This is a genomic window from Butyricimonas sp. (assembly GCF_019423355.1).
Taxonomy (GTDB): domain Bacteria; phylum Bacteroidota; class Bacteroidia; order Bacteroidales; family Marinifilaceae; genus Butyricimonas; species Butyricimonas faecihominis.
On record NZ_JAHZBP010000016.1, the window covers coordinates 1 to 50,616 of the forward strand.

Consider the following 50,616-nt stretch of genomic DNA (forward strand, 5'->3'; position numbering starts at 1 on the left):
CAGTACAACGGTTTTCAAGACCGCCGCAATCGACCACTCTGCCACCTCTCCAAATGCGGATGCAAAGATAAAGGAAAATTTAAATTCACAAAAGAAAGAATTTGTTTTTTCTTAAAAATATCCATCCCAATTAATACAGTTTAAAATCCCGATCCCGTAAACTCTTGACGGCAAGTTTCTCGTGTAAAACCAAAGGAGCTAACTCTTCTCCCGACAGACTTGATTTTGCCGGGATAAAAACCACGTGAGGATAGTTCAAAATAAGACCATGTAGTAATTTCACCCGCTCCATGTGAAAATCAGAAGTAACAATGAACAACAAATCCGGCCTTTCCCGCTCGATTATCGGCTTTGACATCCGGAAGTCCTCCACCGTATTCGTGGTCAGCGCAAATTCCAAGAAATCACTTTCCCTTACCCCTCGCTCGATCAAAAAACGTTTTGAATAATAAGCATGAGGATGATTGGTCGTGTTGAAGGATTCACCAAATCCCCCGGTACAAAGAATCTTCACACCATCATTATGAAGATAAAGCCCTAATGTACACTCTAGCCGATCCACCGCCATCGGGCTTAAATTTCCCTGTTCATCATTCGGTGCCCCCAATGTTAAAACGATCTGTTTCATATAATACCCCGGTTAGTTCAAATTTACGATTCCAAAGTTAAAGAATATTCATTATTTTTGTAAACAATACAACGTATTATTAACACAGGCAAAATGACAGAATCATGGACGGAAAATTAAGTATCAACACGAGTACCTGCATTAAATGCGGCAAGTGCGCACGAGTATGCCCTTCACAGATCATCACACAGGAAACAAAAGGCTCCGCAGTAAAAGTACAAAACGTAGAAAACTGCATCGCGTGCGGGCATTGCGTGGCAGTGTGTCCTACCAACTCGGTACTTCATTCCGAATTCCCGCCTGAAAAGGTACACGCGTTCAAATACAGTGACTACCCCACCCCTGAACAAATGATGCTCGTGTGCAAAGCCCGCCGTTCGAACAGGGCATTTTCAACCAGACCGATTCCCAGAGAGATGCTGGAACAAATCATCGAGGCCGCCCATCGTGCTCCAACGGCAAGTAATATGCAACAAGTACACTTCACACTGGTAACCGATCCCAAACAACTGGACGCAATCAGCCGTTTCACGCTAGACGTATTTAACTCGGCCGCCAAGAAATTGAAAAACCCGATACTAAAACCCATCTTGAAACGAATTATGCCGGACGCCTACCGTTACCTGCCCGTGTTTGACCGCCTGAACCGGGAGTATGCCAACGGACACGACATGATTCTGCGGGGAGCCACAGCCGCCCTGTTTATCCACACGCCCAAAACCAGTCGTTTCGGGAGCGCAGACGCAAATCTGGCTTATCAGAACGGGTCACTCATGGCGGAATGTCTCGGGGTAAACCAATTCTACATGGGATTCGTTTGCACTGCCATCCATCAGGAAAACAAGGGAACTCTCGCTAATATGCTGGGAATAAACGGCACGATTCATGCCGCTATGGCCCTCGGTATGCCGGAATTCCGTTTCTCCAATTACATTGACAAAAAAGACACGGTAGAAACAGACCTGTAATTTACCACGCCTCCAAACCGGAACTTACTGCTCCTCCAGTAGTTTCTGTAACTTTGCCGGAGTAAGAACTTCTCGGGTATAAAATTTCCCATCCACGAACACGCTATACGTGGTGAGCGGCGCCCGATGATCCCGTGCCATTTCACGAGTCATTATCGGGTGTACCCGCACGGGAACACTTGAAGATTGAATAACCGGATCTAGTAGTTTGATATAGGGCACCGTAAAAGGACATTGTGCCGTGTAAAATATATCTATTCCCTTAACATCATCGCCCAAACCGGCAGAGGCACACGATTTAAAACGAGGAAACGGTGCATCCGGTCTGAACCGTTTTACCAATAATTCGATGTTCGGAACATACGAATCACACACCTCGTACCCGTGCCTGATGAAAAAAGCCTTGTCCGAAAGATACGGTAACTTCTTCTTCCCTGCCATCACGACCACACCGTTTGTACCCGCAACATCTTCTTCACACGTTTTCAACAACTCCCGACCGTATCCGTGTCCTTTAAACGATCCGGCCACCCACAGGCAATTGATAAAAGTATAGCCGTCCGCCTCGATAGGTACCCAAGCATATTCAGCCGGTAAATACTCGATGAAAACTTTTCCCCGGACATTCAGTTTGACAAACTTCAATCCCTCCTCCATACGACACGCCAACCACTCTTTCTTGGCCTCCACTCCCTCAGCACTTTTCTTGTCAGACATGGCACAACAAATATGTTCCTGTTCTATATTCTCTTGGGTTAAAATTACTTTATCCATATTCTCATTTTGCAGATAAAGATACAACAATTATATACACAATCATCTCTATTTTGGAATTTCCCGGACAACCCGACAAGGATTTCCCACGGCAACCACGTTAGCCGGAATATCCTTCGTCACAACACTCCCCGCGCCGATCACCGTATTAGCACCAATAGTTACTCCCGGTACAATCGTCACGTTTCCCCCAATCCAGACATTATTCCCGATATTTACCGGATAAGCGTATTCCAACCCCGAATTACGAATCTCCGCATCCAATGGGTGACCTGCCGTGTATATGTTCACGTTCGGGGCAAGCATCACGTTATCACCAATCGTCACGGGAGCCACGTCGAGAATCGTACACCCCACGTTCGCATAGAAATTCTCCCCGATGCGGATATTATACCCGTAATCACAATTAAACGGCTGTTCAATCAGAAAATCATCCCCTGTACTTCCTAATAATTCCCGCAAGATACGTTCCCTGATCTTTTTCTCGGAAGGCCGGGTATGATTATAATCGTACAACAACTCTTTAGCCCGACTCCTCTCCGCGTATAGTACGGGGTCCATGGCGTTATACAACTCCCCGCCAAGCATCTTCTCTTTCTCTGTCTTCATCATTTTTTTACTTTATACAAAGAGGCTGTTCGGAAAGTCTTATCCAGTATCTACAAGCTACCCCCACCAACTCCCCCTGTGCAAGGGGGAGTTAGTGGGGGTAGTTGTTGAAAAAGTGACTTTTTGAACAGCCTCCTTGACTCAATATATTTTCCTCTATCAAGCGTCATTCTTGGCATACTCGGACAATTCACACCCGAAAGTATCCATCAGGTAATTATCCAGCTCATCTGCCTTGAATGCCATATTCGTGATATTTTTCTGTACCTCGTCTGCAAAATCAGAGAAGATGTCGGAGATATGAATCCGGTAAGACAGATAAATCTGATTACCGTCCAATCCCAATTGATAAGGTTTCACCTCTGCATTCAACAAGTACGTCAACACGGGTTCGAGATTCTTCTTCGGTAACACGTTGATCGGTGAAGTACAGAACAGGTAAGAACGCTGGTACACGAACATACGGATCTCAGAACTTCCCTTGTGGAACACCCAACTCTCGTAACCGACACGGGCCAACACGGGATTAATTCCCATAGCCTGAATAGCTTCCTCGCAGAAAACTGCCAAGTCGGTCAATGAACGTTCCTGGAAAACATTCGACGGCAACTTATCCCCGCATGACGGACAATATTCCTCTTCATCGGAAATAAACTCGTCACAACTGTTACATTGCACGTTATATACACTTGTATCCAGATCACCGATCTGTTCCAATAACTCACGTAAAGCCGTCACCGGAATACCGAATCCCATGTTATCCGCATCCGTGATTTTGCTTGCCGTGATTGCTACCAGTTCATCCCGGTCATTGAACATCGGTCCCCCGCTGTTTCCCGGATTCACGGCGGCATCCGTCTGGATATAATAACTATCGTTAATCAACTGCCTTGGGGACGACACGGTTCCCTCGGTTACCGTGAACGGCATCCCGAACGGGTAACCTGCCACGTTGATCTTCTGCCCGATAGACACGCTATCTAACGCAGACAAAGCGATTTCCGGTAGGGCGGAGAAATCCCCCTCAGCCTTTAAAAAGGCTATATCCTTTGCCGGGTTCACCAACACGACTCTAGCGTAAAAACGATTTTTGTCGTTATCTTGCAGGGCAACCTCGCGGAAACCGTCCACCACGTGGTAATTCGTCACGAACAGGTCATAATTTTTCAAGTAAAAACAACTGCCTGACCCACCGGCATGATTGACCTTATATACAGCGTTAAAAATATTCTGTTCCATAATCATTAAATTTCATTATTGTTGCTGACCGTTTCCCATATAAGTGGCGGCTAACTGTTGTACCTTCAACATATAATCTTCCATACTCACCTGTCCGGCAGCTAGCTGTTGCTGCAACTCCTGCACCTTCTGCACGTACTCCATCATTCCACCGCCCTGTTGCATGGCTTGTGCCGCTTGTTGCATTCCTTGTTGCATCATTTGCTGCATACCCTGCATCATCTGGGACATATCAAATTCACCTTCCTCGTCGTCGTCATCATCCGGTTCCAACTCTCCCTCCATGATATTATCCATGGCAGCATGTAAGATCGGGGCAGCCTCATCCCAAGGTTTGGCGGAAGCTTTTTCCAAGGCACGAACCACAACCGCATTCACGTCATCCTGCACGTTATTATAATAGTACATCTCGTAGAACTTGTAAACAATCATCAAGCAACATGTCATGTAATCACCTGTTTCAAACGCTTGGGTCGCACGATTGTATGAATTCTCGAAATTCTCCTGAATATTCTTCAAATTAGAACGACGTTTATCCGAAATAAAGGTCTCCACGTAGTACAAATCCTCAGCCCATTGCTCTTTCGTCATTCCCTGCAAGCGGGCAATGACAGACTTCCCGTAATTCACCACTTCCGGCAGCGGAATATCTTCCCGATCCATCTCGGAAACGGCCTTATTCAAGTCGTTCAACAACTGTCCCTGCGGGTGAGCGTAATACAATATCTTCAATATTGTCGTATCCAGCACGTTCCACGCGAACCCGTATTTCCGGTCCGCCTCGAAATCCTTCACGGCATCCATACACTCCTTACAACTCAATTGTACCACCTCGTAAACCGTGTTCAGCGTCTCATCGTCAAAAGGAGTTACTTTCGGTTCATATATCCGTTGAGCCCCGAACTTGGTCTCGAACTCGTCATCATACTTGTCTCCCGTGTTACAAATCTCCTGAAGAATATAATAAATCTTGTAAGGATTTGCCAATGCCAGCGGGCAAGTGTACTCGAATGCCAATCGATCCTTTTTTAACTCAACTTGAGCCAGATCCATAGCGTTAAAATTCAGGCCTGCAACCTGCCGTAATAAGGGAATACGATTCTTCTCCGGCAAAGAGAGAAACGGAGCGTGAATCAACAACCAATCATTCTCGATCTTTATATTCACCACGATCGAACCATGAGGAATATTAAATTCCGTTCCTTTCGCGTTCCCGTATTTCTCACGGAATTCGTCGTTCACATAGTCCAATAAAGCATAGAACGACTGCAAATATTCTCCGTTATCGAACGCCTCTACGCTCGTGTCGAAATAATCGACCTTAATTTTACTTTCCGTAGAAGCGATCGTGGAAAGGTTAAATGTCAATGTTTGTTTCATGACTTATAATGTATTAAATAAATAATTATGATTCACGCACTCACTCGTGCCACATCCACACGGGAGCGCTATAAAATTATACAATTATCCGAGAAATCCACCCCTCGGTTCGTGAAAATAGGTTATAAACCAAAAAATAATCATCAAATTTCTCATAATCAACATCTCAAAACATATAATTTATCATAAGCAATCAAGGCTGCACCGCCAGTATACACCACGTCCCGGCTAATCTCCTTTCCCCAACAAATAATTTTTAATAAAAAGTTTGAAACTGCACCTGCTCTTTTATCGTATATATAAGAAATTTATAAACTCAAAAACACTCAAAACATGGAAATTACACATGATAAAACTAGACATATGTTCGAATTCACCGAAAACGGGAGTTCGGCCGTCGTAGAATACAAACCCTTTGACGGGGGGATCAACATCTTACACACATTCGTTCCCAAACCTTTGCAAAATAAAGGCTACGGGGCCAAACTTGTGAAAGAAACGTTGGATTATGCACGGGAAAATCACTTGAAGGTTATCATCACCTGTCCTTTTGCCCGCATATACGTGGCCCGTCATAAAGAATACGAAGATCTACTTTAATGCCATCTTCCCTACTGGCAAACACCTGCACATCAGAACGAAAAACAAAAATATTGCAAAAAAGGATTGTTTGCGACAGAACAATTTTCCAAAAAATATAGAAATTTATAATTCTATCCTTTGGAACATCGGTAAAATTTAACAACTTTGTGGTGAATTACAAGAAGTGTGTAGCATGAAATATAACATCATTATCGCGATACTAATATGTGTAATCCTGTTTATTTTATACAAGTATATACAGGCGAAACAAATTATTAGCGACAAAAAAGGAGAAATCAAAACTTCTGAGGCACTATTCAATTTTATTTTACAACACATAAAGTCCTATATCCTTGTCATTGACAGGAACTTTATCGTGGAGAAAACGAACTATTACGCGATCACAGACACCGAGGACTCTGGACAACCTAAAAGAGTCGGGGAACTACTTAATTGTGTCAATTCCCTGAATAAAGGTTGCGGCAACGGAGAACTTTGCAAGGCTTGTCCCATCAGACAGGCAGTAACGGAAGCCTTTAAAACGAAAAAGGACTTTTCTAACTTGGAAACCACTGTAAGCCTGCGTCTATCAGACAAGAAAACCTTCAAATGCAATGTTGCCGTTTCCGGTTCATACATGAACATTCACAACCGTCCGGAAATGTTAATTACCATTCATGACATCACGGAACTCAAACAGGCTCAAATTCGCTTACAAGATGCTTTGGCCAAAACAGAACGGATTGAAAAGTCAAAATTCACGTTTCTCGAAAAACTGAGTAACGAAATTAACGACCAGTTAAACTGCATCTTAGGCTGGACCAACCTAGTAAGCACGGATAAAACACTGACACCTAACCAGCAAAACGAGTACATGAATCTTATATACGAACACTCCGACCAACTCTCGCATCTGGCAAATGACGTGTTGCGGCTGGCCCGGATCGATGCGCACAAGATCGATTTACAGATGGCAACCTTCTGTCTGCACGAGTTTTTTCAGGATATTATCCTTCTTCGAATGAACAACACCCACCCGAACGTGGAATTGTATTTGGAAGGAGACTCCCCGAATCTCTTGGTGTACACGGATCAACAAAAATTATATCAGGTAATTCTCAATCTCCTGTCCAACGCCCAGAAATTCACAAACAAAGGACACATCAAACTCGCTTATTCCGTGGATGAAGAACAAAATATGATTAACTTCATCGTGGAAGACACGGGCTTAGGAATGCCGCCCAGAATACACACGTACCTCTTCGAGAGATTCTATAAGGCAAACACCTTTACCGACGGCCCCGGACTGGGTCTATCTATTTGTAAGGCATACATTGAGGCGATGGGCGGAACCATTCAATTTACCTCTTCTGAAGGACGTGGAACTCGTTTCCATTTCTCTATAAGAAAAGAACCGATTCCGGCAGGTGATGTTGCACTGGATATGCACAAGTAATACATTATCCACCACCACGACCAAGTGTTTGAGTTTTTAATATAATTTACAAGACCGACTCAAACCTTATCCGGGAAGTTTCCGTTTATCACGAAAAAACGACACGAATGGAAACAACTCAAAAGCCAAAAGAGATCATCGGGCATCTCATGGTCTTGTCAACAATTGTCATATATAGCTTTAACACGAATTTCATGAAGATCCTCATGCCGGAATGGATCGGTCCTCATGGTCTCGTGTTAATTCGTTGCACGGTCATGGCTTTCGGTTTCTGGATCATCTCCCTCTTTATCCCGGCAAATAAACAACAGGCAAAACCCAAAAGAAAAGACATCCTCATGATGATGCTGGGCGGTCTGCTCGGCATCGGGGGTAACTTACTACTATACATCAACGGCTTGAACATCACGGGTCCCGTGGATGCTTTTGTTATCCGTACCGTGCAACCTATTATCGTAATTGCACTCGCCGTACTGATTCTTCACGCGGACTTCAATCGCTACAAAGCCATTGGTATCGTTCTGGGACTCGCGGGAACTCTTTACGTTTCAATTACCCCGCACGCCGGAGCAGTGAAAGACTCATTCACAGGAGACGTTCTGATCTTCGTCGCCTCGGTTTTCAACGCACTCTATCTCATATTAATCAAACCCTACACCCAAAAATTCAATTCGGTTATCGTGATGCGCTGGATGAGCTTGGCAGCCTTTATCCTCGTACTTCCCTTCGGCTTGCATCAAACCCTCGAAGCCCCGCTATTCACGTCAGAGGCCCCCGTACATATCTGGTTGGAACTCGGTTTCGTGCTTATTTTCGCCACGATGATAGCTTACTTCCTAAACTTGAAAGCCCTGCTATACATTTCGCCCTTCGTGGAAAGCGTGTATATTTACCTCCTCCCCATCACCGGAGCCATCGTGTCAATATCGCTCGGCCTCCAGAAATTCTCATGGCACGACCCGATCGCCCTCGTATTAATCATTGCAGGATTCGCATTGATAAACAAAAAGAAAAAAGTGAAAGCTGTTATAAACAAATCTTGAAATCAAACTATAAAAACACTTTCATACTCTCTGATAAATCGGCAATAATACCCTTATGTTTCTTCAGAAATTCACATATCTTCATCTTGGACTCGGGATTCTGTAATATTTCCGGGGATTCCAGCATCAAAGTCACCACGTTCAGCAACTCGTTTGTCTCCTTGACACTTGTTGCCAACATCTGCATGAAAAACACTCTTTTCTCCTTATCCTCGAACAAAATTTCGAGCTCTCTCCGTAATTCCTTACCATCAATATTCGCCAATTTAACCTCACTCATCATTGTCTTATCTTTTTAAATTTCCAGATCTTACCACAATCAAAACACTTGTTTGCCGACCGGAATATCGGAAATAACGCCGACAACAAGAAATAAAGAATCACCATCGCCATTCCCGGCGTGTTTCTTTTACCGATATTCTCGGAACCACAGAACGGACAACAAGTCATATCCGTGGAACTATCTGCTCCCACGATCAAAATCTCCTCATCCGTTACCGAATTTTCGGGATTAATGTACCCGCCCTCTTTTAACAAAGCCACCCCCGATTCCAAATCCTCTGTGCGTACCATCAGTCTCACACCACCAATCGCCGTGGTATAGAAATTATTCACCTGTGCGGTAAACTCATCCGGTATCAAAGTCTCGATTCCAGCCGATTCCAAGTAAGACTTGATCATGTAAGCATCCTGCAAAAACGTAACTGTATGCACTACATTCCATTTACTCATACTCCATTCTCATTATATTTTGTATTCTCACTTTCCCCACAAATACCCGGACACAAGTTAGCATATTTTCGCTACATTTCCAAATATGCTACAATAATATTCCATTTTGTTCCAATAACAAGGCAAATCAATACAACATTGTCATACTTTTCCTTCCCTCTTTCTCTTCTTCCACAACTGCCAACTATTGATACTATTCTGCCAAAGGACATAAGCGGCAGGTCCTATCGAAGAAAGAGGCGAAAGATACACTTGCGCCATCCATATAGCCAGAATCGTGTTTTTCTGTCCCAATCCTTGGCCCCCTGCAATGGTCTCACCATGTCGACGACCGATCCAACGCCCGATCGCAAATTGTCCGATACACAATAACAACGCGGCAAAAGCGATTAAAAACTCTTCCCCGTAGTTTTTACTATCCTGCTGCATGATGAAAGACACCGTTTTCCCGACCACGATTGTCAGGCTGAACGACCACAAATAGAAAGAAATACTTTGATGACTTTTCAACACCTTATGTGCTGAAGGAATAAAATATTCCAAGATCCATGCCCCGGCCAGCGGCAAAAGTAACAACGGCCCAACCTGCCGGCAAACGTACCATAAAGACGCACTGAAAGACATTTCCCCTTGGGTCCCCACGAGAGAGAAGATCACGGGTGACACGATTGCCACGCACAAATTACTCACTAACGTGTAAGCGGCCAGACATGGCACACTCCCGCCCAGCATCCCCGTGACAACCGTTGCGGCCACGGCCGTTGGAGCCAACACGCAAATCATCATAGCCTCTCCCAACAAGGCATCAAAAGGGCATAACACGGCGTACACGCACACGCTACCCACGACCTGAACTACAAGCATCCACGCGTGTAACCGGGTAAAACGCATTTCCTTGATCGACAAACGACAACACGTGATTAATAGCATCACGGAAATCAAGTAAGGAGTCAAGAAAGAAAACAAGCTGAAAAAAGAGTAAAATATACCCCCACTTAACATCGCCAAAGGCAACATCCATGTTTTTAATCGCTCTAACACGTCTTCATTATTTTTCCATCGCAAAGGAACATTGAATTCGCTAATAATCCAAATAAAAAAACAGAAGATCCCCCTTTTGTCAAAACTTGTAAAATACCAGTTATAATATTTCGTTTTTACCCCTAAATCATGGCTATTATGCAAAATTTGCCTATTTTTGCCCGTGGAACAGGAAAACGTCAAAAAAGCGTAACTATCACTACTAAATAGAGTCGATCATGTCGGAAAACAAGAATACCGCAATTCCGGTAAATGAATTAGAAGATTTACAAGAGAAAGAGTTTATACTCCACGAACTACAAAAATCAGCAAAAATCGGCTGGTGGAAGGTAAACTTCAACACTCACGAAATCATTTGTTCAGACTACATCATGGATATACTCGATCTATCTAAAAACACCATGACCGTAGAAGAGTTCCTAAACATCATCAACGTGGAACACAGGCAACGTATCTCTTCCTCGTTCATCCACATCCGGACACAGAATTTCTACGACGAAATATTCCCGATCCAAACAAAGTATGGAGAATTATGGATTCATTCCAAGCTGGGCAACAAAATAGTGCGGGAAGACAACACGATTATCGCCATCGGATTTTCCCAAATACTTGATGAAGAAACGAATACATCCCTTTATAAAAACAAGGAAGACTCCCGTTTAAAGGAATTACTGGTCCGGCAATTTGCCCTGTCTCAATCCCTATCAAACTTCTTAAAAAGTGCAGACACCCCAAAAGTCATCACGGACACGCTGAAAGATTTATTACAGCAATTTAACGGGGACCGCACTTATATATTCCAGTACGACAAGGCAAAAGGTACACAAAGTTGTATCTACGAAGCTACCCGGGAAGGAGTTTCCCCGGAGATCGACACATTGCAGGATATGGACATCAACTACAACCAGTGGTGGAGTAAACAAATGTTCAACAACGTGCCTATCATCATCAACAACCTAGATGAGATGCCACCGGAAGCCATAAGCGACAAGCAAACTTTGGCCCGTCAGAATATTGCCTCCCTCATGGTATTCCCACTTCTATCCGCACAAGGTATTTGGGGGTATATGGGGATAGACATTGTAAACACACCCCGCCTTTGGAGCATGATCGACAAGGAATGGTTTTCAGCCATCTCCAACATCATCAACATCTGTATCGAATTACGGGCATCCGAGAAAAAAGCCCAACAGGAAAGAGAGTATTTCAAGAGCCTTTACGATCATATGCCAATCGGTTACCTACGGATGCAAATCTTATATGATCATTCCGGCAAAGTAACCGATTACAAATATCTGGATGCGAATCCCGCCTTTTACAATATAACAGCATCGCCAATCGGTTCGTATATCGGTCATACTGCTAAAGACTTCAACGCGAACAAACCCGAAGAACTGGAAGTGTTGCAGCAAGTCGTTTCAAGCGGCAAAGTACTTGAAACCAATCGACTAATAGCAAATACAGGACGCCAGTATCATATCTTGATCTACTTACAAGGTCAACAAGAAGTCGTCGCTTTGTTCACGGACATCTCAGAACGGATGAAAACGATCGAGGCCCTTCGCCGTAGTGAAGAAACCTTACACAACATATACAAAAACATACCCGTCGGTATCGAAATCTATGATAAAGATGGAACCTTAATCGCTCTAAATGACGTTGAAAGCGAAATCTTTGGCTTCGAACACAAAGAAGACGTACTGGGAGTTAATCTATTTAAAAATCCGAATCTTCCCCAGCAACACCTCGAAATGTTACGGCAGGGCAAGGAAATCACATTCCCGCTGACATACAAATTCACGAACGTGAATAAAACCTACTACAACACGAAATACGAGGGAACGAGAAACTTGACGGTAAAAGGAAATTGTCTCTATGATACCGACAATAACATAGAAAACTACCTGCTCATCGTCATCGACAACACGGAAGCCATCAAGGCTTACCGCAAAATTGAAGACTTTGAAACCCTGTTCAATGACATCGCGGAATTCTCCAAAGTAGGTATTTGCCGCTGGAACCCGCTAAGTAACAACTTTTTGGGTTCGGACGTTTGGTTTCATAATCTAAACCAGACACCCCGCCAGATCAACAATATCATGGAAGCCTACGAGCATGCTCACCCGGATGATCTCCAATGTCTCGCCACGTTTTTCCAAAACGTCATGGACGGGGAGGAACAGTCATTCTCCGGGCAGGTACGTATCCAATTCGAGGATAGCTGGCGCTGGATGCGTATACGTTTCAAAGTGAAAGAATACAATCCGCAGAAAGGCATTATTGAACTCATCGGGCTAAATCTTGACATCACGGAACTAAAAGAAACAGAAAGTAAACTCATTACTGCCAAGCTGAAAGCCGAAGAGGCTGATCGCTTGAAATCGGCCTTCTTGGCTAACATGAGCCATGAAATCCGTACCCCTCTCAATGCGATAGTAGGTTTCTCCAACTTGTTGGCTGACACGAGCAACATCGAGGAAAGGGAACAATACATCTCCGTGATACAGAAAAACAACGAACTTTTATTGCAACTCATCTCTGATATACTTGACCTCTCCAAAATCGAGGCGGGAACCTACGAGGTCACGTTTGCCGAAGTGGACGTGAATGACCTATGCGAAGAAATCATCTGTTCTCATGCTATGAAAGTCCCTCAGGGCGTGACGTTATCATTCGAGGAACACGAACCTCATTGTTCCATTTGCAGTGACAGAAACCGCATCACGCAGATTCTTTCAAACTTCATCAACAATGCGATTAAATTCACGGAATTCGGTTACATTCACGTGGGTTATACTCTCTCGGAAAAGTACATCCGATTCCACGTGCAAGACTCGGGTATCGGGATCTCGACAAAGAATCAAGAACAAATCTTCGATCGTTTTATAAAATTAAATACCTTTGCGAGAGGTACAGGCTTGGGTTTGTCCATCTGCAAGAGTATCGTTGAAAAACTGGGCGGGGAAATCGGGGTTAAATCCACACTGGGATGCGGCTCCACGTTCTGGTTCTCGCTCCCCTACGATCCCTTGTATAAAGCAAAGTCAGGCGCTACCGACCATTGATAATTTGTTTAACACGATCGAACATGCCATTAAATCCCGAAATATCCCGTTTCATCCGAGAGCATCTGGACGACAATCCGGATCAGTTACTATGGAAGAAAAACGAGTACCCGGATGATCGTGTCGTGTTGGCCGTGGAACAAATTCAAGCCCGGGAGAATATCAAGGAGAAACTTCCCTCGTGGTATGCCTGCCGGGACATCTTCTACCCGTCCAAGCTATCCACCGAACAATGCTCATCCGAGACAACTGCTCCCTACAAGGCTCGACTCGCCACCAGTAACTCTCTCTGCGACCTCACGGGTGGCTTGGGCGTCGACACGTACTTCTTTTCCCGGCAAGTAGATAAAGTGACATACGTGGAGCGCGATGAATCGTACTGCGAGGCTGCTCGTTCCAATTTCCTAGCGCTGGGAGCGACCAACATCGAGGTTATTCACGCTGACGCGACAACCGTGGCCAGCCAAGTTATTGCCGACACGTACTATGTTGATCCCGCCCGCCGGACAACCGATAACAAGCGGGTGTTCGCCCTGACCGATTATGCCCCGAACGTACTGGAAATCAAGGAAACACTTTTACAACAAGGTCAACGCCTGATCATCAAAATCTCCCCCATGGCCGACCTTTCCGCAGTCCTGCAACTCCTACCCGAAACCACCGACGTGCATGTGGTTTCCGTCCGCAACGAGTGTAAGGAACTTTTATTCGTGCTGGATAAAACCCCGATAAATCAAGCGGTGAACATTCACACCGTGAATTTTGCTACCGACACGGAGCAATACTTTTCCTTTCTCTTGGAAGAGGAAAAGGACGCACAACCTCGCTACATGAGTCATATCGGCTCCTACCTTTATGAACCGAATAGTTCCGTCCTCAAAAGCGGAGCCTTTAAACTCGTTGCCAACCGTTACGGGCTGGAGAAACTCCACCCTCACAGCCACCTCTACACTTCGGATCATCTTGTTGCAGACTTCCCCGGTCGTGCATTTCAAGTCAAAGAAATACTGGACTTTTCAAGCAAACTGCTTAAACAAATTTCCCGCTCCATCCCCAAAGCAAACATCACTACCCGCAACTTTAAACTATCTGTCAACGAACTCCGTACCCGAAGCAAGATAAAAGACGGCGGCACCGCCTACCTTTTTGCCACCACCCTCAATGACGGGCGAGCCGTGATCGTGAGGACAGAAAAATGAAGTTAGTATGAATCTTTTCGCCTGTTTCTCCCGTATAGTGCAGAAAACTAAACAGGACCAACATGAAAATACAAACCGGCCATGGCATGATCACGCTCACGGCACTCCTTGCCATCTATTCCATATCGATGGTAACTTCATTACCCGGCTTGGCCATCTCGCCGATTCTCGGTGATCTCAAGAACATTTTCAAGGATGCCAGCAACTTGGAACTGCAAATGCTCGAATCGCTCCCGTCGTTTATCATTGTCCCCTTCATCTTGCTGGCAGGACGATTATCTTTAAGGATTAACAAAAAAAGAATCCTTATCATCGGGTTATCAATATTCTTCGGGTGCAGCGTGATTTACCCTTTCAGCAATTCCCTGTGGCTACTACTGGTTGTCAGCGCCCTCTTGGGCGTTGGGGCCGGGATGATCATCCCGTTTTCCACGGGACTTATCGCTGACAACTTCACGAAACGTTACAGGACCCGCCAACTAGGTATCGCCTCGTCGATCACCAACATCACGCTGGTTCTCGCCACCTTTCTTGCTGGCGTTCTCGCCGACATCAACTGGCATTACGCATTTCTCGTGTACTGCCTGTCGGGGATCTCGCTGTTGTTCGCTTTTAAACTGAACTCTGCCCCTCCGGCAACACCACAAAAAGCCAAACCTGCAAATGATACTCCCGTATCGACAAACCACAACTGGCCTGTAGCGCTCATGTTTCTCTATTACTTTATCACGTTTATCGTGCTGACAGTCCCCTTTAACCTGTCGATCTATATGGAAACGTTGAAATTCAAGGACCCGGACATTTCCGGCACATATATTTCCGTCTTTTTCCTCGCCATGACAATTCCCGGACTTTTTATCAACAACATCATCGGATGGTTGCGCAGTTACACGAACGTGTGCTCCTCTGCGGCCATCGCCCTCGGTTTCGTGCTTTTCCTCGTGAAAGGCGGGCCGGTACTGCTAACCATCGGTGTTATCCTTATCGGGTTGGGGTACGGGTGTATGCAACCCATCATATACGACAAAACATCCACGAGTACGGCCGAATCACACGCAACATTCGCACTGGCACTGGTGATGGCCATGAATTATATGGCAATTATCACCTACCCTTTTATTCTCGAAATTTTACAGGGAATATTCTCCACGGATGCCTCCTATTTCCCGTTTTTACTCAGCACGATACTGGCCGGGATATTTGCTGTGTTCACCTATTTTAAACGAAATACGAGTACTTTGGGAATACAAATACAACGTTAAATATGGCGCGAGAAAGAACCTTCTCGCCTTTTCTCCCGTATTTACCCCATGCAAACAAGACAGATATAACTAACCAAAATTTCTAGATTATAAATTCTAAACTAAATTAATTCAAGATGACAACAAATTCAAACACAAAAGGGACTGCGATGAAACTCGGCGTGATGACCCTCGCAATTATGAATGTCGCGGCGGTTGTGAGTCTTCGTGGCCTACCGGCAGAAGCCGTTTATGGGTTGAGTTCTGCATTCTACTATTTATTCGCGGCCATTGTATTTCTGGTTCCCACGGCTCTCGTGGCAGCCGAATTAGCCGCCATGTTCGCCCAGAAAGAGGGTGGAGTTTTCCGTTGGGTAGGTGAGGCGTACGGAAAACGTTTCGGTTTCCTAGCAATATTCCTGCAATGGATCGAGAGTACGATCTGGTACCCGACGGTTCTGACATTCGGGGCCGTATCCATCGCGTACATCGGCTTGAACACCTCCGAAGATGCCCTGCTGGCATCCAACAAAATCTTCACGCTGGTTACCGTGCTGGCTATTTACTGGGTAGCAACTTTTATCTCGCTGAAAGGACTGGGATGGGTAGGTAAAGTTTCCAAGATCGGGGCCATGGTCGGGACGATTATTCCCGCCGGGCTTCTGATCGTTTTCGGTATTATTTACATTTCCACGGGCGGGCATAATAACATGGACATGAGCCAAGGTTTCTTCCCCGACTTGACCAAGTTTGACAACCTCGTGCTAGCCTCGGGAATCTTCCTTTTCTACGCCGGAATGGAGATGATGGGTATTCACGTGATGGACGTGAAGGAACCTGCATCGAAGAACTACCCGAAAGCGATCTTTATCGGTGCCGGGATTACCGTGGTTATCTTCGTGCTGGGTACGTTCGCGCTGGGTTTGATTATTCCTGCAAAAGACATTAACCTGACACAAAGTTTGCTTGTCGGGTTCGACGGGTATCTCAAATACCTGCATATCAGCTGGGCATCCCCGGTAATAGCTATCGCCTTGATGTTCGGTGTGCTTGCCGGAGTGCTTACTTGGGTTGCGGGTCCGTCAAAAGGTATTTTCACCGTGGGTAAAGCCGGTTACTTGCCTCCATTCTTCCAGAAAACAAACAAGATCGGTGTTCAGAAGAACATCCTGTTCGTACAAGGAGGAGTTGTTACAATCTTGGCATTGTTGTTCGTGGTCATGCCTTCCGTGCAGTCGTTCTACCAGATATTGTCGCAGTTGACCGTCTTGTTGTACCTGATTATGTACCTGTTGATGTTCTCCGGAGCTATCGTGTTACGCTACAAGATGAAAAAAGCAAATCGACCGTTCGCTATCGGCCGGAAAAGTAACGTCGGGATATGGATCATCGCCGGACTGGGATTCTGCGGGGCCTTGCTGGCTTTCGTGTTGAGTTTCATCCCGCCTTCACAGATCAACGTGGGTAGTAATACCGTCTGGTTTGCCGTGCTGATTATCGGGTGCGTCGTGGTTGTTGCCACTCCATTCATCATCTACTCTTTGCGTAAACCGTCATGGAAAGACCCGAAAGCCGAAATCGCCCCGTTCCACTGGGAAGAACAACCGGTTGCCCCGGCTACTTCAACGACTTCAACTAGCCCGGCCACTCCGGATGCTAAAAAATAAAAAACGTAAAAACTACCCCCTCTAACTCCCCCTTACACAGGGGGAGAAACGAACGCAAGAAAACGCCACAATGTTTCAATGCAGCGTATCCTCTCCCTGTGTAAGGGGGAGTCAGAGGGGGTAGTCTTTCATTCTAAACTCTAAATTTTAAATTCCAAACTATAATCACAGGTATGAAAAAAACAATTACAAGCAATGACCTCAAGAATTTAGTGAACGAGGCTCATGCACAAGTGAAGGATTTGAAGGGTGGGAAAAACGCGAATTATATTCCATTCCTAGACAAAATTGATTCTAATTTATTCGGTATATCCGTTTGTCTCCCGTCGGGAGAAGTTATCGAGGCCGGAGACACGAATTACGTTTTCGGTATCGAATCCGTCTCCAAAGTGTACACCGCAATTCTAGTCTTACGCCAGTATGGGGCGCAAGCCGTGTTAGACAAGATCGGGGCGGATGCCACGGGGTTGCCGTTTAACTCAATCATGGCAATTCTACTGGAAAACGATCACCCGAGTACCCCGCTCGTGAACGCCGGGGCCATCAGTGCTGACAGTATGGTGAAACCCGTGGGTAACAGTGAGGCCAAATGGAAGGCAATCACCGACAATATGCGGGAATTAAGCGGTAGCGATCTGAAGTTACTGGATGAACTCTATAAATCGGAATCCGAAACGAACTTCAATAACCGTTCTATCGCGTGGTTATTGAAAAATTTCAACCGGATTTACGATGACCCGGATACGTCGCTAGACCTGTACACCCGGCAATGCTCGATGGGTGTAACGGCAAAACAATTATCCATCGCCGCCTGCACGATTGCCAATAACGGTTTGAATCCCGTGACAAAACAACAGGTATTCGACCCATCGTTATCTCCTAAAATCACCTCCCTGATCGCAACCGTGGGATTCTACGAACACACGGGAGACTGGTTGTACACCAGTGGCGTTCCCGCTAAATCGGGAGTTGGTGGCGGTGTACTCGGAGTTGTTCCCGGACTGTTCGGTATCGCCGCTTTCGCCCCCCCTCTGGACGAGGCCGGAAACTCGGTGAAAGCACAGGCTGCCATCAAGTATATCGCACAGAAATTAAACGTGAATGTCTTCGGGGGAGATCACGTGGAAGTAATCAATTAGTTCATAAAGGGGCTGTCCCAAAAGTCAATTTTAAACAACTACCCCCACTACCCCCCCCTTACACAGGGGGAGTTGGAGGGGGTAGTTTGTAGATACTGGATAAGACTTTTTGGACACCCTCCTTATGGACCTTATAAACCCATTTTCTATGAAAAGAAGTAAAGTTTTCGAGCAAATACTCAACGGGCTTGTATTGTTGGGTAGTTTGGCAATTATTATTGTTGCCTCTATCGAACTACTGGACGGGAATAACGCTCTCAGCGAGGCTTTCATATTGAAATTCCATCTCTGGGTGTGCGGGCTTTTTCTGGCAGACTTTTTCGTTCGGTGGTACACGGATGGATGGACCGGGCGTTTTTTCAATCATAACTTGTTTTTCTTGCTGGTCTCGATTCCTTACCTTAATATCGTGTACGGTTTATCAACCACCATATCCCATTCCACGTGGCTAATCCTGCGGTTAATCCCTCTGGCACGAGGCATTTACGGGGTATCACTCATCGTGAGTTGGATGACACGCAGCCGGATCACCAATTTGTTCGCCACGTACCTGACGATTCTTTTCACGACGATCTATTTTTGCAGCATCATTTTCTACTACATGGAACACGGTGTTAACCCTCCCGTGAAAACATACTGGGACGCTTTCGACTGGGCGCTGATGAACGTCACCACGGTCGGGTCGAATATTTTCGGGGTCACGAAGATCGGGCAAATCCTTGCCGTCATTCTCGCCGCCGCGGGTATGATTTTCTTCCCGATATTCACCGCTTACGTCACGACAATATTCCAGCGAAAAAGAAAAGAAACGAACGGCACGGCCGATGAACAAACGACCCTTTAGACTAACGGCTTGTGCCGTTTTTTATAATTTTCGATGCGGATCTCTCTTTCTTCTTCAGATAAACTGACCGGGAATTCGAAAGTCGTGCGCCCGCTAATAGTGACATACTCAACCTCACCAACTCTTTTTCTATGTTCTTTCAACGCATTCTCCGCCTGTTGAGCCTGCGATAATCTTTCAAAATGGTTTGTGTTCTTTTTCATGTGAATTGATTTATACTGCCAATTGATTATTTATTGTACAAATATTTACGGCATTCATTCCCCGTTTCCCTCGTTCCAAATCAAACGTTACTATATCATTCTCCACGATATCAACAAGGACATTATTGACATGGAAAAAGTATTTATCCGTCCCTACCAGATTCTTGATAAAGCCATACCCTTTCTGCGAGTCAAAATACTCCACCCGACCTTTCAAAATGGCGGGAGCTTCCTGCCTGGGGATTGAAATTTGTATATCCTCTTGCACGATTTTCTCCTCATCATGCCGCTCTTCAGGCGGTGTCGAGGTAATCATGCCATGTTCATCAACGTAAGCGATCATGTCATCGAAACTGGTCGCTTTACCGGATTGTTTTCTCTCTTCCTTCCGGTTTTGTTTTGCCTGTCTTCGGGCTTGTTTTTTCTTCTCGTTTTCTTTTTTACCAAATGTAGTAGGTTTTGCCATGCAATTTATTTTAATTAATAATATCATTTACTTCTAGTGTCCTTACAGATAGGATGGGTATAAATAGTCAAACTTCCGGCCATGATTAAAAAAACGGGACACAGAAATTCAATTCATTCGTTTTAAAATGACAAATTAGAGATAGGGAGAATTAAAGGAGAAACCTGATTAACTTGTAAAAACGTTCCGATCAATAATATTCGAAATTCTAATTGAAACAAAGATAACACAATTTACCGGAAAAACAATCTTATTTCCCGATTATCGCCCTGCCATCACTTTAGCCATCGAGCAAACAGCCCCGTGTTGCCCTTCCCCCGGCAAACCGTCTCCTTAACAGTTTTCCTTCTCCACCACTTCTCCACCTGTTCATAACCACTTCTTCACCTGTGTACACGTGTTGATAAACAGCCTGTTAACACCTTTGAAGCTGTTAACATAAAAGAATCATCAAGCAACAGAAAAAGAGGACCGCCAAGGCGATCCTCTATATAGTAAATAGTTGACAAACAGCACGTTTATCTGGAATGATTAAAACCTCTCGGTTTCTGCGGTTCTTTCTTCGCCCACATCAGAGCGCTATTTGTCGGCTCTTTCAGAGCATCCAACTGGTTCACGCAACGTTTGATGTCCTCCATCAACAGATCGGCCAAATCAAACCCGGTACCCTGTCGAACAACAACACGCATGATTATCACGTCCTCCATCGCTTTCGGCATCGTGTAAGCAGGCACCTGCCATCCTTCCACGTGCAGCGCATCCGACAAATCGTACAAAGTCCATTTCCGGTTTGGATCATCTTTCAATTTCCAGATAAACAACGGGTTCGGCATATCATTACTGAAGAACTCGAAAATACCCATCTTTTTCAATTGCTCTTTCAGGTAGAGACAAACGTTCAGGCAATTTTGCTGTACTTTCTTGTACCCTTCCTTACCCAAGCGCATGAATTGGTAATACTGGGCCAATACTTGATTACCCGGACGAGAGAAGTTAATGGAAATACTCGGGATGTTGGCTCCCAGATAATTCACGGCAAAGTTCATTTCCTCGGGCAAATATTGCTTGTCTTTCCAAACCACCCAACCCACACCGGGATATACCAGACCGAACTTGTGACCTGAAGTACTGATGGAAAGTACCCATTTCAAACGGAAATCCCAGATCGTTTCAGGATCGATGAACGGGTGGATAAACCCACCGGTAGCGGCATCCACGTGGATACAAATCTCCCAACCTTTCTCGGTGTTCAACTTGTCGAGTGCATCGTTAATCTCCTTCACGTTATCATTCAACCCGGTAATCGTCACTCCTTGAATCGGCACCACGCAAATGGTGTTCTCGTCGCAAGCCTTGATCACGTCCTGCGGGTCAAGCGTGATCTTCTCCGCCGTCACGGGAATCATACGCATCTCGACATCCCAGTAGATAGCGAATTTCTCCCAAACCACCTGCATACAGGTCGAGATGATGAAATTCGGTTTATCGATAGGAAGACCTTTTGCCTTACGTCTCTTCTGCCAGCGTTTCAAGGCGGCAATACCACCCAGCATACAAGCCTCGGAAGAACCCACGGTACTCGTACCCGTGCAATACGGTTTCTCAGGTGAATTCCACAACTTGGCAAGGATATTCACGCATCGACGCTCGATCTCCGCCGTTTGCGGGTACTCCGTCTTGTCGATCATGTTCTTATCCATGTTCTCGGTCATCACTTTTCTAGCGTAATCATCCATCCATGTAGTCACGAAAGTCGCCAAATTCAAACGTGAATTACCATCCAACATGGCCTCGTCATGCACGATTTGATAGGCAACTTCGCCCGGCATCATACCCTCTGGCATCTCGTATTTCGGTGCCACCCGGGCCTCTTCATCCGTCCCAAAAACCGGTGTGATAGGATTTTCTGTCTTCATAATTAATTAGTTTAGTTTATTTAGAAAATTTTTAAAGGGCGTGTCTGTCAAGACACTCGTGAATAATTACGATGCCGCAGGACGAAAGTTTCAACCTCCCGTCACATTTAACAACCCTTGTACTTTGCTGACATCACTTACACATCCTTGACAACCAGTCCTAAATAGCGGGTTAAATCCAACGCCTGCACGGGTGACACGATCACGCCACGTAAATCCCCCACACCCAGCCGCAAGCCTTCCAACCGTGAGGATGTTAAGTCCATCCCCTTCAATGAAGTACGAGAAAACTCAGCCTCCACGAGGCTACACGTGTCGAACGCCACCACCTCCAACCGGCAACTCTCCAAGGCACTTCCCTGCATATCACCGTGGGCGAAAAGTACTTGTTTCAAACGCCCCATCGAGAGATTCATGTAACGGGCGTTACAATGCCGGAACAACACGTTATTCAACACACCGTCCGATAGGTTCGTCCCCATCAACTTGCACGAACGGAATTCCACCCGGAACAACACGCTCCCCGACAAGTCCACGTTCGACAGGTCACAATTCTCGAACAACACGTCCGTGAGCCGGGACTCCCGGAAACGGCAACCGGGAAACGAGACATGATCAAACACGCAGGACGACACGTTCACCTCCGACAAATCTACCCCGTCAACCACCTCCCGACTGAACGAGCGACGATCCACCTCGTCATCGTCCACCAACAACTCGCTGAACAACTCGTTCCCCGTCTCTACCCCCTGCAACACGGGTGGAACCACCTTTACCTCGTTATTATTTCTTTTCACGTGACCTGATTTTTTCTTGTTTCACGCGAATATACACAAACCTCTCCCCGGATAAAAATAAACCCGCGAGAAAAACATTTCAAGTTAATTTTCAGTATAAGAAGAGAATATTAATTATATAACATCATGGAAACGAGTTTCTTGAAACTTATAGAATACAGCATAAAAGAACACTGGCACCTTCCCTCCCTGACGGACTACGAGGGTGCGGAACATAACTATAAAGACGTGGCACGGTGGATTGAAAAATTACATATCCTTTTCGAGGAAGGCGGTATCCGACCGGGAGATAAAGTGGCGCTATGCAGCCGCAACACGTCCAACTGGGGAATAGCTTTTCTCGCCACGCTCACTTACGGGGCGGTGGCCGTTCCCATCCTTAACGAGTTTAAACCCGACACGATTCACCACATTATCAACCACTCCGGGGCCCGGCTCCTGTTCGTGGGAAAATCCGTGTGGGATAACATAGACCACGAGAGTATGCCTGCGCTGGACGGGATCATCGCCATGGCTGATTATTCCGTGATCTCCTCCCGCAACCCGGTTCTCTCGGAAACCACAACCCGGCTGGAGACCTTGTTTTCCACCCAGCACCCCGGGGAACTGCGAATCGAGGATATACACTACCGCACGGAGGAACCGGAAGAACTGGCCATGATCAACTACACATCCGGCACCACCAGCTCGCCCAAAGGCGTGATGCTCCCTTACCGCAGTATGTGGTCCAACCTCCGCTACGCCCTTGACCAGATGGGTTACACGCCGGGCGAAAAACTTGTATCCATCCTTACCATGGCCCACATGTACGGGCTGGCCTTCGAGTTCATTTACCCCTTCGCCAGCGGAATACATATCTATTTCCTACAAAAAATGCCCTCGCCCAAGATACTGGGGGAAGTCTTTGCCGACATCCGCCCGCACCTGATCGTCGCCGTGCCTTTAATTATCGAGAAGATCATCAAAAGTCGAGTACTCCCGCAACTGGAAAAGTTTCATATCAAGCTGATGCTAAAAATGCCCATCATCGGGGGAAAAATCCGCCACAAGATCAAGCGGCAGATTCTTGATGCTTTCGGGGGACGATTCAAGCTACTCGCAGTCGGGGGAGCCCCCCTCAATAAAGAAGTCGAGGCATTCCTCCATTCCGTGAAATTCCCCTACACCGTGGGCTACGGCATGACCGAGTGTGGGCCTGCCATCGCTTTCGACCACTGGCAGACGTTCCGTCCCACCTCCTGCGGGAGAGCCGTGGACCGCATGGAAATCCGCATCGACTCGCCCGATCCGTTCAAACAAGTTGGAGAAATTCTCACCAAAGGCATGAATGTCATGGACGGGTACTACAACAACCCGAAAGCATCCAATACCGTGCTTTCCCCCGACGGATGGCTCCACACGGGGGATCTCGGCGTGCTGGATCCGGACGGGTATCTCTACATCAAAGGTCGTAGCAAAAGTCTCATTCTCGGCCCCAGCGGGCAGAACATTTACCCCGAAGAGATCGAAGACCTACTCAACGCCCAACCTTATATCGCGGAATCGCTAGTGATTGAACGGGAAGGTAAACTCGTGGCCCTTGTCTATCCGGATGCCGAGGCCATGAAACAAAACAAAATATCCCGCGAGGCACTTCTCAAAATCATTCACGAGACCCGCAAACAGATCAACCAGCAGATCCCGGCATACAGCCAGATTGCCCGGATAGAGATTCACGACGAGGAATTCGAGAAGACCCCAAAACGAAGTATAAAGCGGTTCTTGTACCAGTAGTGAGGGAGTAAATTTGCAAATATCCCTTATTTTTACTATATTGTGAATCCATTCAGCGAATTATGGCTCGTGGTACATGATTTGCTATATATTAAAATGACATTTATATTCACGAAAAAACAACAAGAACATGAAAACACTGAAAACAATCATTCCAATAGGAATACTCCTTTTTACCTGCCTCTTCGCGATGGGTGAAAAGAAACAGAAAAGCGACACCGCGGGTATCGCCAAGATCGAACAACTCATGAAAAGCCGTGAATTCTACATCGAGGTAGATCAAGCCTTCCCGACAGGTAACAGCAGCATCACCATCGACTCCAAATACGGGCAGAAACGCATTGGTGGCGAAGGCTACGTTTCGCTGGCTACCAACGAGGGACAACTCTTTATCCTCGACACCATAGCCACGGGACGCCTGCCATTCTTCGGACGGGCCTACTCCACGGAATACGGACAAGGCGGCGGGATTGAGTTCGAGAAAGCAAAGATTGAAAACGAATCATTCAAGGTGATTAACAAACGCAAAAAACATTACATCGAATACAAATTCAACGTGAGAAATCGCAACGATGTCTTTAACTTCTACGTGGAAGTTTACGGTAACGGGAAATGCAGCGTCAACGTGACCAGCAACAACCGGGCAAGTATCTCATACGGTGGTGATCTTACTCCAATTCCGGATGATAAAAGAAAAGCTCTGGGGATATAAATAAGTTTATAAAATCGAACCTTTGCTTCTGAAAGGGGCTGTCCAAAAAGTCATTTTTAAATAACTACCCCCACTAACTCCCCCTTACACAGGGGGAGAAACCGCTTGGTAATCAGCTCTCCCCTTGTGTAAGGGGGAGTTGGAGGGGGTAGCTTGTAGATATTGAATAAGACTTTGGGAACAGCCCCCTTACTACTTTTTCCCCTTCCCTCGAAATCTCGAAAAATATTCGTAACTTTGACACTTGTTTGACAGTATACTTACAGATGGAAGAAAGTTTTATATATTATATAGAGAGTAGTATCAAAGAAAACTGGGATCGTCCGGCACTGACCGACTATCACGGAATAAATTGTAACTACAAGGACGTGGCCCGGAAAATAGAAAAATTACATATTCTTTTCGAACACGCGGGCATTAAAAAAGGAGATAAAATCGCATTATGCGGGAGAAATTCCACAAATTGGGGAATTGCATTCCTCGCCACACTAACCTACGGGGCTGTCGTAGTCCCCATCCTAAACGAATTTAAACCGGATAACATACACAATATCGTGAATCATTCCGAGGCTCGCCTACTTTTCGTGGGTAGCGTCGTGTGGGAAGGATTGAACGAGGCCTCGATGGAAGCACTGGAAGGTATTCTAAGCTTGGAAGATAATTCAATACTCGTGTCGCGTAGCCAAGCATTATCACACGCACGGGAGCGACTGAACGAACTGTTCGGGAAGAAATACCCCGACCGTTTCCGCCCGGAAGACGTGAACTACACGTATGACAAACCGGAAGAACTCGCCATTATTAACTACACGTCGGGAACCACCAGTTTCTCGAAAGGGGTTATGCTCCCCTATCGCAGCCTCTGGTCGAACCTCACGTTCGCCTTCGGGGTATTTGGGAAATTACCCGGAGAACAGGTTATATCCATGCTCCCCATGGCACACATGTACGGGTTGGCTTTCGAGTTCATCTACGAGTTTGCCAGCGGGGCTCATGTATTTTTCCTGACGAGAACCCCGTCCCCGAAGATCATCGCGGACGCATTCTCCACGGTAAGACCCAACTTGATTATTTCCGTACCCTTGATTATCGAAAAGATTATCCGGAAAAAAGTATTCCCGGCACTGGAAAAACCATTGATTAAACTCATGCTTAACCTGCCGTTACTCGACAAGAAAGTGAAGAACTCCATCCGTCAGAAAGTCATTGATGCCTTCGGCGGGAATTTCAAAGAACTCATCGTCGGTGGGGCCGCACTGAATAAAGAGGTAGAAGAATTTTTACACTCGATAAACTTTCCCTATACCGTGGGTTACGGTATGACGGAATGCGGACCGATCCTCTCATATGCCGGATGGGAAACTTTCAAAAAAGGCTCCTGCGGAAGAGCTGCACCCCGAATGCAACTGAAAATAGACTCGCCCGATCCGGCACATATCGTCGGGGAGATCCTAGCCAAAGGAGATAATCTCATGATCGGGTACTACAAGAACGAGGCGGCCACACATGCCGCATTCACACCCGACGGTTGGCTCCGCACGGGAGACCTTGGACTGATTGACGAAGAAGGCAACCTTTTCATCAAGGGGCGTAGTAAAAACATGATTCTCGGCCCCAGTGGTCAAAACATCTATCCAGAAGAAATTGAAGATCATCTGAATAACCTTCCTTACGTGAGCGAATCTATCGTGGTCGAGAAAGAAGGCAAACTCACTGCCCTCATCTATCCTGACTTCGAGACTATCAATGCCGACAACAAGAACTCAGATGAGGCCATCACTGCCATCATGGAGGAAAACCGGAAACAAATTAACGAAACTCTCCCGGCATACAGCCAGATTGCGAAGGTTACGATATACAATGAAGAGTTTGAAAAAACACCCAAAAAGAGTATTAAGCGCTTTTTGTATCAATAGTTTCGCCGGAGGCGAAATAACAAGTTACAGGTTGTTATTAACCTGTAACTTATTATTATTGAAATAAAACAGCTAGAATTTACGAGGCTTACCCTTATCGTATATAACATACAGGGTATTTCCCTGCATCAAGATTCCCCGGCCTTTACCTGCCTCTCGGTTCTTTTGATTATTCACGTTCACGGCCACAACTTTCCCGTCAAAGAAGGGAGTCACGTCATCAAATATCGTGTGTCCCACGAATATACGGTCTACACCGTATTGTTCCAAAATACGCTCCACATCCTCCGGCGTGGAAGGACTATATTTCTCCTCATCTTTCACCATTCCTCGGAACCAAAAAGGTCCCCGATTACAATAGATGGAATCAGACAAGGCAGACAACTCCTGCCGTTCTTTTTTCGGCAAGAAAATAGATCTCGCCATCTCTTCGTTTACTTCTGTCACGGCATTTCCCATTCCGGTAAACTCCTTGCTCAGTCCGGCATGGACGAACAAATTCTTTCCCACGACCTGAATCAGATTACGAGAACGCAACCAACGCCCCAACTCGCTCTTCTCATGCCACAAGTCGGCATATTCTATCCCAAGTGATGTTGCTAAATCCTTATACTTGCTCCGGGTATATTTCAAGTTACCCCGCAACACCATTTCCTCGTGATTCCCTAACATAAAAGTCATCACCCCTCCCGCATCCTTCGCCTCCTGTTCCAACTTGTACATCAACCAGAAAATGGGCAACACGTCCTTTCCCCGGTCAAAGACATCACCGATGACAATCACCTGATTCTTACCGAACTTCCATTTATAATTCTTTCCGATCACACCATTGTTGCACAACACGGAAACGAAACTCTCCAAGTCTCCATGAGGATCAGAAATAATCAATGTTTTCTCCCGCTGTCCGGACTTCCAAAGTGGACGCTCCACGGGATGTAGTTTCACCTGAAAACGATGGCCGCCTTTCTGCGAAACCACGTCTAGTTTAAAACCTTCCGGTAGTTTCCCGTAAACACTATCCCGCACAACACCCCGTTCATCCACACGGATCACCCGTGCATTTCCGACCTCATCATATAACACGTACGGCCCGTCCACGGGAGCTTGCTTTGCCTGTTCTTCTTTCTTTTGCTTTAACGGGGTATCACCGTAACCAACACACCAAACAAAACTGAAAAACAACAAACAAGCGACTATTTTTAATACATTCATTTTATTTTAATTTTCAACTTTTATTTTCTAGTTTTCCAACTCCCCCTTCCTCAGAGGGAATTGGTGGGTGTAATCTACAATAAACAGGAACCTAGTCTTCCTCCAGTTTCATCCAGATATTCGGATCTTTCAAACTCCTGATCCAATACACCGTGTCCGAATCCCGGATAACCACAAACCCGTCTCCCGAGAAGAAGGCGTCGTAAACTGCTTTTGTATTCTTATTCTTTTTGATAGAATACAAATCCTTATCTGTAAAACCTGATGTTGATGAAGATGCCGCCTGATTATCAAAGATAACCTTATTCACACTATTATCCAACAACTCGAAGGTTTTGAAATCATAATTGTAATACTTCACGGAAGTACCTTGGTAAGCTCCTATCCGGAAGGAACCCTCATAGCCATCTTTCCGGTTCAATTCTAAATAGAAATCAATGAAATTCGGCAGACTATTCCGAATAATATCCCGTTGAGCCTCCAATTCCGCACTCATCTCGGTAATCACGTAACGTGCATCATCCCCATTCGTTGTTCTTAACAGATCGACAGATGCAATATTCTTATTGGGAACATACGTCGGAATCTGGTCTCTCGTCAAATTTAACGGGGCAAAATTCTGGATAAAGAACCGAATACTCCCGCCTTCATCGTTAGAAACAAATTCCCGGTTATTGAAACCCTCGCTTAAATCAACATTCAAACCGGAAAACTTAATTCCTGCCACTTCAATTTCCTGCATGAACTGGCACCCTTTATCCGTCATAACGTAGGGACTCTCAACCGACACGGCATCTCCTTCCTCATCTTTATAAGATATTTCACAGATATGATATATATCATCTAACTCTACCAGACCCGATGCCATTAACACGCCATGAACCGACATACCCAATCTTTCGTTCTCACTCAAAGCAAAACAGGAAGACATTTCGGCCATCATGCTAACTAGCTGCCAATCTTCCCCGGTCGCTTTCGTCAACTGGACTTCTACCCGATTCTTTTTCCCCACCAGATATAATGTATCGGCAGTTACTTTTTTCACCACGAACTCGAAATCCCCCTCTACCCCGTAACCTTTTTTATTCGAGTAATCAGGAGCCGGGTACTGCGGGTCGGCCAAACGATGTAAAGGACTATAAGAATCAAACGTCAGAACAACACTTTCCGATGTATTAAAATTATAAGAATAATCCGTATCTTCACTCGTGTCAAAATCACTGATCATCTGTACCCGATTCTTCGCCCCGAACTTGAAAAGAAAAGTATAGCCTCCATAACTTTCGACTTTCGGGTAATACACCATTTTCCAACCATTCTCGGCTCCCCTTAACGTCGTGTTACACTCGTCAATCACCGCCTGCAAACGTACCCCCGATTCTTCCGAGAACACATCATCGTCATCCGTACAAGCTGCCGGCAACAACACACTCGCCAACAACCATAAATATATTAACTTCTTCATAGGTATCAAGGATTAACATTATTAACAACCTCGTAAATAGCTTTCTCGCATTCTTCTTGTAAAGCATACAAGTCAACATTCCACACATCCCGGTAATAATTCAACACCATTTCCAATTTCTGTTGCAATTTGTCTTTTCCATCCTGCGTGGCAGGTTTATCCAACAAGACTTCCCACTCGGCACGACTATTGGAAAGCATAATTCCCACCATCTCGGCAAAATCTTCTGAAGGCTCGCTCATCGCGTAAGGAGAAATAAACCCGGCATCGTAGGCTTCTTGATCCTTCATGTTCTTCCACTGTTCCACGTAACCGGGGCTGATCAATTCATATTCCTTCGGGAATTCGATCGTCTGATTAGCAATATGCGTGAACTCGTGGTGGATCGTCTTCATATAACGTTTCAAACGGGTTGCATTAGTACGGTCAAACTGGTTCACTTCGTAAATAATAATCTTCCGTCCTCCTTCAGCCGACCCTTTCGTGACAGTTCCATCCGAATTGTAACGGGAAGAACCGATAAACATCAACTGCTTGGGGGCCAATTTGCAGAAAAAATCATTGCCGGCAATATTCACGTAAGGGAGGCACCAGATTTTTTTCAGTACATCGGCCAACCCCGCCGCATTATCCTCGGTCGGGGGTACGAGTGTCGCCGCCATATCCGACTCGATATCCAACCATTTATAAAGGACCTCAATGTTATAAGGTTTCGTGAAATTAGCCTGCATCCACAAGTCTAACTCGGTTAACTCCTCCGTTGAAGGATCAAAAATAGACGGTCCCAAATCATCGTCAGAACAAGCCGACACGGAAAAGAGCATAACCAACAAAAACAAATTCAATATATATCTTTTCATAATCTAAAGTATTTACGGTTAATACTAACGGGGATTAGGTTCTACACCAAATCCTTGCGCTTCCGTCGGGATCTGAATTGCCCGGCGTAAATCATCCCCCGTAAGAGTTATCGCCGGATCTCCCGTGAACTTGAATTCGTGCACCACCGGTAAATGGAAACGCTTAATGTCGAACCAACGCAATCCTTCTTGCATAAACTCCCGCCGTCTCCAATCCACGACGCATTTCAACAACGCCATCTGATCCTCATCAATTTCCGACGCGTAAAAAGGAGCCAAATCCGGATATTTCTCGCTATCATCATAAAAAGCTTTAATCTTTGCCAAATTCACCCGATAAGCCGTAAAGTCTGCATCCACATCATTCTTATCCACCCATATTCTTTCACTAAGTAACAAATTAATATCTTCCAAGGCCAAATCGAACTCATGTTTCATGATATAGGCCTCAGCCCGATTCAACAAAGCCTCCTCCGTACTCAATAAACATCCCACCGCATAGCCTTTACCGGTTGTCGATCCCACGGAATTATATTTAAACAACTCCTTGAACTTACGCATCTGTGCCGCATCGGAAGGAGTATAAGTAGAAGTAATATAGAAAGTTGCCGAACTTCCCGATGTTCCACAAATGTTCTTGTTGTAATACAAATCCGTGTAAATATCACGCGTCATTCCGAAACGCAAGCTGGTAGAATAATTATCACGAGCCCACCAACTTATAGCCGATACCATCAATAAAGTAGAAGCATGTTCCCCGTAGAAATAATCCTGTTGATAAGCATCCTTGTCCGAGCGATTCTTGATATGCCGCAAATCACGTAGTTTTTTCTGTGGATTAGCCCCCAACACGTTAGAAGTATACTCTATCACCTTATCCCAATCCCCCTTGTATTGATAGAAACGAGCTGCAAAAGCAGAGGCTGCCGCTTTTGTAAAATGATACTTCGGGACCTCGTAAGTTTCGTCTTTCAACAAAGGCAACCCTTTTGTCAGATCCTCCTCAATCAATTCGTACACACGCTTCAAGTTATCACGGGTATAGTAAACAATAGCCTGTGTCTCCGGTTTCGTGTTGTACGGAATACCCAGCATATTTTCCGCTTTATTCGGATCATAATGTTCAGCAAACAGATTGACCAGAATAAAATGATTAAAAGCCCTACACACCAACGCCTCTCCCTTGGCAGTAGAATATTCATCCGTGTCCCCGGCCTCTTCTATCGCCTCCAGCGCCATATTGGATGCGGCGATTGCCTCATAATAATTCGTCCACACGTACACGGGATTATCTTGTGATGTTTCCGTTCCGTCATCCCAGTAATACATCTGTTTATTCAATGTCGCACGGCTATGCGTGCTACTCACCTTTCTCTCCTGTGCGTTATCACTCATCACCTCACATATATGGTAATAATGAGCCTGGGGATAAGCCGATACCAGAATTTCTTTCACCGCATCGGGAGAGTCCAACAACGTCCGGTTGTCGGGTACAACGTCCAGAAACGAGTTACACGACGCTGCCAACATCATCATCAGACCGCCTGTTAATATATTTGTCTTCATATATATTCGATTTAATTCATTCATCAAACTTTTGTTAGAACCCTACCCGCAAAGAGAAGGTAATTTGTCTCGGCACTGGCATCGCCACACCGCCGGAACGGAAAAACTCCGGATCCTGACCGTGTAACTTCTTGTCTCTATACAACAAGGCCACGTTGGAAGCAATACATTTCAAAGAGGCAGATCCCAAACCGATCGTCTTCATCCATCGATCCGGAAGTTTGTATGTCAAACTAATGTCTTTCAATCGGATAAACGAACCGTCAGCAATTCGCTCCGTGGAAAAATTATAAGCATTGTAAGCCTCTTTATATTCATTCTTCGGACGTTGCACCTGACGTTGGGAAAGAATAACCGGGATATTCGTTTTCGTCTCATCGCCCGATAACACCCAACGATCATCAAATTCTTTCGGCATCACGGTCATATCAGAATACTCGCTCTTGAAATAATCGTACAACCGCACCTTGTTGCCAAATTGGTAATTGATAAAGAAACTGAACGTCCAGTTCCGGTATTTGAAGGTATTCTCAAAACCTCCGGTAATTTTCGGATCAACCGGTCCTTCATATTTCAAGAATCCCAAGTTAATCGTCTCTTGAAAATCAATATCTCCCGTACAAGGTTGCCCGTCAGCATCCATCAATATTGGCATACCTTCTGCGTTCAATCCTAAAAAAGGAATAGAGAAAATACCTCTCACGGGATACCCCTTCAAAGGGGCTCCTTCTGCCTGCACCAGATCGATCACCCGCGGACGAGATTCCAGTTTCGTGATCTTGTTCTTGTTGAAAGCAAACGTCCAGTTCGTTGTCCAGCTAAAATTGGAATAAACCAGATTTTTCGTGTTTAAAGTAAACTCGACACCATTAGATTTCATATTTGCATAATTGGCCTTCTTCGTCTGTTGCCCTCCAATTCCCGAAGTCCGCACGTTACCAATCAAGTCAAATCCCTTTCTCCAATACACGTCAGCACTCAAGCTTATGCGATTATCAAAAATCCCCAGATCAATACCCACGTTCGTTTCATACTGCTTTTCCCATGTCAGTTCGCTATTCTCTAAAGAACTGATATATATCAAATTCTCCCTGTCACTTTGGTTCGGACGATAAGCCACGTCATTATACAAAACGGCTATCGAATTACTTGAGGGTCCCATACTCGCCGTCAACCCGTAAGTCGCCCGTAAGGTCAAACGGGATATTGTTTCAACTGGCTCCATGAACTTTTCATTCGTTACGTGCCATGCACCACTCACGTTCCACGTCGGTAACCAACGAGCAGACCGGGATTTACCCAATTTGTTAGAACCATCGTAACGCCCCGTCACGTTAAAAATATAAGTACCATTGTAACTGTATCCTACCGTACCGAAGAAAGCGGCAAAGCGATCGTATTCTTCTTCCATCCCGTAATAATCGACACCGTTTTCAATCTGTTGTTTCAACAAATCAGGGTCCAGAAAAGGTACTCCACCACGATCCCATTGGTAACCAAATCCCTTGTTAAAAGCTATCGTCCGGTTCGTATAACGTACTTCCTCTCCCGCCATCACGTTCAAAGTATGAATTCCCTCGTTGAAAGAAGTGTTGTAATTCAATATTCCCCGTTGGTAATAATTCAGCATCGTATTCTCATCCCGGTTATAAAATCCACCCTTCGGCATCACAACCTTAGCCGGATAGCCCGGATTATCCGGATCTTTATACAGGAATTTATTATTATCCCGAATCTGTGCATCCATATCAGCCCGGTAAGCCTCTGCCGCATTCGACTTATCGTTAATTCGATGTTCCCGGGTTGTCTTCACGTAGCGCACCGCACCCAAAGCCTTCACTTCCAATCCCTTCAATGGACGAATTTCCAACTCGGCCTGAAATTTAGCATCCAGCATATCAATATTCAACTTATTCGTGTTCAACTCGTTCAGAATACTAAACGGGGCATAATTCATCGTGTAATACTCGTAATTCCCGTTATCATCATACGGACGTAGAGTACGGCTTGTATTTAAAGCGTAACTGAACGGGTTAATGTCAAAATCACGTTCAAAAGTTCCGTCCACGGCATTCGTCCTGCGACTATTCGTTCCCGGAGCCTTTTGCATACGCAAAGAATTTGTTGTTAACAAATTAACTGAAATCCATGGTTTTATATCGAAAGAGGCGTTCATGTTCGCCGTGTAACGATTCACTTTATCAGCGAGTGTCCAACCGGCATCATTAAAATAACTCAAAGAGGCATAAAAACGAGATCTTTCCGAACTAGAAGACAAACTTAAAGAATGTACCTGTTGCAAAGAATTCCTGAAAAGCACATCAAACCAATCCGTGTTTGCCATCTCGTACTTTTGTAGAAAAGCGGCTTTCGCTTGAGGAGTATTTTCTAACCCGAACTTACCTGTTACCGGGTCGTAGGTAGAAATCAGATCAGCCATTTTTTTGTACACGCCACCATTTTTATCCCGAGAAATGTCCGCGTAATTCAACCAGCCTTTCTCCTCCATCTCTTCGTAAACCATCATCTGCTCTTGAGAGTTCATCAAATTAAACTGGGAATAACTGGGTTTCATCCGAATCGTGAATTCACCGCTATAATTCACGGTCATCGTGCCTTTTTTACCTTTTTTTGTCGTGATCACCACCACACCATTCATTGCCCTCGCCCCGTACAATGCGGTCGCCGAGGCATCCTTCAATATCTGAAAGCTTTCAATATCATCCGCATTCAACCCGGCAATAGCCGAACTGATCAAAGTCTCCGAATTCCCGGATGACAAATCATCTGCAGAAATCTCAACGATATCTTCCAACACCAATCCATCCACCACCCACAACGGTTTCTGGTTTCCATAAATAGAAGAGGCGCCCCGGACCCGCATCTTCGGGGATGCCCCGAACGTACCCGACACGTTTTGAATCTGTACCCCGGCAGCTTTACCCTGTAACATCCGGCTCACGTCAATGGAACCCTCGACCATAGCGTCCTCGGCCTTGATAACTGCCGCAGCACCCGTAAACAATTTACGGTCTATTCTCTGGTAACCGGTAACAATCACCTCGTCGATATTCTCTACCACCTCTTTCAACACGATCTTTTTCAACGCCTCGGCATTAGCCACCGGAATTGTCTGGGAAACATATCCCACGAAAGAGATTTCCAGAACGGCTTTATTGTTCGGCACTTTCAACGAGAAATTCCCGTCCGGCCCTGTAACGGTTCCCCGCAACACCCCTTTCTCTCCCGGTTCGTCCTTTACCTTCACCGTCGCGCCCGGTAAAGGCTCTCCCTTTTCGTCAACAACTCGCCCTTTCACCTCGATCTCTTTCTTCGTGTTATCATCCGTCCCGTAAAGAATAATCGTACGATCCTTAATACGGTAAGTGATCCCCGAATCCTTCAGACACTTGGTAAGAATCGCATCGATGTCCTCTTGTTTCACGTGCAAAGTAATGTTTGTCAATTTCATGACCATAGCATCGTGAAAAAAGAAAGTAAAATCAGATTGATTTTTTACCTGCTCCATGAACTGTCCGAAAGTCGCATTCTCCAAATCTATGTCTAACCTCACCTCCTGTGAATAGACCATTCCAAATGAATGACAAACTGTCAGCATAAGGAAAAGCAATGTAGCTTTCATAATCCTGCATGTTTTTTTCAATGACCCGTACTTTGGAGGGTCATATTCTCCATTTTTTTTCATACATTTGTGTCGTTTAAGTTATTATTGCTGATTAACTTACTCTTGAAACAACCTCGTGTTCCAGCACCGGTTGTTTCTTTTTAATATACTATTATTGTTCTATCTTCTATCCTAAAATGGACTACTTGCGTCGATTCGATCACGTCCAACACCTCCGTGAAATCATCATACTTTTTCACCTCTCCCGTAAACGAAACTTCTTTCAATCGCTCTTCCGTAAACACAATATCGACATCATACCAACGGGCTAAATGTTTCAACATATCGCCTAGACGAATACTTTTAAACACCATACGCCCCGTGATCCAAGCGGTGTACATATCCACATCAACTTCTCGCTTTGCAAGCTTACCCCCAACAAGACAACCCTGTTCTCCCGGTTCCAGCCGAATTCGATTGCCAGCCCCACGCTCTTTCAAATCAATAGCTCCCCGCACCAAAGTGGCCGCCACTTCATCCTCATTGGGATAAGCGTAAACATTAAATGCCGTTCCATACACCCGCACCTTCGCTTTTTCCGTCTCGACAACAAATTGTTTTTGTTTATCACGCGTAACGTCAAAAAACGCTTCTCCCTCCAAATACACTTTCCGTTCATTCCCTACGAACTCCACCGGATAACGCAAACTCGTTTCCGCATTCAACCAAACCTGCGTTCCATCACTCAAAATCAAGGTAAACTCCCCACCTCTCGGAACCATGATCATATTATATTGTTCCTCTTTCCCTCCTTGAACCTCAGCAACCTGATACTTTATCACCCCGGAGTCCTGCCGGATTTCCACGCCATATTCCGGTTCGATGCTCCGAGAAGAATCAGACGTTAGGAATACCGTCTTTCCAGAAGCTAGTTGCAACGTTGCCCGCGGCTTTCCTGCCAATAATTTCGGAATCTCCTTGTGTTCCTGTCCTTCCCCGACCGGGGCATTTCCCGTCTGAATATAATAAAACCAAATGCCCATACAGGCAAATAACAACACGGCCGCACAACTTCCCAAACGGATAATTCGCCTTTTACGTCCGGCCAACCTCAATTTCTTTTTCTGTTCCAACAATTCTTTCAATGCATCCTCCCATTCCACACGCCCGTAAGCCAGAATCTTTCCAGAAGCGACTTCCTGACAAACCAACTCTTCGAACAACAATTTGTTACGAGGAGATTTATCCAGCCAACCATTCAGTTCTTCTTTTTCCGATTCAGTCATACTCCCCAACACATACCGGGAAATCATTTCTGACACCTGAAAAGTTTCATCCGCTCTATTCATAATTCATTCTATTTATGCCTTTATAAATAAAACAGGAATGGAAAGAAAACGGGGGGATCAAAATGAAGAAAAAAATAAACTATTTTTACAAAAAAGAAGAATTTAAAAGAAAATAGGAATAAACAACTCCAATCCTAAAGATCGTAACCGGACACTCAACCGTTTCTTTCCCTCTTTCTTATACTCCTTGGCAGTCTCTAAAGAAATACCCATTTTTTCCGCAACTTCAGAAATCTTGTACCCATCCAACGAAAGCATCATCACGTTGCGGTATTGTCGAGGCAATTCCTGCACGACTTCCAAAACCCGCGCATAAACATCTTCCTCCAAAACCCGATCCCAGAAAAGATCGACATCATCAAATTCCCGCAATACAAATGCCTCGTAACGCCCCTTGACCTGTTCATGCTGGATATAATTCATGCATCTATTTTTTACCGAATGATAAAGATAAACTTTTAACGCCGTGACATTCTCGAAATTCTTTTTCTGCCCCAACATGGAAATGAAAAACTCCTGCACCACGTCCTTTGAGGCCTCTTCATTGTTGATATATTGACTGGCAAAGAGTACCATCGGCACGTAAAACTGCTTATACAAAAGAGTATAAGCCATATCATCATCCTTGGCCAGATGTTCTAAAAGTATCTCTTGCTCGCTCTGCATTAATCCTCGTAATCACATGATTAAAAAAACAAATAACAATCAACAATCCTTCGTTTATTGATTGTTATAAAACGAGAAGAAAATCAATAGAAATGATTTGTTACATTTTGCGTTAACAAAATCACTATCAATGATAAAAAAAGAATATTTGTTTTTAGGAAAAACAGGTTATTTCCTTTAATTTTGGTTGCAATAAACGAACGTTTTATTATATTATCACACCAATCCCACCCACCAATTTTTATCAAACAATCAGATACAATGTATAAGCAATATAAATAACTAACAGCACAACACCTTCCCCCCGCCCGATCTTGAATCCCGTTCGCATGAAAGGCAACAGAAGTAAAGAAGTTCCGAGCATCACCAGCATATCCGTCCAGTTAATCTGGTTGGTCTCCACGGGCGCAATCGTCGCTGTTAATCCTAAAACAGCCAAAAGATTGAATATATTCGAACCGATCACGTTACCGATGGCAATATCCGTACGTTTTTTCAAGGCAGCCACCACGGAAGTTGCCAGTTCCGGCATACTTGTCCCTGCTGCCACGATCGTCAAACCGATCACCGCCTCGCTCCATCCCAAGGCTTTTGCGATAATCACGGCATTATCGACGAGCAAGCCCGATCCCCATACCAACAAAGCAAGTCCCGCGATCACCAACACGACATCCAGCATCCAGCTCTTCGTGGGTTTGATTTCCTCGTCCCCTTCAACCACCTCTCCCCGCTTGGCCTTGTACACGCAGTAAATCATATAGGCACATATCCCGGCAAAAAACAATATCCCGGCCCATCTTCCGAAACTCCCGTTATGAAATATCCCCACGAACAATAACGTGGCCGCCAGCATCACGGGTGCATCCAGCCGAATCAACCGGGGATTCACCCTCAACGGGTAAATCATCGCTGAAATTCCAAGGATAGCACAAACATTAAATATATTAGATCCCATCACGTTTCCCACGGCAATTCCCGGATTACCTTCCAATGCCGACTGCACGCTAACCAGTAACTCCGGCGCACTCGTCCCGAATGCCACCACGGTCAAACCGACTACTAAAGGAGATATTCCAAAACGCACGGCCAGCGATGAACTACCTTTCACCAGAAAATCTGCCCCGAAATAAAGTACCACCAAAGAGGCCACGACAAGAAGTACAGGAATCAACATGAAAATCAAAAGTTAAAAGTTAATACTAAAAGTTCACGATCACGAGAACAAATATTCATCGTTATTCGTACTTTTGAAGTTCCAAAAATAATAATAAAATTACACGATCGGCTTTTAACCCTTAGCTTTTAACTCGAACAACATGTTAAAACAATTCAAAGAACTACTGAACACGGCAAAACATAACCCGAAACTCGGAGGACTGGAAATATTTAAATATATAGGTCCCGGCCTACTTGTCACCGTGGGCTTTATCGATCCGGGAAACTGGGCCTCCAACCTAGCTGCCGGAGCCGAATTCGGTTATTCCCTATTATGGATGGTCACCCTGTCCACGATCATGCTAATCGTGTTGCAACACAACGTGGCCCACTTGGGGATTGCCTCCGGCTTGTGCCTTTCGGAAGCCGCCAGTGAATACTTGAAACCCCGTTATGCCAAAGGTATTCTTTATTCGGCCATGCTCGCCTCCATCTCCACATCTTTGGCCGAAATACTAGGTGGAGCCATTGCCCTGCAAATGTTATTCAACATCCCGATCCGGGCAGGATCAATACTCGTATTGATTTTCGTGGTTATCATGTTGTTCACGAATACCTACCGGGTGATCGAGAAATGGATCATTGCTTTTGTTTCCATCATCGGCTTATCGTTCATCTACGAACTCTCCCTCGTGGAGATCGACTGGAACACAGCCTTGCCCGCATGGGTTACCCCCGCTTTTCCCGAAGGTTCCATGGTCGTTATCATGAGCGTACTCGGGGCCGTGGTCATGCCCCACAATCTATTCCTTCACTCGGAAGTGATCCAAAGCCGTCAATGGAATATACAGGATGATAAAATCATCAAAAAACAATTACGCTACGAATATGCCGACACGATCCTCTCCATGGTGATCGGTTGGGCCATCAACAGCGCCATGATCCTACTGGCCGCTGCCGCATTTTTCGGAACCGGAACTCCCGTCACGGAACTGGAACAAGCCAATTCCCTGCTGGCACCATTGCTTGGGAATAATGCCTCCGTGATCTTTGCCGTGGCTCTCCTGTTTGCCGGAATTTCCTCTACTATTACCTCAGGAATGGCTGCCGGCTCCATTTTCGCCGGAATATACAAGGAGCCTTACGACATCAAGGACAGTCATTCCCGCATCGGTGTGCTAACTTCTCTCATCCTCGCTTTTGCCCTGATCATGGTAGTATCGAATCCTTTCCAAGGGTTGATTTACTCGCAGATGGCTCTAAGCGTGCAGTTACCGATCACCATTTTCACGCAAGTTTACCTCACTTCCTCGTCCAAGGTCATGGGGAAATACAAAAACTCTACTTACACGAAATGGCTCCTGTACGTGATCGGGGGAATTGTCACCCTACTGAACGTCATGCTACTTATCAGTTTTTTATAACCCAAATAAAGTAGAAATAAAACCCAGTTAAAGACTTATCCGACACGTACAAGTGTTAAAAAAAAGAGATAAAGACGACTCCACTCGGCTTTAAGTCGTCTTTATCTCGGCTATATCTCGTCTGTATCGTCCTTTCACGGGACTTTCACGAGATATTCACGATTGAATTCGGGTTAATTCGTTTACTTCACAAATTGATCCGGCACGTCTATCAAATCCTGCCCCCTCAACTCCTTGGCCAGAATCTTCCCGTCCGGCCCGACCAAAATAATATATGGAACACCTCTAACACAATACAAACGTGAAGCCGGATTACCCCGTTCTAAAATCATGTGATCCCAAAAACTCACGTCTTCCCGAATAATTTTTTTCCATCTCTCCTCTTGAAAATCAGAAGAAACACCTAATATTTTAAAATCTTTTCCTTCAAAATGTTTCAACGCTTTCTTTAATGCCGGAACTTCTTTCCGACACCAATAACAATATGAATGCCAAAAGTCTATCAACACATAATTACCCCGGAAATCACTCAAACGAATTGTATTACCTAAAGTATCTTTCCCTACAATTTCGGGAGCCTCATGGCCAATCGAGCAATTCTCGTAGATCGTTAACTGTTCTTCCATCCTAGTCATATAACGAGTTTTTTTTGCTTCTACGCCAAAAGTCTTAATATAGGCTCTCTCTTTATCAACATCCTTTAAGGTTGGAAAATTCTTAAACAGAAATATTTTAGAATAATAGAGATACATCCCAAAAGCATTATTTCTGTTTTTCTCCAAATATTGATTTACCAAGGCCTGTTCGATCTCTTTTTCTCTTGTATAATAAGGATTTGACTCTTTCTTAATTCTTGCCATTTCTGCCTCATCCCCCATATCACGAGCCTTGTAAAAACAACGATCTAAAGAATCTCGAATACGTTTGTTTGTAGCAACATACAACTCACTAGCAAATTCACGATACAATTTATCCAACGGAGCCCCCTTTACCCTCCACGTTATCCCTTCTTCCGTTACTTGTTCTATCGTCAATTTTACATTTTTTCTATCTAGAAAAAAATAGCCACCATGTTTAAGATTATCTCCCACAAAGTAAAGCCCTGGAGTCATTTCATTCAAAACAAATACAAAATTTCTTTTATGAACCTCAGCGGAATCAATCACCCGATATATTTCTCGTAACTCATTTACAACTTCAAACAAATAAATTTTATCGATTTGCAAATCACCAATATTACCCTCTATTTTCTGTTGACAATAACCGTTAAAAAACACAACATAGAAAATAAAGAAAAGAATACCTTTTTCCATAACGAATAAATTAATCCTATTCATCTAATAACATACAACTCTCTCAATAATATTTTAATCCAATTTAAGGTAACTATATATGACAAGACCCAATTTAAACAGGGATAGAGAATGTAAAAAAAGAATTTAACACATTCTCTATCGATCTGATTAATTCAATTTTTCTACAGTATAAAGTACCTCATCACAAAATCCCGTTTTTGCATAAATTTTTTCCGCAGAGAGACCACCAACATTATCCAAACGATAAATGGCAATTCCTCCAGATTTACCAGCCAACCCACGATCTTTTACAGTCACCGTAAGTTGCACATATGTATTTTCTACACCTTGAGGATCTTTGATCTCGGTGCAATCCATCCCTGTTATAGTGTAATTCTCAACATCTCCATCTATTAATACCGCTTCTGAAAGTGTTCCAATATTAAAGGCATATATTTTATTATTGCTCAAGAAGAAGAAAATATTAGGCTGCCCTAAAACATAATTTTTCCAAGGATAAGAATTTGCAAAAAACAACTTTGTTCCAGCAATAAAATTCGTTGCTTCATACAAATGGGGAAATTCACTTTTTGAAAGAACTTTTTTATCTTCAGCAACAAATATCGTTTGCCAAGATGAATTAAAGCCCGTTTTACTTTTAAGCAGTATATATTCTCCCGTTTTCGTATTTTTCATCAATTCCCACATAAAATCCGTACGAGAACTTTGATTTCCCATAATAACCAACTCAATCCCCTCTCCTATGTCGTTCGGATCATAACTGGAAAAATCATAATCTTTACCAGTAATAAAACTAAAATATCCTACCCCTTTTTTATTCACCATAAAACGATTATGTAAATTATCATAAAACATAATCCCCACAGAATTACCGATTGAAGAAGCCGCATAATAATCTTTCGGTTCTGCCAAAAATACAAGTTCTGGATTCCAATCTGCTTTTGCTTTATCTCCATTTACCCTGTTATACACCTTACCATTCGCTACTAGATAATCACCTTCTGCAGTAGCAATATACCCCGTAATAACCAAATCTCCTTTCATTTCATCCCCCAAGATAAATTTCTCTTTCATATAATTTTGTCTCGTAAAAATCACAGGATCAAGGTAAACACCACCGGTTTCATCATCACAAGTGACAATTACAGATTTATGCCCAAGAGGATTAGCCTCATATGAATCAGTTAAAATTATACGTTTAGACTCTTTTCCCAACCGAGTTCCATCGTTCGCATAAGAATATATATTTTCATACAATGTCTTACCATCTTTCTTTAACATGGCCAGATCATTTTCTCCATCCACCCGACACAACATCAATGTACCCCCGGAATACTTACCCACGGTCACAAAAGAAGATTTATGCATAGCAAAAATTCCTGTTTGCAGGTCAATTACCTTAAATACCAAGGTTGTTATAACCCCGGGAAGTACATCACCGATTATAACATCCAAATTCTTTTCGTATGACAATGTATCAGGTACCGCTTGTTCTTTATTATATTTATACCAAACATAAGAAAGCTGAGACTTATCACTAAATTTCGTGATCACCGTAGGCTTTATTTCAAGCTTTGTACCTATTTCTATTTCTTTATACTCCTCGATGCCTTCAATCGTAATCGCATCAATCTCATTTCCTCCAAATTTCGATTTATCATCAATACATGAAAACTGAATAGACAAAAATAGAATAAATATATATTTCAAATTTTTCATAATTATCTCTACATTTTTAAATTACAAATTATAATACCTAAGGCACCATCCACCCCTGTATAATATTTCCATTCTCATCCTCGATCTCATTCTCAGTAATAATCTTATACAATTTTCTCGCATAAGGAATATAATAATCCATCTCGTAATAGATTCCATTCGCCCCTCCATAATTACCGTAATTCCCATCCCAAAAATCATGTCCGGTCAATTCTATAATCATCAAGTGCTTTTTCCTTGAATAATCACCAAATAGATTCTTAAATGCGGTCATATCTCCGTAATAACCAGTCCCTTCTGGCATTTTCACCATATCAGCTATAACCAAACGTATCTCGGCCCGATCTTTATACGCAATCCCCAAATCAGATGTCTCCACCAAACGTAAAGTCAATGACATCGGTTTTTCCGTAATACTCTTATCTCCTTTCAACAAATTAACCGGCATTTTATATACAAATTCTCCTGCAGGAAAATCATAATAATCCGGTAGTTTTTCATAATGAATCCCCTCTATCGCATCCGTCTTTTCTTTTACAACCTCAACTTTGAACCTCGCCGGAGCTTGCAAAACATCTCCCAATAATTTAACCTCCACCGTTGCAGTCAAAATTTCATCAGCAGTTAATAACGAAACAAACAAACTATCCCGGGTTTCTGTCACGATTGGATAATATATATCATGCATATTCAAATCATAAATTAATCTTTCATTCTTACTACAAGAACAAAGTGCAGCTAATACAAAAAGTATAAATATTCTTCTCATCTCTATCAGTTTTTTATGTTACCAAAGTCTATTTCCGATGTTGGTATCGGTAAATTGTAAACTGCTTTCAAATCCTCAATCCCAACTTTATCTTCTGCCCCAACAGAATCATACAACTTGCGTTTATAGTAAAAAAACAATTGTCCTTCTCCCAAAAATTCTCTTCTGTACTCTTGATAAATATAACTCTCTATATCTTTTGTATGTTCGATACTTGACAATCCCCTATGATTTCTCAATTTATTTAAATACCCGTATGCATCCTCGTCCTCAGCACATTCCGCTGCAATCAAATAAAGTTCAGACAATTTAAACATCGGTATATAATTCATATTATTATACTTTGTCAAAACATACTCCTTACCACTGGAAGTTACCATCAACCATGAAGATCTAAAATCATTCTCTAGGCCACTCGCATTAAAGATTGTTTGCTTACCTTTTTCAGACATCAACAAAACATCAGAATGTGAAGTTTCCGAAAAACAACTCTCACTTAAGTCCTGTAACTTTTGAACGTCCAAAGTAAATATCAATTCAGATTGAAACATCGGGTTAGTTGCAGTTGCACCACTAGTTGCCAACGTGTAAGATGTAGGATTTTCCCCATCTACTTCACCAATAATTTCTTTCACTTCTGTCAAAGCAGACTTCTTTTCATTTCCATAAAGATGAACTCGAGCTAAAAGAGCCGTAACCGCATAATAATTCATCCTTTGACTTCTCTTATACATCGGAGAGGAAGCATCTGATTCATTAAAAATTTCCCGCTCTCTCATCAAATCCTTAGCAGCAAGCAAATCTTTTACGATTTTTGCCAATACTTCTTTCACCGTTAATTGAGGTTGAGCAATATTTGTATATTGTTCTACATAAGGAATAGCAAGTGCATTCAATCCATTCTGATTATCCATCATCGGAGATGGAGCAAAAAGACGGAGAACATTAAAATGAAGTAAAGCTCGAAGGGCTAAAAACTCCCCCTTGTAAATATGATGAATATCCTCTGATGTAAATACATCTCGATTTTTATCTATAAACAATAAAGCCTGATTTATATTAGCTATTGCTGAAAAATGACTCGACCAAATAGATAATATTCTTGATTCTTCGCCAGTCTCCGAGTAATTATACGCAGCTGCATTTTTAAAATTATGCTCGTATCCTGCAGACGTATTGCCACGAGGACTTGTATAATACTGGGCCAAAACATCCAAATAAGCATAAGACAAATTTTTCCCGTAAAGATTATTCGTTGCCATCAAAGCGTAAACCCCAATCAAAGCATCCCGGAACCCCGCTTCAGTCGAAAACAAATCTTCGGCTTTCATGTCAGTTTTAGGAGAAACATTCAACCAATCATTACACGCAGTCAATGCCAAAATCAGGGAAAGAATAATAGATTTATTTATTAATTTTTTCATATAACAATCAAATTAAAAAGTTATTTGAGCTGATAAAGAAAACGTTCTTGCATAAGGATAAGAAGTTCCTCTCTCCATTTTCACGGTAGATGATTTGAATATATCATTACCGATAGCCGATACTTTTAATCGTTGAATCCCCATTTTCCGAAGTTTATCGCTGCTAAAATCATATCCTAAAGACAACGATTGAAGTTGTATATAATTTTCTTTCTCTACAAAACGAGATGTGGGCTTAGTCTCTGACACATCGCTAACTTTTTTGAATTTAGCTATATCACCCGGGGTATTCCAACGATCATATAAAATTCGCTTATCTCCATTTTCATTGGGATTTACATTCTCCACTTTATCTACCAAGGTCGAATTGTACAAATAGCCACCATATTTGTAATACAAATGTGCATTCAACTCCCATTTTTTATAAACGAACATTGTTCCTATTGTCCCGTAAACTTTAGGATCCGTAGAACCAAAAGGCTTATAATTAGCCGTACTCCATTTATTCACTTTATTTCCATTCATATCTAAAAAAATCTCCTCCCCTGTAGCTGGATCAATCCCAAGAGATTCATTCACCCAAATCGTATTTTGAGACAATCCTTCTTTATACCTAATCGTCGGTTTATTCTTCACCTCCGCATCTTGAGATTCATTAAAAGCCGTTAAAGCCCTGTTTATCTTCATCACTTTATTTTTATTGTGAGCCAGATTAAAGATTAAATCCCAAATTATATCTCGATCCATATCACGAATTACGCTTCCTTTTAAAGTCAATTCGACACCACTGTTTTTCACTTCTCCCAAATTCTCCTTATAAGAAGAAAAACCTAACGAGGGAGCAACTGTAACATCAATAAGCACATCCTTAGAAAGATCACTATATACATTAAATGAACCTCTTAACCATCGATCAAATAATTCAAAATCCAACCCCACATTACGTTTCTCGACTTTTTGCCATTTCAAATTCTTATTCCCGAATGCTTTCAGTAAAACTCCCATATAACCTGTATAAGAAATCCCGCTTATCCGACTATCGTTATAAGAATACATTGTCATGGACTGGTAGGGATTGAAATTTTGCCCTCCCGTTGTTCCAATTGATCCTCTTATTTTTAACAAATCAACAAACGAAACTCCCTCCATAAACTTTTCGTTATGCAAGTTATAACCAACTCCTAAAGACCAGAATGTACTCCATCGGTTATTAGCTCCATATAAAGACGAACCATCACTTCTCAAAGAAAAATCGAGTAAAAATCTGTTATCATACGTGTAACCAAGGTTAGCGACAAAACCGATTAATCGGGATATATCATAACTTCCACCCGGTCTCCCTCCTTCCGTAAAACCCGCTCCCATAGAAATATGATCCATATTTTCATTAGGAAAACCAACTGCAGACAAGCTAGTTGCGTCTGTATTACTCTCCCGCAAATTATAAATCAATCCCGCATTCAAAAAATGCTTTTTCCAATTCCGTACATAAGTTAAAACAACATTTATATCATAACTAAAACTGTTAGACCAAGATTGAGAATAACTGCCCTTTTGTTCTTTCCCAATAAAACTGGTATTCTCATTTGACACATAAACATCCGATTTATTATTATCCACACTCAATGACAAATTCGCTTTCAATTTCAATCCTTGAATAATATCATACTCAACGGAGAAATTATTCATAAAATAGTTGCCTACCGATTGATTCTTCGATGGTAACGTCGCATTATATAACTCGTTGTACATCGGTTTTGTCTTCACTCCATTGTCATAATACTGATAAGAATAAAGTATTTTCTTTATATTACCCTCCTCATCATAAGGATTATAATAGGGATTATAATAGGTGTATGAACTAAAACTACCATAGGGAGAATTCACTGATTTTAAATGACTGAAAGATGCATAATTCATAAATTTTAATTTCTTCAAATTATATTGAAGACGCACACCTCCTCCATAATTATCGCGCTTGGAACCTTTCATTACCCCTACCGTATTTGAATAAGAAAGATCTAAAGCATAACGGAATGCTTCATTTCCACCTTCAGCCATAACGGAATGTTTATGCCCAATCCCCACGTCTCTAACAGGAATAGCTAACCAATCCACGTCATTGCCCTCTTTAACCAATTTCAATATTTGATTATAAGAAGCTAAGTTACCGTCAACATATTCAGGACTTTGATTTTTCGTTTCATATAAACCCGAACGCACTTCGTATTCCAATTTTTCTTCTGCATTCATCAAATTATAATCAGAAAGATCCGCCACCTCGAAATTGGCACTTCCATTATACGAAAACTGCAATTTCCCCGCTTTGGGTAATTCGGTTTCAATAACAACCACCCCGTTGGCCGCACGGGATCCATAAATTGCTGTAGCGGCAGCATCTTTCAGTATCGTTATAAAACGAACACGAGTCGGATCCAAATCAAAAACTTTTTGTGCAGAAACCTCAAAACCATCCATAATAAACGTCGGCATATTGGGATTACCTTCAAATGTTGATTTTAAACTACTGGAACCACGAATTTCAAAACTCGGAATTGTATTCGGGTCACTCCCCATCTCGTTATTTACAACTTTCACAAAAGAAGGATCCAACATAGACAAGGTATTCAAAATACTTCCCGTCGACACTTTACGAAGTTCACTTCCGGAAAAAGTTGTTGACACCCCTGTATAACTTTCTTTCTTCCGAGTAAAATAACCGTTCACAACTACCTCATCGATCTCTTCAACATCCTCTTTCAATACCACATTAATCGTATCCTGTCCCGTGTATTTAACCTCTATCGGTAACATTCCAACAAATGAAAATAGAATAATCAAATTCTTTTTGTCCAAAAAAGAAAGTGAATAATTACCGTCAACATCCGTAGCAACACCCAAGTTTGCACCTTTCAACATCACCGTTACACCCGGTAAAGGAGTTCCTTTCTCATCTTTCACGCACCCTCTAACGTTTTTTTGTAATGGTTCACTTTTCTTTTCATCTTTTACTCGAATCAAGATCACGTTATTAAAAAATTCGTATTCCAAGTTGACTTTACCCAACACCATACTCAGCACGTCCTTCAACTCCTTGTTTTCAACTTTCACTGAAATCTTCCCCGCCTGACGGATAAGAGATGAATTATACATGAATTTAAGTGACGTCTGCTGTTTAACCACTTTCACAAACTGTTCAATGGATACATCAGATAAATCCAGCGACACAATATTCTTTTGAGAATACACATTCGCAGACAAGTTCAAAGTGAACAAGCAGATAAAAGCAATACACCATTTCATAATCATTAAATTTTTCTTGTACCTTTTTAATAGGCCAGGAAACCTAATTAATCGATTTTTTTTCATATTATTGTAGTTTATATTAATAATATAAATCGAGAAGGGACAGACGCCGAACCTGAGAAATTTGTTGTCTGTCTTTCTCTTTTTATTTAAATAGGACGATTGTATTTTTCTTTATTTCATACCGAATTTCTTTTAATTTTTCCAACAATTGCAAGAATGTATTAATAGAATCATATCTTTCAAGGCTACCCGTGTACTCCAATTCTTTCAGGCTTTCATCCTGAAAAATCACGTTTACTCCATACCAACGCTCCAATATTTGCATGATTTCAGCCAATGTTTTATCTTTGAAAATGAACACTCCATCTTTCCACCCGACAAACTCTTCCACATCCACGTTCCGTTTTTCCAAAGTTCCTGAAATATTAACTACAGCCTGTTCCCCGGGAGTCAAAACAACTTGTTCCTGTCGTAGAGAAGTAAAACGGACACTTCCCCTGACCAAAGTCGTGTAATTCGGATAACCCGGGTAAGCACTCACGCCAAAAGAGGTTCCAAGTACTGTTACATCACCACTTTCCAGACTTACAACAAAAGGACGAGTATCCTTTTTCACATCAAAATAAGCCTCTCCCGACAGGATCACTTCACGACTTTCCCCGCTAAACGCAATAGGATATTTCAATTTTGAATCTGCATTTAGCCAAACTTCCGTCCCATCATCCAAAAGAACATGACACTCTCCACCAATAGGCACAACCAACTCATTGTAGACATCCTTTATCGCACATTCTTCTCCGGATGAATAAGAGAGACGTCCGTTTTCATATTTCACCACACTTCCTTGAACATTTTTAAGTTCCAGTGGCTGTTCTCCGATCTCGATCATTCTCCCATCAGCCAACTTTAGAATAGCTGCATTACTCCCGGGAGGTATAATATGTTGCGTTACTTCAACCAATTCCTGTACCTCATCATGATATTCCCAAGGACGAATCAACACAAACACAAGAATCAAAATCGCAGCGATAGACGATCCCCAAGCAATCCACTTGCTCATCCGAATATGACGCTGGTAAATTTTCAACTTATTAAAGGCAGGTTTATAGCTATATTTTTCAAATTCCCGGAATTTATCCAGTACAAAAGTTTCACCCGATAATTGATCATATACCTCCTTCAAACAACCATCTTGCAAGGTTTCGTCCAATTCCTCTTTCTCCGTATCGGAAAGGGAAGTCGAAAAAGATTTTCGAAACAACTCTACCACTCTATGTAAATCCAATTTCATCTTCTATTAATTTATATCATCCAAGCATTTACCACGACTTCGAGAAAAAACTCGAAATATCAATAATGGATCGTTT

General features: G+C 43.4%; 40 protein-coding genes. 14 read left to right on the top strand and 26 right to left on the bottom strand.

Translation table 11 applies throughout. The features are described 5' to 3' along the window. Positions 1-130 precede the first annotated feature (130 nt). A complete protein-coding gene (locus tag QVC79_RS17085) occupies positions 131-628 on the bottom strand; it encodes a YdcF family protein (RefSeq protein WP_118305437.1) in 498 nt (165 codons plus the stop codon). 104 nt (positions 629-732) lie between these two features. On the opposite strand from QVC79_RS17085, the gene QVC79_RS17090 reads away from it, so the two are divergent. Further along, positions 733-1,596: a nitroreductase family protein gene (locus tag QVC79_RS17090; protein ID WP_270594814.1), complete on the top strand. Its 864-nt coding sequence runs from the start codon at positions 733-735 to the stop codon at positions 1,594-1,596. A gap of 24 nt (positions 1,597-1,620) precedes the next feature. Here the strand turns inward: QVC79_RS17090 and QVC79_RS17095 are convergent, their stop codons facing one another. The 4 genes from QVC79_RS17095 to QVC79_RS17110 all read right to left on the bottom strand — a co-directional run bounded on the left by QVC79_RS17095 (position 1,621) and on the right by QVC79_RS17110 (position 5,598). Next, positions 1,621-2,370, bottom strand: coding sequence for a GNAT family N-acetyltransferase (locus tag QVC79_RS17095; RefSeq protein WP_270594815.1), 750 nt, complete (start codon positions 2,368-2,370; stop codon positions 1,621-1,623). Positions 2,371-2,418: 48 nt separating this feature from the next. Beyond that, the gene (locus tag QVC79_RS17100; protein WP_270594816.1) at positions 2,419-2,979 is read right to left on the bottom strand and encodes a sugar O-acetyltransferase; all 561 of its coding nucleotides are present in this window, start codon (positions 2,977-2,979) and stop codon (positions 2,419-2,421) included. A gap of 159 nt (positions 2,980-3,138) precedes the next feature. Beyond that, the gene (locus QVC79_RS17105) at positions 3,139-4,218 is read right to left on the bottom strand and encodes a trypsin-like peptidase domain-containing protein (RefSeq protein WP_270594817.1); all 1,080 of its coding nucleotides are present in this window, start codon (positions 4,216-4,218) and stop codon (positions 3,139-3,141) included. 15 nt (positions 4,219-4,233) lie between these two features. Continuing rightward, a complete protein-coding gene (locus tag QVC79_RS17110; RefSeq protein WP_270594819.1) occupies positions 4,234-5,598 on the bottom strand; it encodes a type III secretion system chaperone family protein in 1,365 nt (454 codons plus the stop codon). Positions 5,599-5,931: 333 nt separating this feature from the next. Here QVC79_RS17110 and QVC79_RS17115 point away from each other — a divergent pair, with 333 nt between their 5' ends. The 3 genes from QVC79_RS17115 to QVC79_RS17125 all read left to right on the top strand — a co-directional run bounded on the left by QVC79_RS17115 (position 5,932) and on the right by QVC79_RS17125 (position 8,679). Beyond that, complete coding sequence (locus tag QVC79_RS17115; protein WP_270594821.1) at positions 5,932-6,198, top strand: GNAT family N-acetyltransferase; 267 nt, start codon at positions 5,932-5,934, stop codon at positions 6,196-6,198. A gap of 175 nt (positions 6,199-6,373) precedes the next feature. Further along, entirely contained in the window at positions 6,374-7,636 is a 1,263-nt protein-coding gene (locus tag QVC79_RS17120; protein WP_124316136.1) for a sensor histidine kinase, read from the top strand. Between the two features lie 107 nt (positions 7,637-7,743). Next, a complete protein-coding gene (locus QVC79_RS17125; RefSeq protein ID WP_118305443.1) occupies positions 7,744-8,679 on the top strand; it encodes a DMT family transporter in 936 nt (311 codons plus the stop codon). Positions 8,680-8,686: 7 nt separating this feature from the next. On the opposite strand, the gene QVC79_RS17130 is transcribed toward QVC79_RS17125, so the two are convergent. From QVC79_RS17130 to QVC79_RS17140, 3 genes are all read right to left on the bottom strand, one after another. After that, complete coding sequence (locus QVC79_RS17130) at positions 8,687-8,962, bottom strand: hypothetical protein (RefSeq protein WP_270594824.1); 276 nt, start codon at positions 8,960-8,962, stop codon at positions 8,687-8,689. After that, positions 8,959-9,411 carry a putative signal transducing protein gene (locus tag QVC79_RS17135; RefSeq protein ID WP_270594827.1) on the bottom strand — a complete coding sequence of 151 codons (453 nt, stop codon included), beginning with the start codon at positions 9,409-9,411 and terminating at the stop codon, positions 8,959-8,961. Before QVC79_RS17135 ends, QVC79_RS17130 begins: the two co-directional genes overlap by 4 nt. 141 nt (positions 9,412-9,552) lie before the next feature. Beyond that, positions 9,553-10,452, bottom strand: a complete 900-nt coding sequence (locus QVC79_RS17140; protein ID WP_270594829.1) for a transporter — start codon at positions 10,450-10,452, stop codon at positions 9,553-9,555. Positions 10,453-10,670: 218 nt separating this feature from the next. Here QVC79_RS17140 and QVC79_RS17145 point away from each other — a divergent pair, with 218 nt between their 5' ends. From QVC79_RS17145 to QVC79_RS17170, 6 genes are all read left to right on the top strand, one after another. Further along, positions 10,671-13,517, top strand: a complete 2,847-nt coding sequence (locus tag QVC79_RS17145; RefSeq protein WP_270594830.1) for a sensor histidine kinase — start codon at positions 10,671-10,673, stop codon at positions 13,515-13,517. 23 nt (positions 13,518-13,540) lie between these two features. Next, entirely contained in the window at positions 13,541-14,716 is a 1,176-nt protein-coding gene (locus QVC79_RS17150; protein WP_270594832.1) for a THUMP-like domain-containing protein, read from the top strand. Positions 14,717-14,778: 62 nt separating this feature from the next. Beyond that, entirely contained in the window at positions 14,779-15,978 is a 1,200-nt protein-coding gene (locus QVC79_RS17155; RefSeq protein WP_270594834.1) for an MFS transporter, read from the top strand. Between the two features lie 116 nt (positions 15,979-16,094). Then, entirely contained in the window at positions 16,095-17,624 is a 1,530-nt protein-coding gene (gene gadC / locus QVC79_RS17160) for a glutamine/gamma-aminobutyrate antiporter GadC (RefSeq protein WP_087422058.1), read from the top strand. Between the two features lie 173 nt (positions 17,625-17,797). After that, the gene (glsA, locus tag QVC79_RS17165; RefSeq protein ID WP_270594835.1) at positions 17,798-18,763 is read left to right on the top strand and encodes a glutaminase A; all 966 of its coding nucleotides are present in this window, start codon (positions 17,798-17,800) and stop codon (positions 18,761-18,763) included. A gap of 148 nt (positions 18,764-18,911) precedes the next feature. Next, complete coding sequence (locus tag QVC79_RS17170; RefSeq protein WP_124316131.1) at positions 18,912-19,607, top strand: ion transporter; 696 nt, start codon at positions 18,912-18,914, stop codon at positions 19,605-19,607. Here the strand turns inward: QVC79_RS17170 and QVC79_RS17175 are convergent. From QVC79_RS17175 to QVC79_RS17190, 4 genes are all read right to left on the bottom strand, one after another. Next, the gene (locus tag QVC79_RS17175) at positions 19,604-19,810 is read right to left on the bottom strand and encodes a hypothetical protein (protein WP_087422055.1); all 207 of its coding nucleotides are present in this window, start codon (positions 19,808-19,810) and stop codon (positions 19,604-19,606) included. The two genes, QVC79_RS17170 and QVC79_RS17175, sit on opposite strands and share 4 nt — an antisense overlap. 10 nt (positions 19,811-19,820) lie before the next feature. Then, positions 19,821-20,276, bottom strand: coding sequence for a cold-shock protein (locus QVC79_RS17180; protein WP_124316129.1), 456 nt, complete (start codon positions 20,274-20,276; stop codon positions 19,821-19,823). Positions 20,277-20,794: 518 nt separating this feature from the next. Further along, entirely contained in the window at positions 20,795-22,192 is a 1,398-nt protein-coding gene (gad, locus tag QVC79_RS17185; protein ID WP_087422053.1) for a glutamate decarboxylase, read from the bottom strand. A gap of 137 nt (positions 22,193-22,329) precedes the next feature. Next, a complete protein-coding gene (locus tag QVC79_RS17190) occupies positions 22,330-22,989 on the bottom strand; it encodes a pentapeptide repeat-containing protein (protein WP_270594838.1) in 660 nt (219 codons plus the stop codon). 126 nt (positions 22,990-23,115) lie between these two features. Here QVC79_RS17190 and QVC79_RS17195 point away from each other — a divergent pair, with 126 nt between their 5' ends. From QVC79_RS17195 to QVC79_RS17205, 3 genes are all read left to right on the top strand, one after another. Next, positions 23,116-24,762: an AMP-binding protein gene (locus QVC79_RS17195; protein WP_270594839.1), complete on the top strand. Its 1,647-nt coding sequence runs from the start codon at positions 23,116-23,118 to the stop codon at positions 24,760-24,762. 130 nt (positions 24,763-24,892) lie between these two features. Next, entirely contained in the window at positions 24,893-25,474 is a 582-nt protein-coding gene (locus QVC79_RS17200; protein WP_124316125.1) for a DUF4251 domain-containing protein, read from the top strand. 266 nt (positions 25,475-25,740) lie between these two features. Beyond that, the gene (locus tag QVC79_RS17205) at positions 25,741-27,390 is read left to right on the top strand and encodes an AMP-binding protein (RefSeq protein ID WP_270595138.1); all 1,650 of its coding nucleotides are present in this window, start codon (positions 25,741-25,743) and stop codon (positions 27,388-27,390) included. 72 nt (positions 27,391-27,462) lie between these two features. On the opposite strand, the gene QVC79_RS17210 is transcribed toward QVC79_RS17205, so the two are convergent. The 8 genes from QVC79_RS17210 to QVC79_RS17245 all read right to left on the bottom strand — a co-directional run bounded on the left by QVC79_RS17210 (position 27,463) and on the right by QVC79_RS17245 (position 39,307). Next, positions 27,463-28,602 (bottom strand): metallophosphoesterase, encoded by a 1,140-nt coding sequence (locus QVC79_RS17210; protein WP_270594842.1) that lies wholly within the window; start codon positions 28,600-28,602, stop codon positions 27,463-27,465. A 91-nt stretch (positions 28,603-28,693) separates the two neighbouring features. Further along, a complete protein-coding gene (locus QVC79_RS17215; RefSeq protein ID WP_151412206.1) occupies positions 28,694-30,067 on the bottom strand; it encodes a DUF4302 domain-containing protein in 1,374 nt (457 codons plus the stop codon). Between the two features lie 5 nt (positions 30,068-30,072). Beyond that, complete coding sequence (locus tag QVC79_RS17220; protein WP_124316253.1) at positions 30,073-30,927, bottom strand: zinc-binding metallopeptidase; 855 nt, start codon at positions 30,925-30,927, stop codon at positions 30,073-30,075. A gap of 24 nt (positions 30,928-30,951) precedes the next feature. Continuing rightward, positions 30,952-32,493: a RagB/SusD family nutrient uptake outer membrane protein gene (locus QVC79_RS17225; protein WP_270594844.1), complete on the bottom strand. Its 1,542-nt coding sequence runs from the start codon at positions 32,491-32,493 to the stop codon at positions 30,952-30,954. A gap of 34 nt (positions 32,494-32,527) precedes the next feature. Next, entirely contained in the window at positions 32,528-36,136 is a 3,609-nt protein-coding gene (locus QVC79_RS17230; protein ID WP_270594846.1) for a SusC/RagA family TonB-linked outer membrane protein, read from the bottom strand. Positions 36,137-36,279: 143 nt separating this feature from the next. Next, positions 36,280-37,467: a FecR family protein gene (locus tag QVC79_RS17235; RefSeq protein WP_270594847.1), complete on the bottom strand. Its 1,188-nt coding sequence runs from the start codon at positions 37,465-37,467 to the stop codon at positions 36,280-36,282. A 102-nt stretch (positions 37,468-37,569) separates the two neighbouring features. Then, positions 37,570-38,133 carry an RNA polymerase sigma factor gene (locus QVC79_RS17240; RefSeq protein ID WP_270594848.1) on the bottom strand — a complete coding sequence of 188 codons (564 nt, stop codon included), beginning with the start codon at positions 38,131-38,133 and terminating at the stop codon, positions 37,570-37,572. A 244-nt stretch (positions 38,134-38,377) separates the two neighbouring features. After that, positions 38,378-39,307 (bottom strand): calcium/sodium antiporter, encoded by a 930-nt coding sequence (locus QVC79_RS17245; protein WP_270594849.1) that lies wholly within the window; start codon positions 39,305-39,307, stop codon positions 38,378-38,380. A 142-nt stretch (positions 39,308-39,449) separates the two neighbouring features. Between QVC79_RS17245 and QVC79_RS17250 the strand changes: the two genes are divergently transcribed. Beyond that, a complete protein-coding gene (locus tag QVC79_RS17250; protein WP_087422482.1) occupies positions 39,450-40,712 on the top strand; it encodes an Nramp family divalent metal transporter in 1,263 nt (420 codons plus the stop codon). A gap of 182 nt (positions 40,713-40,894) precedes the next feature. On the opposite strand, the gene QVC79_RS17255 is transcribed toward QVC79_RS17250, so the two are convergent. From QVC79_RS17255 to QVC79_RS17280, 6 genes are all read right to left on the bottom strand, one after another. Continuing rightward, positions 40,895-42,025, bottom strand: coding sequence for a TlpA disulfide reductase family protein (locus tag QVC79_RS17255; protein WP_270594850.1), 1,131 nt, complete (start codon positions 42,023-42,025; stop codon positions 40,895-40,897). Between the two features lie 150 nt (positions 42,026-42,175). Continuing rightward, entirely contained in the window at positions 42,176-43,747 is a 1,572-nt protein-coding gene (locus QVC79_RS17260; protein WP_270594851.1) for a PKD-like family lipoprotein, read from the bottom strand. A 37-nt stretch (positions 43,748-43,784) separates the two neighbouring features. Continuing rightward, positions 43,785-44,516 carry a DUF4843 domain-containing protein gene (locus QVC79_RS17265; protein WP_270594852.1) on the bottom strand — a complete coding sequence of 244 codons (732 nt, stop codon included), beginning with the start codon at positions 44,514-44,516 and terminating at the stop codon, positions 43,785-43,787. A gap of 5 nt (positions 44,517-44,521) precedes the next feature. Next, a complete protein-coding gene (locus tag QVC79_RS17270) occupies positions 44,522-45,940 on the bottom strand; it encodes a RagB/SusD family nutrient uptake outer membrane protein (RefSeq protein ID WP_270594854.1) in 1,419 nt (472 codons plus the stop codon). 12 nt (positions 45,941-45,952) lie between these two features. After that, positions 45,953-49,243, bottom strand: a complete 3,291-nt coding sequence (locus QVC79_RS17275) for a SusC/RagA family TonB-linked outer membrane protein (RefSeq protein WP_270594855.1) — start codon at positions 49,241-49,243, stop codon at positions 45,953-45,955. 148 nt (positions 49,244-49,391) lie between these two features. Beyond that, complete coding sequence (locus QVC79_RS17280; protein ID WP_270594856.1) at positions 49,392-50,540, bottom strand: FecR family protein; 1,149 nt, start codon at positions 50,538-50,540, stop codon at positions 49,392-49,394. Between the last annotated feature and the right edge of the window lie 76 nt (positions 50,541-50,616).

Coding starts and splice junctions, on each gene's coding strand:
- QVC79_RS17135 (WP_270594827.1), bottom strand. CDS start 9,411: ATGAGTAAATGGAATGTAGTGCATACAGTTACGTTTTTGCAGGATGCT.
- QVC79_RS17265 (WP_270594852.1), bottom strand. CDS start 44,516: ATGAGAAGAATATTTATACTTTTTGTATTAGCTGCACTTTGTTCTTGT.
- glsA (WP_270594835.1), top strand. CDS start 17,798: ATGAAAAAAACAATTACAAGCAATGACCTCAAGAATTTAGTGAACGAG.
- QVC79_RS17215 (WP_151412206.1), bottom strand. CDS start 30,067: ATGAAGAAGTTAATATATTTATGGTTGTTGGCGAGTGTGTTGTTGCCG.
- QVC79_RS17170 (WP_124316131.1), top strand. CDS start 18,912: ATGAAAAGAAGTAAAGTTTTCGAGCAAATACTCAACGGGCTTGTATTG.
- gad (WP_087422053.1), bottom strand. CDS start 22,192: ATGAAGACAGAAAATCCTATCACACCGGTTTTTGGGACGGATGAAGAG.
- QVC79_RS17245 (WP_270594849.1), bottom strand. CDS start 39,307: ATGTTGATTCCTGTACTTCTTGTCGTGGCCTCTTTGGTGGTACTTTAT.
- QVC79_RS17250 (WP_087422482.1), top strand. CDS start 39,450: ATGTTAAAACAATTCAAAGAACTACTGAACACGGCAAAACATAACCCG.
- QVC79_RS17125 (WP_118305443.1), top strand. CDS start 7,744: ATGGAAACAACTCAAAAGCCAAAAGAGATCATCGGGCATCTCATGGTC.
- QVC79_RS17155 (WP_270594834.1), top strand. CDS start 14,779: ATGAAAATACAAACCGGCCATGGCATGATCACGCTCACGGCACTCCTT.
- QVC79_RS17145 (WP_270594830.1), top strand. CDS start 10,671: ATGTCGGAAAACAAGAATACCGCAATTCCGGTAAATGAATTAGAAGAT.
- QVC79_RS17210 (WP_270594842.1), bottom strand. CDS start 28,602: ATGAATGTATTAAAAATAGTCGCTTGTTTGTTGTTTTTCAGTTTTGTT.
- QVC79_RS17110 (WP_270594819.1), bottom strand. CDS start 5,598: ATGAAACAAACATTGACATTTAACCTTTCCACGATCGCTTCTACGGAA.
- QVC79_RS17090 (WP_270594814.1), top strand. CDS start 733: ATGGACGGAAAATTAAGTATCAACACGAGTACCTGCATTAAATGCGGC.
- QVC79_RS17235 (WP_270594847.1), bottom strand. CDS start 37,467: ATGAATAGAGCGGATGAAACTTTTCAGGTGTCAGAAATGATTTCCCGG.
- QVC79_RS17280 (WP_270594856.1), bottom strand. CDS start 50,540: ATGAAATTGGATTTACATAGAGTGGTAGAGTTGTTTCGAAAATCTTTT.
- QVC79_RS17085 (WP_118305437.1), bottom strand. CDS start 628: ATGAAACAGATCGTTTTAACATTGGGGGCACCGAATGATGAACAGGGA.
- QVC79_RS17230 (WP_270594846.1), bottom strand. CDS start 36,136: ATGAAAGCTACATTGCTTTTCCTTATGCTGACAGTTTGTCATTCATTT.
- QVC79_RS17270 (WP_270594854.1), bottom strand. CDS start 45,940: ATGAAAAAATTAATAAATAAATCTATTATTCTTTCCCTGATTTTGGCA.
- QVC79_RS17240 (WP_270594848.1), bottom strand. CDS start 38,133: ATGCAGAGCGAGCAAGAGATACTTTTAGAACATCTGGCCAAGGATGAT.
- QVC79_RS17200 (WP_124316125.1), top strand. CDS start 24,893: ATGAAAACACTGAAAACAATCATTCCAATAGGAATACTCCTTTTTACC.
- QVC79_RS17260 (WP_270594851.1), bottom strand. CDS start 43,747: ATGAAAAATTTGAAATATATATTTATTCTATTTTTGTCTATTCAGTTT.
- QVC79_RS17150 (WP_270594832.1), top strand. CDS start 13,541: ATGCCATTAAATCCCGAAATATCCCGTTTCATCCGAGAGCATCTGGAC.
- QVC79_RS17095 (WP_270594815.1), bottom strand. CDS start 2,370: ATGGATAAAGTAATTTTAACCCAAGAGAATATAGAACAGGAACATATT.
- QVC79_RS17175 (WP_087422055.1), bottom strand. CDS start 19,810: ATGAAAAAGAACACAAACCATTTTGAAAGATTATCGCAGGCTCAACAG.
- QVC79_RS17120 (WP_124316136.1), top strand. CDS start 6,374: ATGAAATATAACATCATTATCGCGATACTAATATGTGTAATCCTGTTT.
- QVC79_RS17255 (WP_270594850.1), bottom strand. CDS start 42,025: ATGGAAAAAGGTATTCTTTTCTTTATTTTCTATGTTGTGTTTTTTAAC.
- QVC79_RS17180 (WP_124316129.1), bottom strand. CDS start 20,276: ATGGCAAAACCTACTACATTTGGTAAAAAAGAAAACGAGAAGAAAAAA.
- QVC79_RS17220 (WP_124316253.1), bottom strand. CDS start 30,927: ATGAAAAGATATATATTGAATTTGTTTTTGTTGGTTATGCTCTTTTCC.
- QVC79_RS17100 (WP_270594816.1), bottom strand. CDS start 2,979: ATGAAGACAGAGAAAGAGAAGATGCTTGGCGGGGAGTTGTATAACGCC.
- gadC (WP_087422058.1), top strand. CDS start 16,095: ATGACAACAAATTCAAACACAAAAGGGACTGCGATGAAACTCGGCGTG.
- QVC79_RS17115 (WP_270594821.1), top strand. CDS start 5,932: ATGGAAATTACACATGATAAAACTAGACATATGTTCGAATTCACCGAA.
- QVC79_RS17130 (WP_270594824.1), bottom strand. CDS start 8,962: ATGATGAGTGAGGTTAAATTGGCGAATATTGATGGTAAGGAATTACGG.
- QVC79_RS17195 (WP_270594839.1), top strand. CDS start 23,116: ATGGAAACGAGTTTCTTGAAACTTATAGAATACAGCATAAAAGAACAC.
- QVC79_RS17205 (WP_270595138.1), top strand. CDS start 25,741: ATGGAAGAAAGTTTTATATATTATATAGAGAGTAGTATCAAAGAAAAC.
- QVC79_RS17105 (WP_270594817.1), bottom strand. CDS start 4,218: ATGGAACAGAATATTTTTAACGCTGTATATAAGGTCAATCATGCCGGT.
- QVC79_RS17275 (WP_270594855.1), bottom strand. CDS start 49,243: ATGAAATGGTGTATTGCTTTTATCTGCTTGTTCACTTTGAACTTGTCT.
- QVC79_RS17225 (WP_270594844.1), bottom strand. CDS start 32,493: ATGAAGACAAATATATTAACAGGCGGTCTGATGATGATGTTGGCAGCG.